A 56,569-nucleotide genomic window follows, 5' to 3' on the forward strand; every position below is an offset into this window, starting at 1 on the left:
AAAGCGCTTGGTTACTTGGCGCTCTTCCAAGTAACCCGCCGTCAGGGCGGAACCAATAGCAGCCATTACCGAAAAAACGGATATGCCCCCAAACCGCCGCCCACCACGCTTACAGCAACGAAAGCGTGTAGTTAATGATAAAGCGGTTCTGCTCAACATTCCGCCCAGCATCAGTATTCGACTTACCATTGCGCACACTGAAACCAACCCCCTTGAGCGCACCCGATTGCAACACATAATCGAGAGTCATATCCCGCTCCCATTCCGACTGATCACTGGCATTGCGTGCCTTGATGTCCGTGCCCTTCAGATAAGCAATCGTCGCCTTCAAACCCGGCACCCCCAGCGGTGCAAAGTCATAACTGTACTGACCGAAATTAGTCTGCTCGCCGGCACGGGCAAAGTTCTGAATCATGCGGTCCGTCGGCAGATAGACGCTGCCACCACCCGCCCCCTTATCCACCAAACTGCCCTGGTTAGGCTGGACAAAGTTGCTGCCGTCACCCACCCGCTGATGCCCCAGTGACACCGCGTGACCACTGTTGGCGTAAGTGATCATCGCCACCCAAGTGTTGTTGTCAATTTCACCGTTGTTGTCTTCGGTGTAACCCGAGACACGATAGCCTTGTGCGCGGCCTGCAGCGGTGCTGTTGGCACCGGTCGAGGTGGTATGGAAGTAGCGCAAGTCGGTGGTGAAGGAGCTTTTGCCATCGATGGGCAGGATGTGCGTCAAGCCGAAGAAATTCTGGTTATAGAAGTCTTCCAACTGCGCGAAGTAGTACTGCGCCTTCAGGTCCTTGGTGACGTTGTAGTCACCGCCAGCGAAGTAGAACTTGTTGCTGTCCTGGGTGCTGCCGGCCACCGACAGCCCTGTGCGATCAGTCGAGGCACGACCGACCGCGTGTTCGAGCACGCCGCTGGTCAGCATCAAGCCATCGATATCGGTCGACGTGACTTGGGCGCCGGTGAACGACTGCGGCAAGACACGCGCATCGTTGGCAATCAGGATCGGCAGTTTTGGCAGCAATGTGCCGTAGCGAAACTCGGTCTTGGAAATACGCATCTTCGCGGTGGGGCCGAAGCTGCTCCAGGCATCCACCGCGCCGTCGCCATCGGTGGGGATCATGCCGCTGCCATTGTGACGCCCGGTGCCGCTGTCCAGCGTAATACCGAGCAACGCCTGCGCATCGACCCCGAACCCGACCGCGCCTTGGGTAAACCCTGACTCGTAACGCAGCACAAACCCCTGCGCGGCCTCCTCCGTTTTCGAGGGGGCGGCGGCGCCGTCGCGGTTATCGCTGTTGAAATACAAGGTGCGCATCGACAGGTTGGCCTTGCTGTCCTCGAGAAAACCGTGGCCGGCAGCGTCGGCTGCCTGAGCGCACAGGGAACCGGTGGCCAACAAGAGTGCGGTGGGGATTGCTCGCTTAAACATACGGTGCTCCAGGGTGATTTTTTTATGATTTTTTTGTTGTTCAACGAGCGCCATCCGCCAGTGGCACCCAACATCGGCGCGCACAATGACGCGCTCGATGGGTGACCATGAGCCTTGAGAAAGCGATCGGAGTGTTCGGGTTAAATCAGGTAAGAAAGACCCACGGTCAGCGCGAACGCCACCACTGAAATGATGGTTTCGAGCACGGTCCAGGTCTTGAAGGTCTGGGCAACGGTCATGTTGAAGTATTCCTTGATCAACCAGAAACCGCCGTCGTTGACGTGGGAAAAGATAACCGACCCCGCGCCTGTCGCCAGCACCAACAGCTCCGGGTGCGGATAACCCAGACCAATGGCCACCGGCGCAACAATCCCCGAGGCCGTGGTCATGGCCACCGTGGCTGAACCGGTGGCGATGCGCATCAGCGCGGCGAACAGCCAGCCCATGATCAGCGGCGACAGGTGAAATTCATGGGCCAGGCTGACGATCTGGTCGGTGACCCCGGCGTCCACCAGAATCCGGTTCAAGCCGCCGCCAGCGCCGACCAGCAAGGTGATGCTGGCGGTGGGCGCCAGGCATTCGTTGGTGAACTTGAGGATCGATTCGCGGTTGAAGCCCTGGGCGATGCCCAGGGTCCAGAAGCTCAGCAAGGTCGCCAGCAGCAGCGCGATCACCGAGTTGCCGATAAACAGCAGGAACTGGTTGAAACCGCTGCCCGGCGTGGAGATCAGGTTGGCCCAGCCGCCGATCAGCATCAGCACCACCGGCAACAAAATGGTCGCCATGGTGATGCCGAAGCCCGGCAGGCTGTCGCGTGGCTCGCGGTCGAGAAACTGGCGCTCCAGCGGGTTTTCCGCTGGCAGTTGAATGCGCGGCACGATGAATTTGGCGTACAGCGGCCCGGCGATGATCGCCGTGGGAATGCCGATCAGAATCGCGTACATCAACGTCTGCCCCACCGACGCCCCATAGACCTGCACCGCCAGCATCGCCGCCGGGTGTGGCGGCACCAGCGCATGCACCACCGAGAGCCCGGCAACCATCGGCAAACCGACCATCAGGATCGACACGCCGACGCGCCGCGCCACGGTGAACGCAATCGGCACCAGCAGCACAAAACCGACCTCGAAGAACAACGGCAGGCCGACCAGGAAGGCGATGCAGACCATCGCCCAGTGCGCGTTCTTCTCGCCGAAACGGTCGATCAAGGTGCGCGCCACCTGCTCGGCGCCGCCGGACTCGGCCATCATCTTGCCGAGCATGGTGCCCAGCGCCACGACCAGCGCGATGTGCCCCAGGGTCTTGCCGACGCCCGCCTCGTAGGCGCCGACCACGCCGGACGCCGGCATGCCGGCCAGCAAGGCCAGGCCGATGGACACCAAGGTAATGACAATGAACGGATTGAGTCGGTAACGGGCGATCAGAACGATCAGCGCAATGATGGCGATGGCGGCATACACCAGCAGCCAATAGCCGAAGGACAGGGTCATGCGGTACTCCTCGAAAGGGTCACGTCGAATGGGTTGTGAAACTCATAAAACATTTCGAGGCGTGATTTTCAAACGAGGCGAAACTAATTTTCGTGCAGGGATAAGGGTTGTCGTACAGAGGCATGAGCCGTCGGTGTTTTTGAAATTGGGTCAGGCGGATTTTCATCGCGCCTGACCCCAAACGTCAGGCTTTGGCGGCCATCGCGGTGACTTCGACGCGCATGCCTTCAACGGCCAGCGCGGCCACGCCCACCGCTGCCCGAACCGGCCACGGCTTGGCGAAGAAGCGCTTATAGACTTCGTTGAACGCGGCGCGGTCAGCCATGTCGGTGAGGTAGATGGTCAGGTGCAACACCCGGTCCATCGAACTGCCGGCGCGTTCCAGCGCGACCTTCAACGCCTGCAGCGTGCATTCGCTCTGCAAGGTGATGTCGCCCAGCTCCAGGCTGCCATCGGCGTGGGTCGGGATCTGCGTGGAGACCAACAGGCCACCGAAACCGGCAACGTCGGAAGAGATGGAATCCGCGTCAGGATCGGGGGTGAACGTGATGTCTTGGTTTGCCATGGGGATCTCTTGCTTGAGGGGTGAAGGGGCGGTCAACGCCTTTTGCGCGGACAGTTTACAGTTCATACGCCGTGGCTGCCTCGACGCCATTCTCTGCTACTGTTTTTCAACCTCGTCCTGCTGAACAGGAAACGCTCCATGACAACGCTGACGCCTACGGAAAACCCGACGCCGGAGCCGCAACCGGTCGATAGCCCCATCACCCGCAGTGCGATTTTCATCGTGGCGACGATAGCGCCGGGCAGTGACGCTGCCAGCCGCGTGCGGGCCTGGTGTGGCGACGTCGCGGGCCTGGTGCGTTCGGTGGGCAAACGCGTTCCTTCGGGCAATTTGTCCTGCGTCTGCGGCTTTGGCGCCACCGCGTGGGACACCTTGTTCGGCAACCCGCGCCCGGCCGCGCTGCACCCGTTTCGCGAGTTCGGTCCGGCGGGACGTCGCGCGCTGGCAACGCCCGGCGACCTCTTGCTGCACATCCGCGCCGAACAGATGGACCTGTGTTTCGAATTGGCCACGCAAATAATCGCCGCCTTGGGCGATGCGATTTCGGTCGTCGATGAAGTGCAGGGTTTTCGCTATTTCGATATGCGCAGCATCATCGGCTTTGTCGACGGCACCGAAAACCCGGTCGGGCGCAAGGCGGTCGACTTCACGATAGTGGGCAGTGAAGATCCGTCGTTCAGCGGTGGCAGCTATGTGCTGGTGCAGAAATACCTGCACAACATGACGGCCTGGAACACCCTGACGGTCGAAGCGCAGGAACGGATTATCGGTCGTACGAAGTTGTCCGACATCGAACTCGATGACACGGTGAAACCGACCAACTCCCACAGCGCCCTGACCACGATCACCGAGGACGGGCAAGAAGTAAAAATCCTGCGCGACAACATGCCATTCGGCCGGCCGGGCGCGGGCGAATTCGGCACCTATTTCATTGGCTATGCGCGCTCGCCGAGCCCTCTGGAACTGATGCTCGAAAACATGTTCGTCGGCAGGCCGCCAGGCAATTATGACCGCTTGCTTGATTTCAGCACGGCGGTGACGGGAGGTCTGTTTTTCGTGCCTTCAGCCGACCTGCTGGAAGCACTGGCTGACCGTGAGCCTTAAGGACGACCGTCGGTCATTAGCAATATGCCTGATGGCCGCCCCCGCTGACGTCTATAGAGAGTCTGGTGCGTTCAGCGGGAGGACCGTTTCGGCTAGTTCGGGTCCAGCAACCCGCCGTTCCAGTGGCGCGACACCCGGCTGCCGGTGAACTTCGCCACCACCATGCCTTGGGACACCAGCCGATCCCGATAGCGCGTCACCATCCGTCCAGCCTGCTCGGCCACCAGCACCACTTCGGAAGACGGATCGCCGGGGCGGCGCAGAATCCGCGCAAACCGTTGGCCTTCTTCGACGAAATCCCCCAGCTCTTTTTCAAAGATCAATACGCCAGGCTGCGGCGCGAGGATGGTTTCCATGTGGCCCATTTCCATCGCCTCGACGGGCCAGTCGCCTGGTGCAAGCGCTTCGTCGATGACCCCGCAACTGCACAGCCAGACGTACAAACCCTGGGCATCCTGCTCGGCAAAGTGATCGCTGACATCACCCTGCCCGCGCAACTCCAGGGTCGCGGCCATGCGCCCGTCGGTGACGCCATCGCGCAGCCACGGGGCAATGATGGTTTCTTCGAAGGAGCCATCGCCGCCCTCGTCCCAGATGATCGCCACGTCCATCTTCAGCACCGCCGCCAGTTGCCGGCCACGGGGCCAGAAGCGGCGGTGTACGTAGAGGTAGGGCAGCGCCTCGTCATCGGTGTGCAGGTCGAGCATCAGGTCTGCCGTGGACGCCAGTTGCACCAGGCTTTTTTGCCATTCCTGGACGTTGGTCGACGGCCGTTGCAGCGCGGCCGACTGATCGAAAGCGCGGTTAAAGTTATGCCCGGTGGCGTCGTGAAAACGCCCCAGGATCCGCCCTTGGCGAAACTGCCCGATGCCTAGTGGATTGGCCTGCGGCACCACCGTCACCCGGCCCTTGAGCCGGCCCTCGGCCTCGGCCACTTCCAGGCGCTGCATCAACCGGTGCAGCACCAACATCCCGGCAATTTCATCGGCATGCACCCCTGCTTGCAAATGCACTGTCGGCCCGCTGCCATTGCCCTCGAAACGCCATGCACCCACCGGCACCGCATCTCCGTTGTTGTTGCGCACACTGAACGAAATATCCTGCGCCATTGGCCCGCCCTCCCCGTCATGAAACGTTAAAAACCGAAGCATCGCCACGGCCGGAACTGGTGATTGAACGCACGTTCAACTAAGCTCGCCAACCAGGCACCGCACCCAAGGAATTCCTTGTGACAAACCCCTCGCCGAAGAACCGCCGCGCCGAGCCCGACGAACGCCGCGAAATGCTGGTGGCCGCCACCTTGCGCTGCCTGGCCCGTGACGGGCACGCAGGGATTTCCGTGCGCCGCATCGCCACCGAGGCCGGGGTGTCCGTGGGCCTGCTCAACCATCATTTCGGCAGCATCGATGCCTTGATCGCCGACACCTACCAGAAGATCGCCAGCGAGCTGACCACCGCCCTGCTCCAGGAAATCCAGCAGGCCGGCACCCCGGCCGAAAAGATCGACGCGTTTCTCACCGGGTCTTTTTCGCCGCGGGTCATGGACCCGCAACTGCTGGGTGTCTGGGTGGTGTTCTGGAGCCTGATTCGTCACTCCGAACACGTCAGCCAGTCCCACGAAAAAAGCTACCGCGCCTACCTCGACCTGCTCCGCCAATTGCTGGATGACATGGCGGCCAGCGAAGGTTTTGTGATCCACGACACCCGCCTCGCGGCCATCGGCTTGTCAGCGATGCTCGACGGACTCTGGATCGAGTGGTGCCTGAACCCCGAAACCTTCAGCCCCGCCAACGGCCTGCACATCTGCCGGTGCTGGATAAAGGGGTTGCGACACGGAGCATTCAGCACCGACGACGTCTTGTGAAGCATGGCGTCCGAAGATCATCGCAAGGGTGCCGCTGACCGCGATCAGCCCGGCACCGATCATCAGCGACACATCCATCAGCGTGCCCCAGATCAGGCTCGATAGCAGGAACGCCCAGATCAGTCCGGTGTACTCGAACGGTGCGAGCAAGGTCGCGGTGGCTCGCCGGAAACTGGCGAACAACAGGAACTGACCGATGCCACCCACCAACCCGGCACCGAGCATCCCCAGCCAGGCCGGGGTCGGTGCCGGGGTGTGGGTCCAGGGCAAGGCAACGGCCATGCACAGCACAAACACCACGTTGGTGATCAGCATCTGCTCCAGCACGGATGTCTGCTCGTCCACCTGGCGTAACTGAATGTAGGTGAATGCCCAGCACATCGCCGCCAGCAGCGTCAGCACAATCGGCAACGGATCGGTGATGTTGCCCGGGCGACAGGCGATGACGACCCCGACAAAACCGATGATCAGGGAGAACCACTGCCAGCCGCTCGCGCGCTCCTTGAGTATCACTGCCGCCAACACCGTGACCATGATCGGTGCGGAAAAATACAGGGTGGTCATCTCCGCCAGCGTCAGGTCACGGGCAGCCGTGTAGTAGAGCAGCCAGGCGACTATCGACAGTAAGCCGCGCACCACCAGCAAGCGTCGGCTTGGCGAGCGCCAGGCCCGCTGAACCAGGCGCAGGCGCCCGGCCAACAGACAGGCGAGGACCACCACCAGGCCGCGCCAGAACAAAATGGTGACCACCGAATAGTCGGCCACCAGCCACTTGATCACGGCATCCTGCAACGCCAGGAACGCGTAACCCAAGGTGCACAGGCCAATGCCTTGCAACGAGCGGTCGACCACCCCTGATGCACTCATTACACCGACCTGCGCACGGGCGTCCCGCGCCGTTCGGCGAAGGCAAACAGTGCTTCGATCAGGAACGTCAGACAGACATACACACCGGCCACCAGCAGCAGCGGCTCATAGACCTGCAGGGTTTGCGCCCGCACCACGTTGGCCGCACCCAGCAGGTCGACAATCGCAATGGTCGAGGCCAGTGCCGTAGATTTGAGCAACATCACGGTCTCCCCGGCCAGGGTCGGCAACAGCAAACGCAGGGCCCGGGGCAAGCGCACCCGCAGCAGCGACTGGCGCGGGGTCATGCCAAACGCCGAGGCGGCTTCCATCTCGCCTTTGGGCACCGCCAACAGGCCACCGCGAATCACCTCGCCCACATACGCGCCCACCGACAACACCAGGGCGAATACGATGTACCAATATCCGTCACGCAAGCAAGGCCAGAGAAAACTGCCGCGTATCAGCGGGAACTGCGCAAACAGGCTGCCGAGCCCGTAGTAGAAGATGTAGATCTGGATCAGCAACGGCGTGCCCCGCGTGACGCTGGTGTAGAACAGACTGACCTTGGCGATCACTGTGTTCTTCGAGATCCGCGCCAGTGCCACCAGCACCGCCAGGGCAAACCCCAAGGCACTGGAAATCAACAGGATGGTAATGGTCGTTTGCAACCCTCGGCCCAACAGCGCCGCGTATTCAACTATCCACGCTGGAATCATTTCATTCACTCAGCCAAAGGCATCCAGCGACGGATGCGTCGCTCAAGCCGTCCCGACAGGTAGTTGGACACCAGCGTCACCGCGTAATACATCGCCGCGGCCGTGAGGTAGAACAACAGATAGTGACGCGTGGAACCCGCGCCTTGTTTGGCGGTGTACAGCAGCTCGTTGGTGCCGACCACGCTGATCAATGCGCTGTCCTTGATCAGGTTGATCCACAGGTTGGCCATCCCGGCCATTGCATACGGCGCCATGATCGGCAGCGTGACACGGCGGAACAGCCCAAAACCGCTCAGACCGAAGGCCTTGGCCGCTTCGATCTGGCCGAAGGGAATCGCCTGGATCGCCGCGCGAAAAATCTCCGACGCATAGGCGCCCTGCACCAGCCCCAGCACGACGATGGCGGCCAGCGGACCGCTGACGTTCACCGCGCCGAAACCCAGCTGCGCCATCAGCGAATTGAGGAGCATGGAGCCGACGTAGTACAGCAGCAGGATCAGCAGCAACTCGGGAACGGCACGGAACAACGTGGTGTAGCTGCGCATCAGTGCGGCGATCGGTTTGGGTGCGCCCAGTTTCAGACAGGCCACCACCAACCCGATGAACAGCCCGACCACGAAGGCCCCGGCCGATATCTGCAGGGTCATCCAGAGCCCCTTCAACAGCGCACCGCCCCATCCTTGTTCGCTGAAATTGATCAAATCGAACATTGCCGGCATTTCCGTCTCCAGTTAACGCAATCACTGCCTGACGCAATCCCCTGTGGGAGCGGGCTTGCTCGCGAAGGCGGCCTGACATTCAGCAATGATGTCGCCTGACCCACCGCCTTCGCGAGCAAGCCCGCTCCCACAGGTTCTGTGTTCAGGTCAGAACGCAGGTTTCACGCTGGTGCCGAAGTAGTGTTGGGACAGGTCGTCATAGTCCTTGCTGGCCAGCAACGAGGCGATTGCCGTGTCGAGTTTGGCCTTGAGTTCGGTGTCGTCCTTGCGCAGACCGGCGCCCACACCCTTGCCGAAGATCGGGTCGTACGGAACCGCACCGAGGTACGCCAGGTCCTTGGCATCCGGCGTCTGCACGAAGGCCACCATGGCCGTGCCGTCCGCCATCATCAGGTCGATCCGGCCAGCAATCAGGTCAGCGTTGGCCGAATCCTGGGTGTCGTAATACTTAACGTCGGCAATTTTTTCGTAGTAGGTCTTGAGGAAGCTGGCGCTCACCGTCGAGTTCTGCACGCCGATGGTTTTGCCCTTGAGGTCATCCGGGTATTTTTTCACTGACGTGCCCTTCGGCCCGACAATCGCGACCACCGAATCGTAATAGGCCTTGCTGAAGGCGATCTGTTTTTCCCGTTCTTCGGTCACCGACATGGAAGAGAAAATCACGTCGATTTTCTTCGACAGCAACGAGGGAATGATGCCGTCCCACGCCACTTCCTTGATCTCGCACTCGGCTTTCATTTCGCTGCACAGCTTGTGGATCAGGTCGACTTCAAAGCCTTTCCATTCCCCGTTTGCCTGCTTCTCGGTGTACGGCGGATACGGTTCGGCCGCGACCGCGAACCTGATTGGTTGGGCCTGGGCCGCGCTCATCCCGGCCAGCAATACGCAGGCCACGCCCGAGAACCAGTTTGCCAAACGTCGATTTCCCATGATTTTTCCCCGTCTTTTTATGATGTATTAGCGAGTCTGATGAGCGTTGACGAATTGTCGGCAACGCTCGCTGCGTGGGTGTACGAACACTTCATCCGGCGAACCGGTTTCCTCGATCAGGCCTTGGTGCAAGTAGGCGACTTTGGAAGAGACATCGCGGGCGAAGGCCATTTCATGGGTCACCAGGATCATGGTCCGGCCTTCTTCCGCGAGGGAGCGGATCACCCGCAGCACTTCGCCGACCAGTTCCGGGTCGAGTGCCGAGGTGGGTTCATCGAACAGCATGACCTTGGGCCGCATGGCCAGGGCCCGGGCGATGGCCACCCGTTGTTGCTGTCCCCCGGAGAGAAACGCCGGGTACTCGTTGCGCTTGGCCGCAAGCCCGACGCGCTCAAGCAAGGCTTCGGCCCGTTCAGTGGCCTCCGCACGGCTTTCACGCAGGACCTGGGTCGGCGCTTCGATGAGGTTTTCCAGCACCGTGCGATGGGGCCAGAGGTTGAAGTTCTGGAACACCATGCCCAGGCTCGAACGAATCCGTACCAGTTGCTTGGCGTCCGACACCAGCGGCGCGCCGGGACGGTCGAAGTTCAGGTGGATGCTCTCGCCGTCCACCAAAATGCGTCCCTGATCCGGCACTTCGAGCATGTTGATGCAGCGCAGCAAGGTGCTTTTGCCCGAGCCGCTGGCGCCAATCAACGAAATCACATCGCCTTCGCGGGCGGTCAGGGAAACGCCTTTGAGCACCTCGATATTGCCGAAGCGTTTATGCAGGCCGTCGACTTCGATCATGGTCTTGGCGGCGACCGGTTCAACTGTCGCCTGGCTGGTGACACGGCTGATCACCGGCCGTGGCGCTTCGCCTTGCAACACCAGGACAAAATCGCGGATGCGCTGGCAGGCCTGGGCCAGACGTTCTTCACCGAGGGTGAACGAGAGCCGCACAAAGCCTTGCGCCGGCTCGCCAAACGCGGCGGCGTCCAGCACCGAGACGTGCGCCTCGCGCAACAGGCGCCAGGCAAATTCCAGGGAGGTCAGCCCAGTAGCGCGCACGTCCACCAGCACGAACATGCCGGCGTCGGGGTTGAGCACCGAAATGCCCGGGCAGCCCGACAGGCTCGTCACCACCAGATCGCGGCGACGGCGATAGATTTCGCGCATGCCGTGGGTCACGTCTGCATGGGCCTGCACCGCTTTGAGCGCGGCTTCCATGACGAACCCCGGCAAGCCGTAAAGCATGCTCAGCACCAGGGTTTCGGCGTGCGCGATCAAGCTTGGATCGGCGACGATCCAGCCGGTACGCCAGCCGGTCATCGCGTGAGATTTGGACAGGCTGCCGATCACCACGCAGCGCTCGGCCATGCCCGGCAACGCCGCCAGGCTCAGGTGTTCACGCTCGAAGGCGAGGCTCTCATACACCTCGTCGACCACCACCCACAGGTCATGCTCGATGGCGAGTTCGGCGATGGCTTGCAGCTCTTCGCGGTTGAGCACCACGCCGGTGGGATTGTTCGGGTTGGAGAAGAAAATCGCCCGGGTACGCGGGGTGATGGCCTTGGCCAACACCGCGGCGTCGAGCCTGAAACCTTCGTCCGCCGAGCACGGCACCCGGACCAGCGTGGCGCCCGACGCCTTGAGCGTGGCCTCGTACGTCACGTACATCGGGTCCAGGGCAATCACTTCGTCGCCGGTATTGAGCAGGCACATCGAGGTGATGAACAGCGCGTTCTGCGCCCCTGCCGCGATAATCACGTTTGACGCTTGCAGGTCACGGTCGAACAGTTGGCTGTAGCGCGCCGCAATGGCTTCGCGCAAGGCCAGCCGACCGGCAATTTCGGTGTAGTGGGTGTCGCCCTCTCGCAGCGCATGAATCGCGGCATCGGTGATGAAATCAGGGGTGGGAAAATCCGGGTCGCCGACGCTGAGAATGATCACATCCTCGCCCCGGCGCCGGGCTTCAAAGGCTGCATTGTGAATATCCCAGGCGGCAACACCGTCGCCTGAAATCCGTTCAACAAAAGGTGAAAACCGCATGCCAGTGCCTCGTTCGAATAGAAGAAACGCAAGCCCGCGCTACCAGCCGGGGAGGTGGTCATCAACATAGTCGAAGCTGAACAGTCGTTCAACAGAAAAGTCACAGTGCTTCGCGTTCGGTGTAAACAGGTCGTTTTTACGACAGTCGCGGCGTTTTTCAGTCATTGAGCGCGGTTCAGCTCAACGCCGATGGACGTCACCCGTCTCGACAGCAACGTAGACAGCAGGACGCCTCAGGCGAATGATGAACATCAGCTATACCTGAAAGCAGACCTCTAATAAGAACAACTGAGGGTCGCAACCGATTATGAATATCCTCTACGACGAACGCGTTGACGGCGTGCTGCCCGACGTCGACAGAACCACTCTGTTGCACGCTCTGCGCGCTCGTTTGCCCGACCTGGAAATCCTGCACCAGCAGGAAGAACTCAAGCCGTACGAATGCGACGGGCTTTCCGCGTACCGCACCACGCCCATGCTGGTGGTGTTGCCGCGTCATATCGACGAAGTCCAGGGCGTGCTAAAGCTCTGCCATGAATTTCATGTGCCGGTGGTGGCGCGCGGTGCCGGGACCGGTTTGTCCGGCGGTGCATTGCCACTGGAAAAAGGCGTGCTGCTGGTGATGGCGCGCTTCAACAACATTCTGCACATTGACCCTGCTGCGCGTTCTGCACGGGTTCAACCCGGTGTGCGCAATCTGGCGATTTCCCAGGCGGCTGCGCCGTTCGGCTTGTATTACGCGCCGGACCCGTCCTCGCAGATCGCCTGCTCTATCGGCGGCAATGTGGCGGAAAACGCCGGGGGCGTGCATTGCCTGAAATACGGTCTGACCGTGCACAACCTGCTCAAGGTCGACATCCTCACCGTCGACGGCGAACACCTGAGCCTGGGCTCCGAAGCGCTCGACTCGCCCGGGTTTGATCTGCTCGCCTTGTTCACCGGTTCCGAAGGCCTGCTCGGGGTGATCACTGAAGTCACGGTCAAACTGCTGCCCAAACCGCAGACTGCCAAAGTGCTGCTGGCGGCCTTCGATTCCGTTGAAAAGGCCGGGCGCGCGGTGGGCGATATCATCGCCGCCGGCATCATTCCCGGCGGCCTGGAGATGATGGACAACCTGGCCATTCGCGCCGCCGAAGACTTTATCCACGCCGGCTATCCGGTGGACGCCGAAGCGATCCTGCTATGCGAACTCGATGGCGTTGAGGCCGACGTGCACGAAGACTGCGACCGCGTGCGCGAGGTATTGACGCAGGCCGGCGCCACTGAAGTACGCCAGGCTTGCGATGAAGCCGAACGCGTGCGTTTCTGGGCCGGGCGCAAGAATGCGTTCCCGGCGGTGGGTCGTCTCTCACCTGATTATTACTGCATGGACGGCACGATCCCGCGCCGCGAACTGCCCGGCGTGCTGCGCGCGATTGCCGAGTTGTCGGCTGAATACGGTCTGCGTGTGGCCAACGTTTTCCACGCTGGGGACGGCAACATGCACCCGCTGATTCTGTTCGATGCCAATCAACCCGGCGAACTTGATCGCGCCGAAGCCTTGGGCGGCAAGATCCTTGAATTGTGCGTGAAAGTCGGCGGCAGCATCACCGGTGAACACGGGGTCGGCCGGGAAAAAATCAATCAGATGTGCGCGCAGTTCAACAGCGACGAGCTGACGCTGTTCCATGCGGTCAAAGCCGCGTTCGATCCCAGCGGCCTGCTCAATCCAGGCAAGAACATTCCGACGCTACACCGCTGCGCAGAGTTTGGTGCCATGCACGTTCACTTGGGTCAGATGCCCTTCCCAGAACTGGAGCGCTTCTGATGAGCGGCGAATTCGATATCGATGACAGCGCCAACCTGATTGAACAGGTCAACCTGGCCGTGCAAAACGCAATTCCCCTGCGTATTCAAGGGTCCAACAGCAAAGCGTTCCTGGGCCGTATTGCCGCCGGTGAAGTGCTCGACACGCGCAGCCACCGGGGCATTGTCAGCTATGACCCGACCGAACTGGTGATCACCGCCCGTTGCGGCACGCCGCTGGCAGAGCTGCGCCAAGTATTGGACGCCGCGCAGCAGATGCTGCCGTGCGAACCGCCCTCCTTCGGTGACGGCGCCACCGTGGGCGGGATGATTGCCGCTGGACTGTCGGGCCCGCGACGGCCGTGGTCGGGATCGGTCCGTGACTTCGTCCTCGGGACACGGGTCATTACCGGCCTTGGCAAGCATTTGCGCTTCGGTGGCGAAGTCATGAAGAACGTCGCCGGCTACGACTTGTCACGCTTGATGGCGGGCAGTTATGGCTCGCTTGGGGTGATCACCGAAGTCTCGCTCAAAGTCCTGCCCAAACCCCGGCAAGCGTTAAGCATCAGTCTGGAAATGGACAGCGGCCGCGCCTTGTCGAACCTCGCACAATGGGGCCAGCAACCACTGCCGATCAGCGCCGCGTGCCACGACGGACAACGTCTGCACCTGCGACTTGAGGGCGGCGAAGGCTCGGTGGCGGCGGCGCATGATCGCTTGGGCGGCGAGTGGCTGGACTCGTCCTATTGGGAAGACCTCAACGAGCAGCGATTGAGTTTCTTTGACGAAGGCCAGCCGCTGTGGCGCCTGTCCGTGCCTCACAACACGCCACGGCTTTCGCTGCCCGGCCAGCAACTGATCGACTGGGGCGGCGCCCAACGCTGGCTCAAATCCGAGGCTGAAGCGGCGTTCATTCGCAAAGTGGTCGACGAGGTCGGCGGGCACGTGACCTGCTATAGCCACGGCCTGATCGACAGCCCCTTCCAACCGCTGCCTGGCGCATTGATGCGTTATCACCAGAACTTGAAGCAACAACTCGATCCACGGCGCGTCTTCAATCCCGGTCGCCTGTACGCGGAGCTTTGATCCATGCAGACCACCTTGAGCGAACAGGCCCGCCTACTACCCCGCGCCGAAGAAGCCGAAAGCATCCTGCGTACGTGCGTGCACTGCGGCTTCTGCAATGCCACCTGCCCGACGTATCAATTGCTCGGTGATGAACTGGATGGGCCGCGCGGGCGCATCTACCTGATCAAGCAGGTGCTGGAAGGCAACGAGGTCACGCAAAAAACCCAGCAGCATCTGGATCGCTGCCTGTCGTGCCGCAACTGTGAAACCACCTGCCCTTCCGGCGTCGACTACCACAACTTGCTCGACATCGGTCGCGCCGTGGTCGATGCCGCCGTGCCGCGCTCACTGGACCAGCGCCTGTTGCGCGAAGGGTTGCGCAGCGTCGTGCCCAATCCCGGGTTGTTCAAGGCACTGGTCAGCAGCGGGCAGATGTTCCGTGCGTTGCTGCCCAACACGTTGCAAATCAAGTTACCTCGCCGTATCTACCCGGCCAAACCGCGCCCGGTCATGCGCCACACCCGGCAGGTGCTGATACTCGAAGGTTGCGTCCAACCCAGCCTGTCACCCAACACCAACGCGGCCACCGCGCGTGTTCTGGATCGACTGGGGATCAGCGTCATCGCGACACGCGAAGCCGGTTGCTGCGGCGCCGTGGATTATCACCTCGATGCCCAGGCGGCCGGCCTTGATCGCGCCCGCCGCAATATCGATGCGTGGTGGCCGAGCATTGAAAAAGGTGCCGAAGCCATTGTGCAAACCGCCAGCGGTTGCGGTGCTTTCATCAAGGACTATGGTCACCTGCTCAGCACCGACCCGGTGTATGCCGAGAAGGCGAAACGGGTCAGTGCGCTGGCCCGGGACTTGGTTGAAGTGCTGCGCGACGAGCCGCTGGAAACGCTCGGCATCCACAGCGACCAGCGCCTGGCCTTCCATTGCCCGTGCACCTTGCAACATGCGCAAAAACTCGGCGGCGCGGTGGAAGCACTGCTGACGAAACTGGGCTTCAACCTGACCTTCGTTCCCGACGCGCATCTGTGCTGTGGCTCGGCGGGCACCTATTCGCTGACCCAACCCGAACTGTCCCGCCAATTGCGCGACAACAAGCTCAATGCGCTGGAAAGCGGACATCCCGAAGTCATTGTCACGGCCAATATCGGCTGTCAGTCGCACCTCGACGGTGCGGGCCGAACCCCTGTGCGGCACTGGATCGAACTGGTCGAAGCCGCGATGCCCCCACTGAATCCCGGAGTGTTGCCATGAACAGCAAAGCCGTACTGACCCAGACCGAAGTCAGCCAGATCCTCAACGCCGCACGCACCGAAGCGCAAAACAACCACTGGGCCGTGACCATCGTGATCGTCGATGACGGCGGCCATCCTCTGGCCCTTGAGCGCCTCGACGGTTGCGCGGCCATCAGCGCCTACATCGCCACCGAAAAGGCCCGCACCTCGGCCCTCGGCCGGCGAGAATCGAAAGGCTATGAGGAGATGGTCAACGGTGGACGCCACGCCTTTTTGTCAGCGCCCTTGCTGACGTCACTTGAAGGTGGCGTGCCGATCATCGTCGACGGCCAGGTGATCGGCGCGGTCGGCGTGTCCGGCGTCAAGGCCGAGCAGGATGCCCAGGTGGCAAAGGCCGGAGCGCAATGCCTGAACTGAGACAAAAGCAGACCCTGTAGGAGTGAGCCTGCTCGCGATAGCGGTCTGACATTCAACACCTGTGTTGTCTGACAGTCCGCTATCGCGAGCAGGCTCGCTCCCACAGGGGATAGGGTTTTAAATTCGCGAGCCTTTTTTCACTTGCGCGCCAATTTGAACCGCACGCAATCCTCATAAAAATTTTTACGCACGTCCGCCGGCTTGTACCGCGATTTGCTGTCGTAGGTTTGCTCGGTGATGCCCATCGCCATCATCCGCATCCACGCCTTGTCGAATTTGTAGGCCTGTATCTTCTGACGAGCGGCATACAGCGAAACCCCGGCCAGCTTGAGTTCCTGGGCCCTCGCCGCCGTTCCCGCGCCCCAACTGCACATAAACCGGTCATTGGACGCCAGCTCTTTAGCCTGGGCACAGAGTGCAACGCTCGCCAGGGCGAACGAGATCATCGTGACAAATACACTTCGCAATTCCATTCACCTAACCACCTGAAAGTGAAGTGATTTTGGCGATAGTTTGGCGACTTGGGGGCCAGCAGTTTGCCTTTTCTGCGCCTTGAGGGATCGACCGGATAAACCGGGCCGCCATCGGTTGATCGATAAATCCGCGCCTCGTTTTGATATGTTTATTTTCACGATATTGATTTATGAAACAATACGTGTCATTTATAGCCTCACAAAATCATCAGGACTGATCCACCGCCAGCCCGGACGGCAACAAACCAGCACCTCCCAATGCCCCCCAGGAGTCAACAAAATGAACAAGACAGCACTTCTAGGCGCTCTGGCACTGTGCGCAGCAAGCTTTCTGGCACACGCCGAGGAAGACAGCCTGCGTATCGGTATCGAAGCCGCCTACCCGCCCTTCTCCTTCAAGACGCCCGAGGGCAATGTCAGTGGCTTCGACTACGACATCGGCAACGCGCTGTGCGAAGAGATGAAAGTGAAATGCGAGTGGGTCATTCAGGAGTTCGACGGCATGATCCCGTCGTTGAAAGTGCGCAAGATCGATGCGGTACTGTCGTCGATGTCGATCACTGAAGACCGCATGAAGTCGGTCGACTTCAGCAAAAAGTACTACCACACGCCGGGCAAATTCGCGATGAAGGCCGGCAACGTGATCAACGATCCGCTGGTGGACCTCAAGGGCAAGAAAGTCGGTGTGCAACGCTCCTCGACTTACGACCGTTTCGCCACCGAGCAACTTGAAAAAGCCGGCGTCGAAGTGGTGCGCTACGGCTCACAAAACGAAGCCTTCCTTGACCTGGCGTCGGGTCGACTGGACGCCACGCTGGCCGACATCGTCGCCACCGACGAAAGTTTCATCAAAACCCCGGCGGGCAAAGGTTTCGCCCTGACAGGGCCGGACATCAACGACCCGAGATATTTCGGTCGGGGCGCCGGGATCGCGGTGCGTAAAGGCGACAGCGCGAACGCTGCACGCCTCAGTTCGGCGATTGACGCGATCCGCGCCAATGGCAAGTACCAGCAAGTGATGGCCAAGTATTTCGCCTTCGATATCTACGGCGAATAAACCTTTATGTATCACCCGGTCGCCCGCTCATTGCGGACGCTTGGGACATGTCTTGCGCGCTTTACGGCGCTCGCTTGAGGAACTTCATCATGCTTCACGGCTACGGATCGAGCATTCTCGATGGCGCCTGGCTGACCATTAACCTGGCCCTGACCTCCATGAGCATGGCGATTGCCTTGGGGCTGATCGGCGCCGCCTTTCGTTTATCGCCGCTCAAATGGCTGGCGATGCTGGGCGAAGGCTATACCACCCTGATTCGCGGCATCCCTGACCTGGTGTTGATCCTGCTGATTTTCTATGGCGGCCAGGACCTGGTGAATCGCATTGCCCTGGCACTCGGCTACACCCGTTACATCGACATCAATCCCTTTATCGCCGGCGTCTGCACCATGGGCTTCATTTTTGGTGCCTATCTCTCGGAAACCTTTCGCGGTGCCTTTATGGCGATCCCAAAAGGCCAGGGCGAAGCCGGCGTGGCGTATGGCATGAGTGGTACCCAGGTCTTCTGGCGGATTCTGGTGCCGCAGATGATTCGTTTCGCCATTCCAGGCTTCACCAACAACTGGCTGGTGCTGACCAAATCCACCGCGCTGATCTCGGTGATCGGCTTGCAGGACATGATGTTCAAGGCCAAGAACGCAGCGGACGCCACCCATGAACCGTTCACGTTTTTCCTTGCGGTGGCGGCGCTGTATCTGATGCTGACCAGCCTGTCATTGCTGGTACTGCGCTATCTGGAAAAACACTACTCGGTCGGCATCAAAGCCGCCGAACTGTGATTGGGAGCAACCCCATGATTCTCGACTACAACCTGATCTGGGAAAACCTGCCGCTGTATTTGAATGGCGCCTTGTTGACCCTCAAAGTGCTGCTGATCTCCCTGGCGTTTGGCCTGGTGCTGGCGATCCCCTTGGCGCTGATGCGGGTGTCCCGCTCGCCGCTGATCAACTTCCCGGCCTGGCTCTACACCTACGTGATTCGCGGCACGCCGATGCTGGTGCAATTGTTCCTGATCTATTACGGCCTGGCGCAGTTCGCAGCGGTCCGTGACAGTGCGCTCTGGCCGTACCTCTCCAGCGCAACGTTTTGCGCCTGCCTGGCCTTTGCGATCAATACCAGTGCCTACAGCGCGGAACTGCTGGCCGGCAGTTTGAAGGCCACCGCACATGGCGAGATCGAAGCCGCCAAGGCCATGGGCATGTCGCGCTTCACGTTGTACCGCCGGATTCTTTTGCCGTCGGCCTTGCGCCGGGCACTGCCGCAGTACAGCAACGAAGTATTGATGATGCTGCAAACCACCAGCCTGGCCTCGATCGTCACGCTGGTGGACATCACCGGCGCTGCCCGGACGGTCAGTTCGCGGTTCTACCTGCCGTTCGAAGCATTCATCACCGCCGGCCTCATCTACCTTGCCCTGACCTTCATTCTGGTCCGTCTGTTCAAGCTGGCCGAGCGCCGCTGGCTGGCGTATCTGGCACCGCGCAAGCATTAAGGAGCGTTTATGGAACACATTGAATACCTGTTGCCGTGGAGTGCTTCGGGCACGGAACGGCGCCTGTCGTTGTTTCGTTTTGGCAGCGGGCCGCGCAAGGCTTACATTCAGGCCTCGCTGCATGCCGACGAACTGCCGGGGATGCGCGTGGCCGTGGAACTCAAGCGGCGCCTGCGGGCGCTGGAAGAACAAGGTCGGCTGAACGGGGTGATCGAATTGGTGCCAATGGCCAATCCAATCGGAATCGCCCAGATGTTCCAAGCCACCCACCAGGGTCGTTTCGAATTCAACAGCGGCAAGAATTTCAACCGCGACTTCCCGGAACTGACCGAGTCCGTAGCGGCGCGGGTGAAAGGTCGACTGAGCGACAACGCCGACCTCAACACCGCGCTGATCCGCCACGCCATGAGCGATGTCCTCGCCGACATGCCGCCCGCAAACTCGGAACTCGATGGTCTGCGTCGCGTGCTGTTGCAGCATGCCTGCGACGCCGATGTGGTGCTGGACCTGCATTGCGACTTCGAGTCGATCATGCTGCTTTACGCCATGCCGCAACACTGGCCGCGCTTGCGTTCTTTGGCCGCGCGCCTGGGTGCCGGCGCGGCGCTCCTCGCCGAAGGTGCCGGTGGCAATGCCTTCGATGAAGCCTGCGCGATCCCGTGGTTGCGTTTGGCCGAGCTGTTTCCTGAAGCCGCTATCCCGTTGGCCTGCGCCGCCACCACCATCGAATTGCGCGGCATGGCCGACACCGAACGTGAGCAATGCAGCGACAGCGCCGAAGCCATTCTCGGTTACCTCGCCGAACAGGGTCTGATCAGCGGTGACTGGCCCGAAGCGCCCTTGACCTGCTGCGAAGCAACGCCCTTCGCCGGTACGCAGTACGCCTATGCGCCGCACCCCGGCGTGGTGAGTTTTCTGCAACCGCTGGGTGCCCGGGTCCGGGTCGGCGATCCACTGTTCGAAGTACTGGATCCGCTGACAGACCAGCACAGCATCGTGCGCGCCAGCACCGACGGCATCCTCTATGCCCGCGAGCGCCTGCGCTTTGCCCAACCCGGTTTGTGGCTGGCCAAAGTCGCCGGCACCCGCCTTATTCGCCAGGGTCGCTTGCTCAGCGACTGACTCCAGAGAGTGAACAGCATGTACAAACTTGAAATCCAGAACCTGCACAAAAGCTACGGCACCCATCAAGTGCTCAAAGGCGTGTCACTGGAGGCGAAAGCCGGTGACGTGATCAGCCTGATCGGCTCCAGCGGCTCCGGCAAAAGCACCTTCCTGCGCTGCATCAACCTGCTGGAACAACCCAACGCGGGCACTATCGTGCTCAATGGCGAACAGCTCAAATTGATGCCCAACAAGCTCGGTGGCCTCAAGGCTGCCGAACCCAGGCAGCTGCAACGCATGCGTTCGCGCCTGTCGATGGTGTTTCAACATTTCAATCTGTGGTCGCACATGAGCGCCCTCGAGAACGTCATGGAAGCCCCGGTGCACGTGCTGGGAATGGCCAAGAAAGAAGCCCGAGAAAAGGCTGAGCACTACCTGAACAAAGTCGGCGTGGCGCACCGCATGGACGCCTGGCCGGCGCATATGTCGGGCGGCGAACAGCAGCGAGTGGCGATTGCCCGTGCGTTGGCCATGGAACCGGAAGTGATGCTGTTCGACGAACCGACATCGGCACTCGATCCAGAACTGGTCGGCGAAGTCCTCAAAGTCATGCAGGACCTCGCCCTCGAAGGCCGCACCATGGTGGTCGTGACCCATGAGATGGGCTTTGCCCGGGAGGTCTCCAATCAACTGGTGTTCCTGCACCAGGGACAGGTCGAAGAGCGTGGCAACCCGCGTGAAGTGCTGGCCAACCCGCAGTCTGAACGTCTGCAGCAGTTTCTGGCCGGCAGCTTGAAATAATCCACCCGCCCCGCTCACCGACGGTTGGCTTCGGATACACTCCAGCCAACCTTATGCCCTCAGGAAATGTTGAGCCGGATATGCCGACCCCCTCGAAAAACACCACGGTCTATGCCGCGCCGGTGATGCGCAAACTGGCGGAAATCGTTGCCGACCTTCAGCCGTCCCTGCGCAAGGTGGCGGACTTTATCCTGCGTCACCCGCTGAAGGCCGCGACGCTGACGATCGAGGAGATGGCGCACGAAACATCCACTTCGCCCGCTGCGGTCAACCGGCTGGCCAAGGCGCTGAACCTGGGCGGCTACACCGGCATGAAGGCCGAACTGGTCGCGACCTTGCAGCAGATGGTGTCGCCGGTCGACAAGCTGCGTAACGAACTGGCCCATCGCCCCGACGGTGCGTTTGGCCTGCATGAGCAAATCCAGAGCGCCAGCAGCAACCTTGCCACCGCGGCGACCAATAACCACGAAGACACCTTTGAAGCGTTCGTCACACGGCTGACCACCGCCCGCAAAATCTACATCCTGGGCTTTGGCAACAGCGTGTACTTCGCCGGCCTCGCCGCCTCGACCCTGATGCCCTTCTGTGCGGACGCCACCGCCATCAGCATGGAGGGCGGTAACGAAAACGCTGCTTATCGTCTGGCCGCGATCACCGATCAGGATGTGTTGCTGGCGATCTCGCTGCCGCGTTATTCCCTCGACACCCTGCAACTCGCCCGTTTCGCCAACGAGCGTGGCGCCTCGGTATTGGCCATCACCGATTCACCCGCCTCGCCGCTCACCAGCATTGCCGAACACACGCTGTTTGCCCCCGCCGACCATCCGGTGTTGACCAGTTCCAACATCGCGGTGCTCGCCTTGATCGAAGGCTTGGTGGCCGGTGTGATGGCGCGCAACAAAGAAGCCGTCAAGCTGGCGACCGAGCTGACCGAAAGCGTAATGGCTTACCTGCACATTCCCGCCAGCGGCAAATCCTCGAAAAAGTGATGGTGTACGATTCGCCATCAATTACCCGAGACCGGCCTGTGGCCGATAACCCGCCCTATTCCTCAAAGCGCCCCGTGCTGTCGCGACGTTGACAACGAGCCTCCTAGGGCGTCCCTCAAAATATCGCCAGGGCACACAGGCCAGACATGAATCGGCCAGAACCGGGCGGCATGGTTTAAGATCGATTGAAGCCTTCCGCAGACTCGACGATCACTTCATGCGCTTAAACCTGAACGTTTCCATGCCCGCTTTACTGGCGATTGCAGCCCAACTGCGCCGCCTGCTCGCACGCCCTCTCCTGTTGCTGAGCATCGTCATGCCTGCCATGGCCGGCGCCGAGCCAAGACCGGACAACATGGTGTATTTGCGTGCGATTGATCCAAGTATCGAGCAGGACATTCGCTACGCGGGCGCACACAACTTCACCGGGCACCCGCTCGACGGCTATGCCGCGCCGGAGTGCATGCTCTCGCTGGACACTGCCAAGGCCCTGGCCCGGGTACAAAGCGCACTGCAAAAACAAGGCTATGGCTTGAAGGTGTTCGACTGCTATCGGCCCAGCCGTGCCGTGGCCGATATGGCTCGCTTCGCCACCGAGCCCGGTGACCCGCGCAAGGCCGAGTTCTACCCGCGCGTGGACAAGCAGGACTTCTGGCACCTGGGCTATGTAGCGCGGGTGTCGAATCACTCCAGGGGTTCGACCGTGGACCTCACACTGACCGGTCCGAACGCGTTGCCCGCCGACACCTGGACGTCCTCGGCCGCGCAAGTCGATTGCACCGCGCCTTACGGCCAGCGCTGGCACGACGGCGCACTCGATATGGGCACCGGGTTCGATTGTTTCGATGAGCGCGCGCATACCGCCAACCCGACGATCAACGCGCTGGCCAAAGAAAACCGCCAACGTCTCGGCAGCGCCATGGAAAAAGAGGGTTTTGCCGGGTATTCCAAAGAATGGTGGCACTTCACTTACAGCGCAGAGGGCGCGCCGAAAACCGTGATGGATTTCCCCATCACGCCGCTGACGGCGCGTGATGTGCTCGACAGCAGCCATCAATTGATTGTGGTCACCACCAAGAACTGGGACGACATCCAGGGCACAGCCCAGCGTTATGAACGGGACGGGAACACCTTTCGAAAAGTCGGCGACGGGTTTGCAGTGGTGGTCGGCAAAAACGGCCTGGCATGGGGCAAGGGCCCGGGTAACGTCGAGCCCGTTGCAGGGCCGGTCAAACGCGAAGGCGACGGCAAAGCACCGGCCGGGATCTTCAGGCTCGGCACAGCCTTCGGCTACGACACCACGGCCGCGACAAAACTGCCTTACCTCGCCCTCACACCCACCACCGAATGCGTGGATGACAGCACCTCCAAACATTACAACCAACTGATCGACGGCGCGGCGATGGCTAAGGACTGGAACAGCGCCGAACACATGCGCAGTGAATCCGGCTATCGCCAAGGCATTTTCATCGAGCACAACACGCCAGCGTCCCCGACTTCGGGTTCGTGCATCTTTTTCCATATCTGGCGTGGTCCCAGCTCCCCGACGCTGGGCTGCACAGCGATGGACCCGGCGGATATTTCGCGGCTGTTCGACTGGCTGGACCCTGGTCAGTCGCCGCTACTGGTGCAAATGCCCGAGGCGCAGTATGAACAATTGCGTGAAGCCTGGAAGTTGCCGCCGCGTTGATGGGCCACCCGCCAGGATTGGCTCAGCCCTGCTTCAAATCCAGGCAGTAGGTGTAATAACCGCTATCACGCACATAGCCCAACGACTCATACAACCGTTGCGCCCCCAGATTGTCCGTGGCCGTTTCCAGCACCATGCCCTTGGCACCGGTCGACACTGCGAAGGCCCGCGCAGCATTCATCAGTGATCGCCCCACTCCCCGCCCCCGATCCTCGGGGGCGGTGAACAGGTCGCTGAGCAGCCAGGTGCGATAGGCGTCGATGGAGGAAAACGTCGGATACAACTGGACAAAGCCCAGTGCCTTGCCGGTGGCGTCCTCGGCGAAAAAAATTGCTGATTCGTCCCGGGCAAGGCGTTCGGCGATGAAATCCCGGGACTGCGCCAGGTTGGAGGGCTGGCCATAAAAACCTCGATACGCATCGAAGAGGCCGGCGATCTTGTCGACATGAATCGCTTCGGCGCGAAAGATTTGAACAGCCATCTGAGTCTCCGTACGAATGGATTATTTCGGTTGTGCCACGGTGCGCAAATACGGTTTCACGGTTTTGAAGCCGTCCGGGTATTTCTTCTTCGCGTCTTCGTCGGACACCGACGTCGGAATGATCACGTCCTCGCCCGGACGCCAGTTCACCGGGGTGGCGACGGTGTGTTTGGCATTCAATTGCAGCGCATCGAGCAAGCGCAGCACTTCATCGAAGTTGCGCCCGGCACTCATCGGGTAGATCAGCATCGCCTTGACCTTTTTATCCGGCCCGATGATGAACACCGAACGCACCGTGGCGTTATCCACGGCCGTGCGTGCGCCGCCACTGGCATTGGGATGGATCATGTCGTAAAGCTTGGCCACCACCAGGTTGTCGTCGCCGATCATCGGGTAGTTGACCGCATGCCCCTGGGTCTCTTCGATGTCCTTGGCCCAGTTCGCATGATTGCTGACCGGGTCGACGCTGAGCCCGACGATCTTGGTGTTGCGTTTATCGAACTCCGGTTTGAGCCCTGCCATGTAACCGAGCTCAGTGGTGCACACCGGGGTGAAGTCCTTGGGATGCGAGAACAGGATCGCCCACTTGTCGCCGATCCACTCGTGAAAATGCAGCGTGCCTTCGGTGCTTTCGGCGGTAAAGTCCGGGGCTTCGTCGCCAATACGGATGGTCATGTTCGTTCTCCTGACTGTTGGGTCTTAGGGAAGCCGTCGCTATTCTAACGGCCTTCATGATCTGCGTTGAACCTGTCAACGCGGATCAGTATAGGAGACGCTCGAAGACATGCCGGTTACCGCCAACCCTGAATTGCGGACCAGCCCGTAAACCGCTACACGAGCAGGCTTGCTCCCACAGGGATTGCATTTAACTGACGGGCATTCGGGCAGTCAGTTGCGCTTATTGTGGTTCCGTCACTGCGACTTGAGCCGGTTGCCGATCAAGCCCCATGAACGGCGCCTTGGCCCACACGACCTTGCCCCCGACTACCGTCATCAGCACTTCATTGCGGGCCAGTTCTGCCTCGGGCACCTGCATGAAGTTCTTGTCGAGAACGATCAGGTCGGCGAACTTGCCCACTTCAATCGAGCCGACCACAGCGTCCAGGTTCAGTTGCTCGGCGGCGTTGATCGTGATGGTGCGCAGCACGTCCGCGCGCGACAGTGCCGGATCGGCATTCAGTCTGCCGGCGTACTGGGGACCGTAGCTGTGCGGGTTCAGCGGATCGCCCGAGCGAGTGACACCAATCTTCAACGCGAGAAACTCGTCGAGCGGGTCGACGGGCCAGTCGCTGCCATACGCCACGCGGCCGCCGGCAAGGGCGATGCTGCCTGACGGCTCCATTCGGGCAAACCGCTGAGCCCCCAGGTGATCGCTGGTGCCGTCGACCGTAGACGGCGCCTGCTGCGCCCACTGGAAGGACATGTTGGCGGTCACGTCGAGGGCCTTGAAACGGGGATAGTCGGCCGGATCCACGGATTCGTTGTGCGTGATGGTCGGGCGAAAAGCATTGCCCGGCAGTTGCTGGCGCACGTATTCGATGCCATCCAGTGACTCACGCACTGCGCGGTCGCCCGTGGCGTGCAGATGCGGATCGAGACCGGCCTGCACCGCTTGCAACAGAAGCGGCTTGAGCACTTGCGGGGGGAAATACAGCTCACCGACGTTCTTGCCGGGCGTCCACTTTGGCGCTTTCTCGGTGCCGGCATTGCGCAGGTACGGCGTCAACATCGCCCCCGTGTCCGCCGGCGCATTGATGATGCCGTCCATGAACAATTTGACGTGACGCATGCTGACGCCCGGCGCCGGTTGCGCTTGGCCCTGATCGTAAGTGGTGGCCAACGCCTTGGCCTCGGCAATGGTTTTCGCCGGGTCTGCCGCAGCCGCGGCCGGGTCCAGTTTGATCGCCAGCAAGGCCCGGGCAGTCAGCTCGCCCGACTGTTGCAGACGGGTGAACGCTTTGCCGTTTTCCGGCCCGGACAAGGCATCGAAGAAACTGGTGATGCCTTGCTGGCGCATCGCGTCGAGCGCCGCGCGGGTCTGCGTGAGTTTTTCTGCATCGGTGGCGGGCGGCACTACAGCGGCCATGGCATCGGCCGCACCGTCCTCGCAGATGCCGTTGGGGTTGCCGGCGTTGTCGCGCACGTATTTGCCATCGCTCGGATTGGCCGTGTGCTTGTTGATACCGGCCACTTCCAGGCCTCGGGAGTTGGTCAGCACGGTATGGAAGTCGGTGGAGCGCACCTGAATCGGACGTTTGGTCTTCAGCGCATCCAGTGTCGACTTGTCCGGATCGCCGTCGAGTCCGTCCATGCCCATGCGATCCCAGCTGCCGACTTCAAGCCAGACATCGGGGCCCTTGTTCTTGTCGGCATCCAGGCACGCCTGGATGGTTTCCTGAAACGCCTTGCGCGTCATTGTCTGGTATTTCAGGTCGCACAAGGTCATGGCGCGGCCGCCGTCCCCCGGGTGCATATGCGCGTCGATGAAGCCGGGCATCAGCATGCGCCCAGCCAGATCGATCAGCTGAGTGTGCTGGCCGATGTACGAGGTAACCCCTTCGTCGCTGCCGACATAGACGATCTTCCCACCCTTCACGGCAATCGCCTGCTGCACTGAATTCTGGCCATCGACGGTATAGACATAGCCGTTGTGCATCACCCTGTCAGCGGGCGCCAAGCCCGGTGTCTGACACCCCACCAGTGCCACGCAGGACACTGCCGTAGTCGTCGCAATCGCGATAAACTGCCTGGAAATTTTCAACTGCCTCACCCCTGTTCTTATCGTTTTCGAAGTGGCCCGGACAGACTGCCGCGCAAGCCCCTGATATTCAGGGCATACCCTATAGATCGCGGCCTCTGAATGGACCTCTGCAAATGAGGAGGGGTAAGGCAAATAGCCCAGCGACATCAACAACTCCGTGGGAGCGGGCTTGCCCGCGATGGCGGTGTATCAGGCAAGATTGACGTCGACTGACGCGCCGTTATCGCGAGCAGGCTCGCTCTCACAGGGGATTTGCATTTCAACTGGCGAGATATACGCAATTAATCGCGGCGCGTGGCATCGCGCAGGACGGAACCCAGTTCCACCTTGCTCTTCACGCCAAGCTGCAAGTAGCAATTGCGCAGGTAGGTGCGCACCGTCGCAGGGCTCAAGGCAAGCATCCTGGCAATCTCTTTGTAGGAATGTCCCGCCGCGAACAGCATCGCTGCTGTGCGCTCCCGCGGCGCCAGCACCGCCCCGCGCGACTGTGCTTCGAGCGACAGGATGACGTGCTCGGCGTTGGGACTCAGCGTCAGCGTGCAACGGCCCAGGCGCATTACGCAGGGCGCTTTGTGCAGCTGTGCGATCACCTCAGCCGGCAACATTGAACCGCTCCACCCAGGCAACTCACGCTGAATGGCGACACATAGGCTGGCGCCCACGTACAACAGGCTGCCGTCCATGCGTGCCACGCCAAAGTCGGTCGCGCCGTTGCCGGTGTCGATGCGAATCATGTCCTGCACCTGAAACCGCCACAGCTGCAACAGGTGGTCGCAGAAAGCCGCAAACAAACCGGCCTCGCTGTCGTTGAACGCTGGAGCACCCACGCCACGGTAGAGACAGACGAAGAACATCAAGCCGCTTTCCGGCAGCTCGAAGGTAATGCACATCGGGTGGTAGAGGTCGTGGCGCCGCGCGAACGCGTCCACCTCTGCATCCGGGTCGGTGAAGCCGCTGTCGCGCACGACCGCTCCAGGCTGACTCAAGGTGTCATGGGAGAATTTGTCGCTGCCCGCACTTTTGTGCCATTCGGCGGCAAACGATGCAGGCAGGTTGATACGCCCGTGCATCCAGCTCTTGGGGGGAGCATTGGCACCTGAGGCGGACATCTCGCCCCACCACGCCGAAGCGAACGGCACCAGCTCGCGAAACGCTTGCAGGCCGTCTGCGATGAACTGTGACGAGCCGCGATCCCGCGCCAGCCGCCCCAGGTGCAGCACACACAGATTGAACGCGTTGAGCGTGGCCATCGACGCCTGTGTGCCGACCTCTTCTCCCTCCTCCATCGTGCCGATCCTGTTCGCTGTACGACGTATTTTTCCGACGATGCCATAGGGGCCACCGCAGCGCCATTGGCATTTTTCAAGCCTCCTATTCATACGCAATCCGGCAACAGTGTTTGTCCAGCTGGACGCTGTTTGAGGAAGGGCTGAACACCTAGCATTGTCACTAACCCGGTACACCGATGACGCAAGGCGCCACTGGCCCGTCGGGTCAACCCAAGACGAAACGGAGAATCAAATGAAAATCCTTAAAGTAGCGCTGTTCCTGGCGCTGGGCGGTTTAGGCACACAGGCCTTTGCAGACAGCGGCCACTCAACGACCGGAGCCGACAAAACACCGGTTGAAAGCTACGTGTATGGCACGTCGCTGGACATCAAGAAAATCATCGCGATCTCAGACATTCCCAACGAATGCGCACCGGTTGCGGCGCAGATGACTTATGAAGACTCTCACGGTCAACGTCACATCCTTCAGTACCAAGTGATGGGCACCGGATGTTCAAATGGTTGAATACAGTCAGGATGATGGAGGGTCGACACTCCATGCCTGCGCTGTCAGTGAAGTTGGTTTTTTTTCGCCGATCCGACGATTTTTTCGTCGCTGGCCAACACGTCCGGGATGGAATGTTTAAGAAACTCCACCCAGGTCTTTATTTTTGCATCCACGAACTTTCGTGACGGGTAGATCGCATACAGATTCAGCTCTTCCAGATGGTGTTCGGGCAACACACGCATCAACGTGCCCGCTCTCAGGCCATCGACCGCAGAAGCAATAGGCTGAATGCCGATGCCCATGCCATTGGCAATCGCCACGCTCATGCCGTCGGCAGTGTTGATGTGAAACGGTGACGACGAAACGTTAACGGTCTCCACGCCTTCGGGCCCTTCCAGTACCCAGCTTTCAACCGGCATCACCGTGTTGACGATTTTCAAACAGTCATGGGCGGCCAGCGCCTTTGGTGTGTCAGGGTATCCGCGCTTCCTCAAGTACGCCGGCGACGCGCAGAGAATGCTGTACGTAATGCCGAGCCGCTGCGCGACAAAACCTGAATCGGGCAGGTCCCGGGCCAACACAATCGACATGTCATAGCCCTCCTCCAGCAAATCCGGCAGGCGATTTGTCAGCGTCAGATCAAACGTCACAGACGGATGTGTCTCTCTGTATTTGGCAATCGCATCGATCACGTAGTGATTGCCCACCGCTGACATCGCGTGGATTTTCAGCCGCCCCAAAGGCAGGGTATGCGCCGTGCCCGCTTCCTGCTCCGCGTCACGAATCTCTTCCAGAATCTTCTCGCAGCGTTGCAAATAACGCAGGCCTGCTTCGGTCAACGCAAGGCGTCGGGTTGTGCGGTTGATCAGCCGTGTCTGCAGCCTGGCTTCCAGGCTGGAGACCGCTTTGGAAACGTTGGTCGTGGTGGTGTCCAACACCTCAGCCGCTGCCGTAAAACTGCCACTTTGGGCCACCGCAACGAAAAAGCGCATGGTCTGGAAAACGTCCATCGTTTTCACCTCGGGAAAAAGAAAGAAACGGGGCGGCCTGTGGCAGGCCGCCCCCGGGTCATGGGCTATTTCTTGCGGGGAATAAAGCCAGGCACACCGGTTTCCACCACCGAGTTGAATCGGATACGGGTCGTAATGTCCTGCTGGATTTCAGCCATGGCCCGTTGTGGCAGCGTCGAAATATCAATGTTTTCCCGAATATGACTCGGTGTAGCAGACGTGGTCAGAAAAGCGACTCCTCGTTGCACAGACCAGGCCAGCGCCACTTGCGCCGGGGTCTTCTGCACACGCGTGGCAATCTGGGTAATCACCGGATCTTCCAGCACATTGGGCTGCATGCCGTGACCCAGTGGCGCGAACGCCAGGACGATGATCCCGTGTTGTTTGCAGTATTCCAGCAGCTCCCATTCAGGCAGATAAGGGTGAGATTCGACCTGCACCACCGCTGGCTTTATCCGCGCCACGGCGACAATTTCCCGCAGCTTTTCAAGCGTGATGTCCGACAAGCCGATCGCCCCGCAGCGGCCTTCGTCCACCAGACGTTCCAGCGCCCTCCAGGTCTCGATCAGCGTGACGCCGTTGTCATAGATCACGTGCCCCTCTTCATCCCTCGGGTCCTGGTTGTCGCCAGGTTGAAAGGCAAAGGGCGTATGAATCAGGTAGCAGTCGATGTAATCGACCTGAAGACGCCAGCAACTGGCCTCGAACGCCGGCAGGACACGCTCGGGACGGTGGTTGGTGTTCCACAGTTTGGTGGTGATGAACAGGTCTTCGCGGCGGATCTTTCCTTCATCGAGGACTTCCTTGAACGCAACGCCGATCTGTTCTTCATTGCGATAGCGCTCGGCGCAATCGAAATGACGAAAGCCGGCCTCCAGCGCGGCCTTGACCGCTTGCGTGGTGACGCTGAGGTCGCGAAACAGGGTGCCGAAGCCTACGGCCGGCATTGCACTGGAGCCGTTGTTCAACGGGAATTTGGTGTCACGCAGATCATCGTAAAATGATTCGTACATCTCTCTTACTCCAAAAAGTCCGGGGTTATTGATACGAAGGCTTCGGTTCATCGCGACTGGCAACGCGTTGCTCGAACGCACCGACGGAATTGCCGCCGAGCGCTACGTAGAGCTGCACCGTGTCGAGGTATTGCGCGGTTTTCACTTTGATTTGACCCAGCAGTGCCTGTTCATAAGCGCGCTCCGCTTCCAACACCTGGAGAATGCTGTTCTCGCCCTGTGCGTAGGCTTGCTGGTTCAACTGAAAACTGCTTTCGGCCGCGCGCAACGCGTCTGCCTGCGCCAGGTTTTCCTCGGCGTCATGGTTGATGGCCTGCAACGAGTCAGCGACCTGGCCGAACGACTGAATGACCGTCTGCTGGTAGCCGGCGAGCGTCGCCTTGTAGCCGTCGACGGCTGCCTGACGTTCTGCCTTGAGCGTTCCACCATCGAAGAGCGGCCCCGCGATCCCGGCCGCAAAGCCCCAGAGCGCCGCGCCGCCATTGCCCGAAGCGGCCTGTACCAGCGACGCCGACAGCGTGACATGGGGATAGAGATTGGCGGTCGCAACGCCCACTGCCGCGCTGGCCATGTGCAATTCGGCTTCAGCTTGCAATACGTCCGGCCGACCGTGGGCCATTTCCGAAGGCACGTTGACGGGCACGTTGGCCGGCAACACGAACTCGGCAAAATCGAAGTCCGGCGCGATCCAGTCGCCAGGGCCTTTGCCGGTGAGAATCGACAGCGCGTGGCGGGCGGCATCGCGCTGCTGAGCGAGCGGTGGCAACAGCGTGCGGTCCTGGGCGAGGCGGGTTTCGGCCAGCGAAACGTCGATCTGCGTGGTGGCGCCGCTGACCTGTGCCCTGCGCACCAGGTCGAGGTTTTTCGTGTCATTGGCCAGCAACTTCTCGACCGCCGCCATCTGCGCGTTGGCCGACGCGACCAGCAACGCCTGGCTCGCGACGTTGCCCGTCAAGGTCAAATAGGCCGCCTCATAACGATGCTTCTGCAGATCGGTAAACGCTTCTTGCTGTTCGACCAGACGTTTGTTGCCGCCGAACACATCGAGGTCGAAGCCAACCCGTGGACCGATCGCATAGAAATTGGTGGTGGCGGGCTCCTTAGCGTTATGCACCCGTTGGCGGCCCGCCTGGCCGCCAAAATCGACTTGCGGGTACAACGCACCTTGCGCCGCGGCCACCGAAGACGACGCTTGGCGGATGGTTGCGTCCGCGGCCACCAGCTCAAGATTGCCTTCGATGGCGCGGCGTACAACCTTGTCGAGCTTCGGCGACTGGAACGCCGTCCACCAGTTGCCGTTGACCTTCTGGCCGAGGGCGATGTGTTGTTCACCCGGCGTGTTGCCACGCGGACCAAGGCGCTGCTCGGCCTGTTGATCGTAGTGCTGCGACTCGCTCGGCGGTTGCATTTGATAGTCAGGGCCGACGGTGCAGGCGGTCAGGAATGCAAGGGCCGCCATCGCGCCGAACGTGGTTCTAAAAGTCTGTCTGTTGATGAAGCGTGCAGAGGATTTCATTGGGCATACTCCACGAAAACTATTGGGCCGAAACCGGCTTGCGAAGAAAGACAACCAGTGGACTCACCACCAGCATCGCCACCATCAAAATCTTGAATTGATCGATCACCGCGATAAAAGCCGCTTGCCCTGTGATCATTTCGTTGAGCCCCGCCAGTGCTTGCAGGGACGTCGGCGCCGGGCGATACGGTGTCAGGTTGCTGGCCAGCGCCAGGTGCATCGCTTGCGTGTTGTTGAAGAAATACAGCTGCACAATCGCCACGCCCAGCGTGCTGCCGTAGACCCGGAACAAATTGAAAATACCGGTGCCTTCCGGACGTAACGCTGGATCGAGCGTGCTGAACGCGACTTTCGTCAGCGACGGCATCAACATGCCGATGCCGATGCCCTGGATCGCCCCCGCCACTGCCACCGGCGACCAGTCCATCAGCGGCGAGTAACCGAGCATCAGCCAGTTGGCGTAAACCACCAGCGCCACGCCCACCGCCACGAAAAACCGCCGGTCAAAGCGCTCGGGGACACGCCCCATCAGCAGAAACGCACCGACCAGTCCGATGCCGCGCGGGATCGTCAGGGACCCGGTGGTGTCCGGCGGATAACCGAGAATCTCGTCGAGCATCGGCGACGTCAGGGCCATGGTCGACAACAGTACAAACCCCACGGCGAAGAAGATCGTCGTCGACAGCACGAAGTTGCGGTCCTGGAACAAGCGCTTGTTGAGGAAATGCACCTTCGTGGTCAACACATGCACAGCGAACAGGTAGAGCCCCAGGGCACAGCCGATGGCCTCCAGCCAGATCTCGGTCGAGGCGAACCAGTCCAGGCGTTCGCCACGGTCGAGCAGCATTTGCAGGCTGATCAAACCCAGCGTGAAGCTGCCAAAGCCAAAGAAGTCGAACGACGGACGCTTCTCAGCCTTTTTCTCGGCCAGCAACAGCGCGATCACCAAGCCGATAAACGCCGACAACGGGACGCTGATGTAGAAGATCAGGCGCCATCCGAAATGCTCGCCAATCAGGCCGCCGATGCTCGGGCCGCTGACGATGCCGAACAGCACGATGGCGGTCCAGGTCGCGCCAAATTTCGCCCGTTTTTCCAGTGCCAACGTCTCCATGGCAATCGCCATCGACAGCGGCGCCAGCACGCCACTCGCCAGGCCCTGGATAATCCGCGCGCCGATGAACTCCAGCGGCGTTGTGGCCTGCGTGGCGAGCAGCAGGCCCAGGACGAAAAAGGCCAGCGCGGTTTGATAAACACGCTTGAGGCCAAAGCGTCCGGCGAGCCATTGCGCAATCGGCAGCGTGATGGCGCTCGCCGCCAGGTACGAGGTGAAGACCCATCCAGCCTGGTCGTCGGTCATCGACATACTGCCCTGAATCAACCTGAGTACGGCGTTGGGAAGTGGCAGGCTCGCCGACTGCATATACGTGGCAAGCAGCGCAGCGAACCTTAACGTTCCCGCACCTTGAGGTCCGGCATGGTTGGCGTTCATCAGAAGTTACCCGCGGTCAACAATGTCTTGAGCGGATGCCACCAAGGCGTGCGAAAGCCGGTATCGACCTTGACCGTGGCGCTGGTGCCCGAGAACAGCGGCAAGGCGGGATCGGTCTCATCGAATTCGAGCCGTACCGGAACACGCTGGACCACCTTGACCCAGTTGCCGGTCGCATTTTCCGGTGGCAGCAAGGCGAAGTCGGAGCCGGCACCCGGGCTCATGCTGGTCACGTGAGCCTTGAAAACGTGATCAGGGTAGGTGTCGATACTGACGGTCGCTTCCTGGCCGGGACGCATATGGGTGACGTCCGTTTCGCGGAAGTTGGCCTCGACCCAAATCTCGTGATCGGACAACAACGCAAAGGCTGGCGCGCCGCTGTTGACGTAGTTGCCTACCTGCAAGTCGTCGACCTTGGCTACCGTGCCGTCGTCCGGCGCATACACCGTCGCGTACGAAAGGTAGAGCTGCGCCTCGTCGAGTTGCGCCTTGGCTTCGCGAACCGTCGGATGGGTGTCGACTTCAATCGTCGGATTGCCGTTCAGCGCAACTACGGTGCTGGCGATCTGTTGCTCAATAGAGGCGATCCGTTGCCGGGCCACTTTAAGGTCGGTGTCGGCACGTTCGTAAATAGCGCGCGAGACGAACTCGGTCGCGACCAGCGCCTTCTTGCGGGCAAATTCGCGCTGATCGAAATCAGCCGACTCTTTGGCCGATTGCAACTCAGCCTGCTGCTGGCGGTAGCTGGCCTTGAGCCCGTCGATGCGCAGACGTGCCACGTTCAACTGTGCTTCGGCGCGATCAACGGCGATCTGCAGCGGTTTCGGATCGATCCGGAACAGCACCTGGCCTTTGTGTACCCGCTGATTGTCCTCGACCGCGATTTCCACCACCTGCCCGGAAATGCGCGCATTGATCGACGCTTTCGCCACTCGGGCGTAAGCGTTATCCGTAGAAATGAAAGCGGCGCCAGCCTGATAGCGGGCGTAGCCCAGCGCGGCGAAGATCACCGGCAAACCGATCATCAGCCACGGTCGCAGTTTCTGTTTGAACGGTTTCTTGATGGGCGCCTGGCCAGGGTTCACGCCTGGGTGCTCGAAGCTCTGTGACGCCGGGATGTCGAACTGTTTAGTCATGATCGAATACACCTTTAACCGGGAAATCAGGCCGGCCAACACTGTGCCGGGCCGGACATCAATAGTTGCTGTGAGGAGTCAAGCCCGAGCACGGACGGGAGGATCGCTCCGCCGCACCTGTTTCGTCGCCGCAACACTCAGTTCGAGCTCCGCTTCAACAAACCGTAAACCAAGGAATTTCTGGTTCCTTAATTTTGTGCGATGGTGTAAGAATATCCCCACACCCACCTTCCATCAAGGATTTTGTACGACATGGCACAAAAAAAGATTAGCGAGGGAAAAGGCCGTGGCCGCCCTCGCGCCTATGACCCGCAAACCGCCCTGCAGCAAGCGCTTGGTGTGTTCTGGAGCACCGGCTATTCAGGCGCCTCGCTGGACAGCATCGCCACCGCAGCCGGGATGAATCGCCCCAGCCTCTACGCGGCATTCGGTGACAAACACGCGCTTTACATAAAGGCGCTTGAGCAATATTGGGAATTTGCCGCCGCGGCGATGCACGAGGCACTGACCGACACCCAGCTGCCGCTACGCGATGCATTGATGCGGTTCTACGAAGGGCAGCTGTCGATCTATTTCTCGGGCGACGGCCAACCGCGCGGCTGCTTTGCGATCGGCACGGCGACCACCGAAGCTGTCGAGGACCCGGAAATTCGTGAGGTGCTTTCAGACCGGCTCAGCAGGCTCGACACCGACCTGGAAGCGCGCCTGCGAACGGCCATCGAGTCCGGCGAACTGAAAAGTGATGTCGACGCCGCCGCCCTCGCCGTCCTCGCCTCCTCCCTGCTGCACAGCATTTCGATCCGCGCACGGGCGGGCAAATCCCGCGAAGAACTGACGGAACTGGCGCGCAATGCGGTCAGCGTGATCTGCGGTGTGCGAGGTTGATCGTGAGTGAAGGACTTGAAGACATTCTGGCCGAACAACTGGCGGTGATTTTTTGTGGGATCAATCCGGGCCTGACCGCTGCCGCTCAAGGGCATCACTTTGCCGGCAGAGGCAATCGTTTCTGGCGCACGCTGCACCTCGCCGGTTTTACACCTGAGGAAGTGCGCCCGGAAAACGATCGGACGATCTTGCAATATCAGTGTGGATTGACGGCCGTGGTTGAGCGGCCGACCGCGCGGGCGGATCAGCTGTCGTTGCACGAATTCACCGCAGCGGCGGCCGATTTCGAACGCAAGATCGAACGCTACGCGCCGCGCTGTGTGGCGTTTCTCGGCAAAGCGGCTTATTGCGCGCTGTCCGGCCAGCGGCAAATCAACTGGGGGCGGCAATCCCAAACTTTTGGCAACGCTTTGGTCTGGGTCCTGCCCAATCCGAGTGGGCGAAATCTCGCGTTCACCCAGGATCAACTGGTGGACGCCTACCGCCAACTCCGCTGTGCGATGAATTAGCCCGGTCTACGAATGGCCACCGCACAAAACTTGCGTTCAGCGGACGTAGGCTAAGCTAAGAGCAGCTTATTGCTCACGATGCTCGCGTCTGCAGGTTTTGGTTTGTTCTGGAGAGCGTCTGCAACAGCTATCTCAGACAGGCCCAACCTATTCACGCAGGATTACGTGATGACCGAGCCCTTCCTCACTTTCGAGCAACTCAAGCGCGCTGCTGCCTCTGGCGAAATCGATACCGTTCTGGTGTGCATGGTCGACATGCAGGGCCGACTGGTCGGCAAGCGATTCCAGGTCGAGTTTTTCATCGACAGCGGACATGAAGAAACCCACTGCTGCAATTACCTGCTGGCCGACGACATCGACATGGAGCCCGTGCCGGGCTACGCCGCCGCCAGTTGGAGCAAAGGCTACGGCGACTTCGTGCTCAAGCCCGACATGGCCACGTTGCGCCGAGTGCCCTGGCTCGAATGCACGGCATTGGTGCTGTGCGATGTGCTCGATCATCACCATCGAAAGGACTTGCCCCACAGCCCGAGGGCCATCCTGAAAAAGCAGATCGAGCGTCTGCGCGAACGCGGCTACACCGGCATGTTCGCCTCGGAACTTGAGTTCTACCTGTTCGACGAGAGCTACGAGGCCATCCACAAACGCAACTACCACAAGCCAAAAACCGCCGGCCACTACATCGAGGATTACAACATCCTCCAGACCACCCGCGAAGAGCCGGTGCTGCGGGCGATTCGCAAGCATCTGCAAGCCTGCGGCATCCCCGTGGAGAACTCCAAGGGTGAATGGGGGCCGGGGCAGGAAGAGATCAACATTCGCTACGCCGATGCGCTGACGATGGCCGACCACCACGTCATCATCAAACACGCCTGCAAGGAGATTGCGCAACTGCAAGGCAAGGCGATCACGTTCATGGCCAAGTGGCGTTATGACGCCGCCGGTTCCAGCAGCCATATCCACAATTCACTGTGGGACAAGAACGGCAAGAAGCCGCTGTTCTTCGACGCCAAGGCTGAGTTCGGCATGTCGAAACTGATGCGCGCCTGGGTGGCCGGGCAGCTCAAATATGCCAACGACATAACCTGTTTTCTCGCGCCGTACATCAATTCCTATAAGCGCTTCCAGGCCGGCACCTTTGCGCCGACTCGGGCGGTCTGGAGCCGCGACAACCGCACCGCAGGCTTTCGCCTGTGCGCAGAAAGCAGCAAGTCCATCCGCATTGAATGCCGCATCGGTGGCGCCGACCTCAACCCTTACCTGGCTTTCGCCGCGTTAATCGCTGCGGGCCTGGCCGGCATCGACGAGAAGCTCAACCTCGCGCCGCCCTTTGAAGGCGATGCCTACGTCGACGAACACTTGCCTGAAGTGTCGAAGACCTTGCGCGAAGCCTGCACCGCGCTCAAGGGCTCGACGATGTTGCGCGAAGCGTTCGGCGATGAAGTGATCGACCACTACGTGCACACCGCCGAATGGGAGCAGAAGGAATACGACCGGCGCATCACCGACTGGGAATTGCAGCGCGGCTTCGAGCGCTATTGAGGCGATCATGACTTCGATGATTCAACTCATCTCACCGGTCGATGGCCGGGTCTATGCCGAGCGCCATTGCGCCGATGCCGTACAGATCGAGCAGGCGCTGACGGCTGCCGCAGCCGCCCAGGTGCAATGGAAACGCAGACCACTGAGCGAACGCGCCGCTTTTTGCAGTCCTGCGGTGGACGCGATGCTGGCCATGAAGGACGAAATCGTCCCGGAACTGGCCTGGCAGATGGGCCGCCCGGTGCGCTATGGCGCGGGAGAACTGCGCGGTTTCGAAGAACGCGCCCGGCACATGATCGCCATCGCGCCCAAAGCCCTGGCAACAATAGAGCCCACGCCGATTGCGGGGTTTCGCCGCTATATCAAACGTGAACCGCTGGGTACGGTGCTTGTCGTCGCACCCTGGAATTACCCCTATCTGACGGCGGTGAACACGATCATTCCGGCTCTGATGGCCGGCAACAGCGTCATCCTCAAACACGCCTCGCAAACGCTGCTGGTGGGCGAACGGTTCGCCGAAGCGTTTCGCCGCGCCAATCTGCCGGAAGGCCTGTTCCACAATTTGCTGCTCGATCATCAGCAGACCGCGTCGATGATTGCCTCTGGCCGCGTGCAGCATGTGAACTTCACCGGTTCGGTCGCCGCCGGCAAGGCCATGGAAACCGCCGCCACGGGACGCTTCCTCGGCATCGGCCTGGAACTCGGCGGCAAAGACCCGGCCTACGTTCGCGCAGACGCCAACCTTGAACACGCGGTAGAAAACCTGGTGGACGGCAGCTTCTTCAACTCCGGGCAAAGCTGCTGCGCCGTTGAACGCATCTATGTTGATAAGAAAATCTACCCGGCCTTTGTCGAGCGATTCGTCGCGCTGACCAATCAATACGTGCTGGGCAATCCACTCGATGAAGCCACCACCCTCGGCCCGCTGGTGAACCCGGGCGCTGCAGAATTCGTCCGTGGCCAGATAGCCGAGGCGCTGTCAAAAGGCGCCAAGGCCCTGATCGATCCGAAAGCCTTCCCCCTTGATGCGCCGGGCAGCGCCTACCTCGCGCCGCAGGTATTGGTCGACGTCAGCCATGACATGTCGGTCATGCGCGAGGAAAGCTTCGGCCCAGTGGTCGGCATCATGCCGGTGGCCAGCGACGACGAAGCCATTGCCTTGATGAACGACAGTGAATTCGGCCTCAGCGCGTCCATCTGGACCCAGGACCTCGCCGCGGCGGAACACTTGGGCAACCAAATCGACACCGGCACTGTGTTCATGAACCGCTGCGATTACCTGGACCCGGCCCTGGCCTGGACCGGGGTGAAGCACAGCGGGCGCGGGGTCACGCTGTCATCCCTGGGCTACGAACACCTGACCCGAGCGAAATCCTTCCATCTTCGCCACGAGACCTGAGCCATGAGCCTGACCGGAAACTGGAACTACCCCACGAGCATTCGTTTCGGCGTCGGCCGCATCGCCGAACTGGCCGAGGTCTGTCGCAGCCAGGGTATCCAGCGACCGTTGCTGGTCACCGACAGCGGCCTGGCGCGCGCCCCGATCACCATCGCGGCAGTGGACGCCTTGCGCGCGGCCGGGCTGGGTGTCGCGCTGTTTTGCGACCTCAAGCCCAATCCCGTCGAAGCCAACCTCGCCGGCGGACTCGATGCCTGGCGCGCAGGCAAACACGATGGCGTGGTCGCGTTCGGCGGAGGCAGCGGCCTGGACATGGGCAAACTCATCGCCTTCATGAGCGGCCAGACCCGGCCGGTCTGGGATTTCGAAGACATCGGCGACTACTGGACCCGCGCCGACGACAGTCGGATCGCCCCGGTCATCGCCGTACCAACGACGGCGGGCACCGGTTCGGAAGTGGGCCGTGCGGCGGTGATCATCGACGAGCAAACCCACACCAAACGCATCATCTTCCACCCGAAAATGATGCCACGCGTGGTCATCAGCGACCCGGCCCTGACCGTCGGCATGCCGGCAAAAGTCACCGCCGGCACAGGCATGGATGCGTTGGCGCATTGCCTGGAATCCTACTGTGCCCCCGGTTTTCATCCGATGGCCGACGGCATCGCGGTGGAAGGCATGCGCATGGTCGCCAATGCCCTGGTGCGGGCGGTGCATACGCCGTCCGACCTTGATGCACGTGCGCAAATGCTCGCCGCGGCGGCAATGGGCGCCACCGCTTTCCAGAAAGGCCTGGGCGGGATGCACGCCCTCTCGCATCCGGTGGGCGCGCTGTATGACACCCATCACGGCATGACCAACGCCACGTTCATGCCCTATGTCTTGCAGTTCAATCGTCCCGCCATCGAAGAACGCATCACGCGCCTGGCGGCTTACTTGCGATTGCCCTCGCCCGGCTTCGACAGCTTCCTGGCCTTCCTCCTCAAACTGCGCAAGGACATCGGCGTGCCGCACACGTTGATAGAACTGGGCGTGGATGATCGGCAGGCCGATTTGATCGCCGACATGGCGATTGTCGATCCGTCTGCCAGTGGCAACCCGCTGCCATTGACACGGGCCGGTGCCGCACAGATTTTCGACGCGGCGTATCACGGTCGTCTCTAGAGCCGTTGCCGCGCGGACAGCGTTGCAAAAAGGAGCAGTACGACAAGGGGTTGAAGACCAAGCCATCCGGGACCCCGGATGGATGCGTATCAAAACCTGAAGGGGCACACGACATGAAGCCAGCAAGCCCGCACGACGATGACGTCAAGGTGCTGCACAGCATGGGCTATGCCCAGCAGCTCTCGCGACGCATGGGCGTTTTCTCCAACTTTGCCATTTCCTTTTCGATCATCTGCATCCTCTCGGGTGGCATCAACTCACTCGCCCAGGGCACCTCGGGCGCGGGCGGCGCGTCCATCGGTATCGGCTGGCCGATCGGTTGCCTGATCTCCGGGGTCTTCGCCATGGCCATGGCGCAGATTTCCTCCGCCTACCCCACCGCTGGCGGCCTCTATCACTGGGGCTCGATTCTCGGTAACCGCTTCACCGGCTGGCTGACGGCCTGGTTCAACCTGCTGGGCCTGATCACCGTGCTTGGCGCGATCAACGTCGGGACGTATTACTTCTTTTTCGGCGCCTTCGGACCGGCATTGGGCATGGAAGACACCATCACGACACGGGTGATTTTCCTGGCGATCCTCACGGGCCTCCAGGCCTTGTGCAATCACCTGGGGATTGGCCTGACCGCCAAGCTCACCGACTTCTCGGGGTATCTGATCTTCGCCACCGCGCTCGCGCTGACCATCGTCTGCCTGATATCGGCGCCCAGTTATGAGTTCGCCCGGTTATGGACCTTCAGCAACTATTCCGGCGAAGCGGGCGGCAACGTCTGGCCGCAGGTCTCGAACAGCTGGGTGTTCATGCTCGGCCTGCTGTTGCCGATCTACACCATCACCGGCTATGACGCCTCCGCGCACACCTCGGAAGAGACACACAACGCGACCTTGTCGGTGCCACGCGGCATGGTCACTTCAGTGGTCTGGTCGCTGCTGTTCGGCTGGCTCATGCTCTGCTCGTTTGTCCTGATGCTGCCGAGCATGGACGAGGCCGCCAAGCACGGCTGGACCGTGTTTTTCTGGGCGATGGACACCCAAGTCAACCCGACCGTAAAAACGGCGCTGTACGTGGCCATTTTCATTTCACAAGTGCTCTGCGGACTGGCGACCGTCACCTCGGTCTCACGCATGATCTTCGCGTTCTCCCGTGACGGCGGCCTGCCCTTCTCCAAGGCACTTTCCTCCGTTTCGCCAACCCTTCGCAGCCCGGTGGCGGCGATCTGGACCGGCGCCACGCTCGCGGTATTGTTCGACTGGGGATCGTCGGTGATATCGATCGGTGAAACGCCGGTCTACACCATCGTCGTGTCCTGCACGGTGATCTTCCTGTTCTTCTCCTTCATCATCCCCATCGTGCTCGGCCTGTTCACCTACGGCACCTCGAAGTGGCCCACCATGGGGCCATGGAACATGGGGCGATTCTGGTACACGGTGTTCGCCCTGCTCTCGGTCCTCTCGATGGTGATCATCTTCGTCATCGGCATCCAGCCACCCAACGAATGGGCGCTGTACATTACCATCGGCTTCCTGGTGCTGACCGCCATCGTCTGGTTCGGCTTCGAAGCCCGTCGCTTCCAGGGACCGCCAAAGGGCGATTTGATCGTCAGGCGCCAGGCGGAAATTGTCGCGGAGGAAGAGGCGCTGAACAGACGCGCTGGAAACTGATACTGGCGCCATAAAAAACGGGGCGCTGAGCGCCCCGTTTTTATGAAAGCAGATAGATCGAAGGATAAGAAACCTGTGGCGAGGGACAGCGGTTACGCAGGTGGGTCAATCCTGTCCAGCACCCGGTTTGCCGTGATAGCCCATGAAGCACTAGAAGATCGACAGCGGGTAGGAAATGATCAACCGGTTCTCGTTGAAGCTGTTGGTGTTTCCGTAATCCCGGCGCACCGTCGCATTGCGCCAGCGTACGTACAACGATTTGAAGCTGCCACTCTGCACCACGTAGCCGACTTCCGATTCCCGACCGGCCTCCTTGCCATCGGTCACACTGCCGGTATGAGCATGAGTGCCCTTGATATAGCGATTCATGAGCGTAAGCCCGGGCACGCCCAGCGCGGCGAAATCATAGTCATGCCGTACTTGCCAGGACCGCTCACCGGCGTTGTCGTAGCTTGACCCATAGCTGTCATTGGCGACCGTGGCACCACTGGCGCCCGCCACCCTCTGCCAGGCACTGTCTCCCGTCAGTCGTTGCAGTCCCACATAAAACACATTGGCGCCTGCCTTGAGCGAGAACAGGCCCGACATCGTGCGATTGTCCTGATTCCCGGCCCGTGCCGAGCCGTCTTCTTGCCCATTGAAATACACGAGATTGGCACCCAGAACGACACCGCCAACGGGTTGAGAGTGAATGAGCTGGAAGAATTGTTGATGGTAGATATCTTCGAGTTGGGCATACCAGGCACCGACCATCGTGCGTTTTTCATTGAATCCGTATTCCGCCCCGACAAAATTGAAATGGTCCGACTCGATGCTGTTCTTGCCATGGAGCGATACGCCCACGCCGTTTTGCGACAGCTTTTCCATGCTGGCATCGTTGCGCTGACTGTTGCCCTGAAACTGTCCCGCATACAAGGTCATGTTCGGGATGTCCTTTGAGGTGAGCTGAGCGCCTTCCAGCGTCTGCGGCAGGGACCGGCCATCGTCGGCACGCAAGATGGGCAGCACAGGCATCCACTCCCCCACCTTCAACTCAGTGCTTGAAAAGCGCGCCTTGCCAGCAATCGCCAGGCGGCCGAAATCATCAGCAGGTCGATTACCATCATGAGTGGGTAGCAGTTGGGTGCCATAGGTGCCACGCCCCCCATCCAGCTTGAGCGCATACATGCCAAGCGCATCCACCCCGAATCCCACAGTTCCGGCAGTAAAGCCGGAGCGGGCATCGAGGATGAAGCTCTGAGTCCATTCGACCGCGGCTCCCCTTTTGGTTGGACCTGGAAGTGCCTTGGACGCGCCGTTGTCGACAAAATCTCGACTCATGTAAAAGTTGCGCAAGGTAAGCCCAACCTTTGCATCGTCGACAAACCCTTCGGCATAAGCCGTGGGCAGCAGGCAGATAGTGCTCAATGCTGCAACCAGACTGGAGCGGGAGACCTCGATTAACGTGCGTTTCATTGTTGTTCTCGTTTTTCAGGCATGAGTTTGCCCATCCCGGCGACTGGCGCCGGGAGGCGTCAACTACAGGGCGTCAGGAGTGTGTGTGCAGGGGCGAGTGTTGAGCGTTGCCGCGTCGCGTTGCAGAAACTCTTGCGAGCAGGCAGGTGAACAAGACCGATGCAAGCGATGCACCTACCCAGAACTGAGAGAGGGTATGAAAGTCGTAGAGTTTGGTGCCTGAGGCTGTGAGGGTGGTGCTGTGTTGAATGATGATTCCGGTCAGCATTTCACCGGCGGCGGCACCGGTGTAACTGACGATACCAATCATGCCCAACGCTGCGCCTGCGGCTGCCTTGCCCGCAATGTCCACCGCCATCAACCCTCCGAGAAAGCACAGCAAGGCGCCGAGTGAACTACCGAAAATCATCATGCCCAGAACGTCCAGCCAGTAATGATCAGCCGGCACGTACAGGATCAGCGCCAGACCTGCAGCGTTCATGAGACCAAGGGCAATGGCCATGCCATGGCGGCGACCCGAGAAAAAGCGGTCGGAGACAAAGCCGCTCAAGCCGGTGCCGACAATCCCGCAGACACTGGTGATCGATATCAGCGTCGAGGCACTCAGGGTGTCGTAGTGCTTGGCGTTCTCGAGAAAGAACACACCCCAGGAGTTGATGGCATAGCGACCGATGTACATCAGGCAGGATGCCAGGGCGAGCAGCCACAGAGCCGGACTCTTGAGCAGCAGCCACTGCGTGGAGGTGACGCTGGACACGCCTTCAGCGGCCTTGAGTTGAGGCTTGGAATTGACCGGCGCAAAACCCTCGCTCTCAGGAGAATCCCGCATGAAGCCGAATACCAGGATGATCCCCAGGATACCCATGGCCGTCGCGAGCCAGTAGCCGTACTGCCAGCCCCAGGAAACCACTACCGCCGCCACGGCGATGTAAGTCAGCGCCTCACCCAGGTTATGAGCGATAGACCAGAAGCCATAGTAAGTGCCGCGCTCGCGATCGCTGTACCACCTGGCCAGCGAGACCACACAAGGCCCCACACCCATCGATTGCGCCCAGCCATTGATACCCCAGGCCAGCGTCAGCACTACGGCGTTGGTGGTCAGCCCCATGCAAACGTTGACCAGCGCACTGAGTGCCAGCCCCAGCATCATGCAGCGACGAACGTTCGCATAGTCGGCCAGAAAGCCGTTGACCAGCTTACCCACCGCATAGGTGAAAAAAAGCGCCGAGCCGATCACGCCGAGTTCGCTGGGACTGAGGATGTCCTGCGACACCAGCGCCGGTTTGACAACGTTGAAGGACAACCGACAGACATAAAACAGGGCATAGCTCAGCGACATCGAGAGCAGGGTTTGCAGACGCAAGCGCTTGAACGCTTTGGAATCCAGTGTGGGGTCCTGCGCACGCGCAGGCGCTGCCTTGAGCAGACTGAGTAGTGATTTCATAGCCGACAGTTCCTATTGTTATTGTGCTTGCTGTACGTGCTTGGTGAGACGGTTGGTTAATTAATCTTCCAGCGATACACCTATCATTGAGGCCACCTGCTCATAGATTCGAGGGGCAGCCACCAAAAGCGAGTTGCCATTGACCAGGCCATCATTGCGCAGGAAATCATTGGCGACGCCACCCGCCTCGCTCACCAGGACCAACCCGGCCAGACAATCCCAGCTATTGATGTGAGTTTCGTAGTAACCGATCAGCCGTCCGGCTGCGACGTAGGCAATCATCAATGCCCCTGATCCATTTCGAATGAAGGTGCCTCCCTGGTCCAGCAACTGTGAAACGAACGGGATGAAATGCTCCTTGCCACGACGATGCGAAGTACCGACGCCCATGACACCGTGCCGGACATCCACCGCACTGTGCACGCAAAGACGCTGATCGTTGACCCAGGCACCCTGCCCGACGAGGGCATGAAACAACTCGTCATGCACCGCGTCGGCGACCGCGCCAAGCCAGGGTTGGCCATCCACCAACAGACCGATGGAGACGCACCAGCTATGTAGCCCGTTGACGAAACAACTTGTGCCGTCGACAGGATCCACGACCCAGATGCAACGGGCATTCAACGCGGCACCGCCGGTTTCTTCGCCCAGAAAACCATCTTCGGGAAAAAGCTCTGCCAGGCGCGTTTTGATGAATGCTTCTACATCCTTATCAACAGCGCTGACCAAATCCTGAAGCTCATCACCCTTGTGACCGACAACAAGTTGATCGCGCTGATGGTATGGCCCCAGAGCCCGTTGCGCCGCCTCTATGGCCAACGCTTTCGCACATGCATAGCGCGCTTGCAGCGCTTGGTCATCCAGGAAACAGGACGCCTGCCGATGTGGCTGCATACCTCTCTACCTCGCTTTTGGAGAGTTTTGCACACGTGTGCAAAACAGGATTAAAAAAAAGTGACAAGGTCACTTCGACGGGTTTCAGGAAAAACGTCACCCTCATAAAACATGAAATAAAATTTCTTTTCAACAATTTTTTAAACTATTTATTCCATTGTGGTGGAACGTTTTGTCAGGGCGACCTGAGCCACCAAAGGTGCGTCGCATCCTTCCAAAGTGGCTCGAACTGCTAAACGCGCCAGCGCATCCGGGTCTTGGCGAATAGTCGTCAAGCCATACGCATCCTGCGCCGCCTGGGGGATATCGTCGAACCCGACGACGGCTACGTCTTGAGGAACGCGAACTTGCTTATGCACTCGCAGAACGTCCAACACGCCCAGCGCCAGCATGTCTGTCGCGCAAAAAATGCCGTCTGGCCTGGCAGCGCTGCTCCACAACGCGAGTGCAGCCCGACGTCCGCCCTCGTAGCCACCCGCACCTTCGTAATGTTCTACGAACGCCTCCATGCCGTTCGCGAGCAGCTCCTGCCGGAACCCCAGAAGGCGTTGCCGAGAGCTGTAATGACTTTCACTTTGACCAATGAATGCCAGACGTTTCGCACCGCTTCGCAACAGTTCTTTCGCCGCAAGACGGCCGCCCTCTACGTGATCACTGGTGACCGCATTGGCGCCACTGACCGAGATGGCGCTGTTGATCATGGTCAGAGGCACTTGCCGGTGCAGATAGCGCTCGACTTGTTCAACCGATGCCGCCGAAGAAGTGAGAATGACGCCCACGACCTGATAGCTAAGCAAGTCATGCATCGAGCGCTCAAGTTGTTCGGGGTCGTTGGCGTTCATCAACAGTGGCATTAGCCCGTGGACATTCAAATGGTGAGTCAATGGCCCCAGCAGGCTCGCCAGAAACGGGTTCTCGAATCCTGCCGTGATCACGCCAACGAAATTGCTGCTGCCCTTGTTCATCGTTCGCGCAATGAAGTTGACCTGATACCCCAATGCCTCAGCGGACCGAAGTACCTTCTCCCGTGTGCGCGCCGATACGCTGGCGCCAGGGGTAAAGGTTCTCGACACCGCAGAACGGGATACGCCTGCATGCAGCGCAACGGCTTCGGCGGTCACAATATCGGGTAACGGCATTTAGAACACTCATCTCGGCTGAGCAACCATTCTGGCAGCGTCAGGTGTCTTCATTCAAATTCAATGACGACCAAACACGCCAGGTTGAACGAAGCCGCTGGCGGGTCAGTGGGAATACCAGAGTTCCTGTCGAGAGTCACTCCCACGCCAGAGCGTGGGAACGATCAACAGCAACGCTTTTTTAAGTGAACAGCATTACACCGGGCGACCAACGTTTTTCAGGGACGAGCACCCACCTCAGCTTCTTGCGCCGTCCACGGTTTGACTTGCTCGCTGAGTGTCAGCCCCAAACCGGGACGTGTGGGGACCAGCATGCGGCCGTCGCGGGTTTCCAGGCGTTCGTTGAAGAGCGGCTCAAGCCATTCGAAGTGTTCGACCCACGGTTCGGTCGGGTACGCCGCCGCCAAGTGAACGTGCAACTCCATCGCAAAGTGCGGAGCCAGCATCAGTCCCGCTTGCTCGGCCATTGCTGCGACCTTCAGGTAAGGGGTGATACCGCCTACTCGTGGTGCATCGGGCATCAGGAAGTCAGCGCCGCGCAGCTTGATGAACTCGGCGTGCTCGGCAACGCTGGTTAGCATTTCACCCGTTGCGATCGGCGTATCGAATTGTTGTGCCAACGCGGCGTGGCCCTCGGCGTCATAGCAGTCCAGCGGTTCTTCAATCCAGATCAGGTTGTACTCTTCGAACTGGCGGCACATGCGCTGGGCCGTCGGGCGATCCCATTGCTGATTGGCATCGACCATCAGAGGGAAGTTGTCGCCCAGGTGCTTGCGCACGGTGCTGACACGCTTGATATCGATGGCACAATCCGGCTGCCCGACTTTGAGTTTGATACCACCAATGCCCTTCTCCCGGGACAGGTCGGTGTTCTTCATCAACTGGTCAAGCGGCGTGTGAAGGAAACCACCCGAGGTGTTGTAGCAGCGTACCGAATCGCGTTGAGCACCGAGCAATCGGGCCAGTGACAAGTTGGCGCGCTTGGCTTTCAAATCCCACAGCGCCACGTCGAAGGCACCGATGGCCTGAGTCGACATGCCGCTGCGGCCTACGGACGCGCCAGCCCAGCACAGCTTGGTCCAAAGCTTGGAAATGTCACTCGGGTTTTCCCCGATCAGCGCCGGAGCGATTTCCTTTGCGTGGGCGAATTGACCCGGCCCGCCTGCACGCTTGGAGTAGCTGAAACCAAGGCCACGGTGACCGTCGATGGTTTCGATTTCCGCGAACAGAATGGCGATCTCGGTCATCGGCTTTTGCCGTCCGGTCAGCACCTTGGCATCGCTGATCGGATTGGCCAGAGGCAGAATTACCGAAGAGACCCGAACCCAGGCAATGCGATCATCGTCGGAGGATTTGATAGGTTCTTGTTGTGCGAGCATGTTGCTCTCCTTAACAGTGATGAGGTCTTGAAAGAGATCAGGTACGGGGATTCGAAAACTGGGGATTCACCGCAACGCCTTCGGCAGGGTTGACCGGTAGATCTTCGAAATCATCAAGTTGCAGGCGCTTGAGTGGCCCGACGATAAACAGGTAGGAAAACGCGCCGAGCAATCCCATGCCCGCGACATACATCAGCGCGACATCGAAGGATCCCAACTGGTTGATCATCACGCCGATGGCGATAGGCGTCACAATGCTGGCGAGGTTGCCGCAGAAGTTGAACATGGCGCCGCTGACGCCCATGGCCCGCGCCGGGGAAACGTCACCGACGATGCACCAGCCCAGGTTGCCGACGCCTTTGGCGAAGAAGGCGACGGACATCACCAGAATGACCAAGGTGATCGACTGGGTGTAGTTGGCGACCATGATGCTGCTGGAGAGCAACAAGCCACAGATGATCGGGGTCTTGCGCGCCGCGGTGAGGCTGAAGCCTTTGCGTAGCATCCAATCCGACCAGACGCCGCCGATCATGCCACCCAGGCACCCGGCGATAGGTGGAATGGCGGCGACCAGACCGACCTTCAGCATGGTCATGCCTTTGGCTTCGATCAGGTAAGTCGGGAACCAGGTCAGGAAAAACCAGGTAATCGACGTCAGGCAAAACTGCCCAAGATAAATACCCGCCATCATCCGGTTGCCGCCGATGGCCTTCATGCGCTTCCAACTGAACGGCGTTTTCACGTCACCGATGGTTGGCAGGCCACCTCCCGCTTCGATGTAGTCGATCTCGGCCTGATTGGCACGCTTGTCTTTGCGTGGCTCCTGAACCATTCGGAACCACATAAAACCAATCAGGATACCGGCGCCACCTGTGACCCAAAACACGTGCTGCCAACCCCAGGTGCTGACCAGCCACACCATCAAGGGCGTGAAAGCTGCGAGGGCAAAATACTGAGCGGACTGGAACACCGCCGTGGCCAAACCACGTTCGTGGCGCGGGAACCACATAACGGTCAAACGGTTATTGGCGGGGAACGCAGGAGCTTCGGCAACACCCATCATGAAACGCAAAACAAACAGCGCGAGAAAGGCCGAGCTGAACAGGTCGACGTAGCCTTGCAGGAAGGTAAAAACCGACCAGATGATAAGGCTCATCCCAAGAACAAGGCGTGACCCGAATCGATCGAGGATGATGCCGCCAGGAAGCTGCATCGATGTGTAAGCCCAGCCGAATGCCGAAAAGGCGATGCCCATGGTCATGGCATCGAAGCCAAGATCTGTGCGCATGCTGGGGGCCGCAATGGACAGCGTTGCCCGGTCAACGTAGTTGAAAACGGTGACGATGAAAATCATCACGAGGATCAGATAGCGGACGTTTGTCTTCGCTACCGCTTGCGTAGGGTTGATCACTATTATTTTCCTTATTGTGAGTACAGCAATGAATCCTTGTGGCCCTTACAGCTCCTGATAGCGGATTGATCGGGCAATGATTGCGCAATCATACAGGTTGCTAAAAAAGGCCCCGTCGATAGAGCCTTTGAGCCGATACTACACTGATTGCGCAATCATTCAACCATGCGTTTGTCGGTAAAACAGATTTTTCAGGTCAGGTACTGGCGCGGTCGATGAGGGTGAAACCTGTGTCGATTCGCACAGGAGGATGACTGGCATTGGGTTGTTCAAAGCGCTCGAGCAGCGCCTCAGCCACTTGCAGGCCAATGTTTTTGCCATCGACGCTGACGGTCGACAACGATGGATAAACTTGTGCCGCGCTGCTCAAATCCCCGAACCCCATGACAGCGAGGTCAGAGGGCACATTCATCCCTCGGCTGGCGGCTTCTGCCAAAACGCCTTGTGCCACGGTGTCAGAGCTGCACACCACGATGTCGGGGCGAACGGGTTGCTCCAACAGCCGTCGTAGCCCTTCCCTGCCGACTTCGAGCGTGGCTGGCGGCGCCAACACTTCCATGGGGACTTCTTCGATGCCGTGGCGCTTCAACTCCGCGATAAGGCTGTTGCAACGGCGCAGCCCGCGAGGGTCACTGATCGTCACCACCGAGAAACGCTTGTAGCCCTTTTTCAACAAATGCCGTGCGGTCTCCTCCCCCACTTTTTCATGAGAGAAACCGACCAGCATATCCAGGGGCGCTTCGCTCAAGTCCCACGCCTCAACGACCGGAATACCCGCCTGAGCAAGGCGTAGCCGACTTGATTCGGTGTGAAGTGTGCCAGTCAAAACAATCCCGTCCGGACGCCGACCAAGAACCGCTTCAAGCAGATTTTCTTCCTGCTCGGCGGAGTAGCCGGTAAGACCCAGCAGGGTTTGGTAGCCCGCTTGGGTCAGGCGGTCCATCAATGATTGCACCGTGTCTGCGAAAATCGAGTTTGCGATAGTCGGCAGGAAAATCGCGACCAAACGGCTTTTATTACTCGCCAATCCCCCGGCCAGCATGTTCGGCACATACCCAGTCTTACGCACGGCTTCACGAACTTTTTCGCGAGTATCCTCGGTAACCAATTCCGGTCGATGCAATGCCCGGGAAACGGTCATCGGCGAAACACCCGCCACCTTGGCAACATCAATCAAGGTCAGGCTGGAACCCTTCTTGGCTGCTGTCACCGATGTGTCGGTGGAGGATGCTATTGATTTCTTTGCCATGAAGATTTCCGAATTTAAAGCTCAGTATCTGAAGCTGAGCGCCAAGCAGTCTGTATGTCAGCCGAATTTACCAAAGACCCACACAACATTCACGATACATGATCCCGCTCACTCGGATGGATCGGTAGCCGATCAGTTAGAAATCCGCGAGGGCATTGACGTCAGTGACGGTCGCAGTGGACCAAGCTGCGAGATCAACCTGATTCCAGGCACAGCAGCGATGACATCTTGAATACGGTTCACCATGCAGAAAAGGAGACGCCCATTAGCCGGCCTACACCCTTGTCGCAGAGAAAGAGGCGCTAAACAGGCGCGCAGGAGCCGAGACTTGCACCAAAAAAATCGGGGCGTCGAGCGCCCCGATTTTATGAAAACAGATAGATCGAAGGATGAGAAACCTGTCGCGAGGGACAGCGATTACGCAGGTGGCTCAATCCTGTCCAGCACCCGGTTCGCCGTGATCTCCGCCACCATGATGCTGTTCGAAATGCCCAGCAGCGCATAGCGCGACTCACCCTCCAAATGATCCACCAACTGATGAACCATCACATCGACCGACGCCAGCGTCTCGACCAGAAAAACCGCCAGGGTTTCGGCAGTGGCTTCTGGGTCAACGGAGAACAGCGTGCTGCGGATTCGCGGGGTGGCTTTGATGTCGGCGTTTGACGGGAAGTGGAAGTCGAGGGCGCGTTCGGCGGCTTCGTGGAATTTCTTTGAATCGGGTACGTATGGGGAGGTTGGGTCGGTGTCTGGTGGGTTTGGCGTTACTTTGAACATGCGCTTGCTTCTCTAATTGAGTGCCAACCCTCTTGCTGCTAAACGTGAGGGAGGCAGCTGTACGCAGGTTAGCAGACCGGGGAAGCTAGCAAAGCCGGCGCGCCCGAAGACGCCCTGCGCACAACCACCATCAAGTGCAAGCATGGGAATACCTGACTGACAACAGCTTGTGCAGCTTGCTTATAACCCCGGGCTGCTAAACCCGATCACTGATGGGCAGTGATACGAATCAAGTTACCGAGAGGCCAAAAAGCGCACAAGCCAGCGGATTCTGGTGCAGCCGTAGGCAACGGCGCAAGGTTTTGTAGCTTTCAGGACGTAACCTTGAGGGCATTTAAACATGCGCCTTCAGAATCTGTTGAAAACAGCCGATGTGCGCTTCCTACAGAAGGTGAATGCTTTAAAAGCTTCCACCGAACCATTGACGTATTTATAAGGGTGACCGACGCGGATGTATGGCGACTTGGTCTCTTGAATTAGCTGGCTATCGGCCAAAAGCAGTCAGTGACGATTGGCATGAACAAATCTTTATGAGTATGTCAGGACAAAAATTTCTCAATGCACTCAAAGAAACTTAGTTGAAGCATGATAAATAATTTTGAGCACAAACGAGATAATAACCAACCAAATCCCCCACATAACTAAAGTGGTGTCTTTTGGATTATATTCATCCACAGAAGCTTTTATAGCTTCTAGCTGAGCCTTCAAATCAGCATCCATCGGCGCGCCAAAATTTGAAAATTTTGCAAGCATCACTTTTTGCAAGTTATATAGCACCCGACGATGAATTAAAATTCGATAAGTCGGTGCTAGCAGAATGAAACCACTCGCAGCACCACAAATATCAGACATTACTTCAATGCTGCTTGCCCATCCAATCATGCTTCAATCACCCCTAACCAAGCTGGATTCAAGCAAAGCACGGTCAATTTCAACATCACACCTTACTGTGACCTTTAAGTTTTGACCTAGCAAACCAAAAACAATCTCACCAAGACTGTCTCCTTTCTGGAATTGCAATCCGTTCTCAACGGCAAGCTGCATCAGTATTTGCACTTGCTCGTGCCCTCCAACTAAATGATTTTTACGCTCTAAAAAGTCACGACTTGTTCGACTGCCACTCGATACATATTCAAGTGTTGCCCGCAGCGTATCCAGAACTGGGCGATTTTCAATGACAAAAATAGTCATGGCATCCCGCTCCGCTGGGGGAAGTACTTCGTCTAACGCTCTTTTTTTTATTTTGTTCATGCTCTGAACTCTTTATAGCGCTAAGGTAGCACACGATTGCAAGCCCTAATTTCAGGAGGGTCTTGCCCAATTAACCATCCTTTACAATCCACATCACAAAGAAGTACATCCCAGCAGCTATTGGGGCCTTCCGAGTAAGTCAAAGCTACGGTCTGCGCTGTTGTTGAACCAAATAGACCAGGTAGCCCATACTCTGCAACAAATAAGCGGCCATTAAGATGTTTTTCATTACTCTGGCGCAGTCCTGTCATATCTTTGGTTCTACAACCTGCTAGTGCTTCAAGCCAAGTCACCGTGGAAACCAATCGTTGCGTATAATTACACTGCGCCATTATTCGATTCCGCTCAATGTTCGCGTCAGGATGAATTGAGTTCGGGGCGCACATATACATCTCCTAATACACTCGATGAAACTTAACGTCGTCACGATAGAAAATTTAATTTTTTATCCAGAATAACGAAATCGCTCATAGCACAGAGCTTAGCCACTGCCAAAGCCGCCAAAATACCTTTTTGGAATAACACTTATAACGCCTTGCAACTTCCTTAGCTGATTATTTAAAAAAGGGGGCGGGTTTATTTTTCTAAACATAAACCCGCCCCCTTTTTACCTTTTTTAATTCAAAGCGCTGGCATCTTCACCTAGGGCCGCAACCTCACTTCCCTACTCCTTCTTGCAAAGCAATACGATAATCGCAGTGAATACCGAAAAAGACAAAATACGGGGGCATCAACTTGTCCGCTTTGCTTGCGAGTCTTTCCAGGGCTTCTACAGTTAATGGTTCCAATGCCACGATCCAGGAGTTGAAGAATGAAAAATTCTAACCCGCAGCTCCCATCCCGCCGCATGCTGCTCAAGCGCGGAGCTGCCCTTTCTGCATTAACGATTACTGGCATTGGAATGGCCGGGTTAACCGTGCCTTCAGTGTCTTTTGCCGCAGCGCTCAGCAAAGAAGAGCGGGATAAAATGACGCCGGATCAGGTCATTGAAAGCCTGAAATCTGGCAACCTGCGTTTCCGTAAAGGCAAAATGCAGCAGCACGACTATTTGGCGCAAAAGCGCGCCAGTCAAGAAGGGCAGTATCCGTCAGCGGTAATTTTAAGCTGTATTGATTCGCGTGCCCCGGCGGAAATCCTTCTAGATGCCGGGATTGGCGAAACGTTTAACTGCCGCGTGGCTGGCAATGTGCAAAACGAAGACATTCTCGGCAGTATGGAATTTGCCTGTGCTCTGGCTGGAGCCAAGGTCGTAGTGGTGATGGGGCATACCTCCTGTGGTGCGGTGAAGGGTGCCATTGCCAATGCCGAGCTTGGAAACCTGACTGGGTTGCTGAGCAAAATCAAACCAGCAGTTGATGAAACGGTATATGCAGGTAAGCGTACGGCTGACAACTATGAATTTGTCGATTCTGTTGCACGCACCAACATCAAGATGACGCTGGCCGATATCCGTAAACACAGCCCTACCCTGAATAAGCTTGAGCAGGATGGGAAAATAAAAATTGTAGGCGCTATCTATAAGCTTGTGGGTGGAGAGGTTGAGTTCTTTAGCTGAAAAAAAGGGGCCAGATTATTTTCCTAAAAAATCTGCCCCCTTTTTTCTCTAAGCTAACGAGTACTCAAAGCTGAGCATAGGCTGCGTCAAAATCACTGAGTGCTTGGTTTACCTTGTATCGAAGCATCAGAGATGCGGAAAGCTTCACCATCGCTTCGAACAGAACATGCCCTGATTGAATTTCACACTGTCCGACGCAACGCCCGGCATACTCGCCCGGTTCGTACGCGTAAACAGTGTAAAAAACTCTGCCAAACTCTCGATTTAACCCCGCTGTTATGCGTGTTACAGAACTATCCGTAGCGTCTAGGTCAGGGAGTGAAAACTCCAAGACGTCATCGAATGGAATGAACATAGCTGAAGCGGACATCACAAATAGACTCGCGATATCCAAAGCTTCCTCAACTTTTTCAAGCTCAGGTGTTGTGTACTCGTGCTCAAGAATATTTCGCATATCAACGATTTTGCGCAACAGTCTTGGCGCCAATAACCCAAGGGCCCTTAGTCGTTCGATCTTCTTCGGCACGTTCCATCTAAGTGAAGGATAGCCAAAAGAGATCAGCAACTGATCAAGCTGGCCGACAATGGCACGTTTCACATTAGTCGTTGCGTTGATAAGAGCCGACAAACCGCCCCGTTCAAAATCGTCCTCCGCCAAGGTCAAAAATTCGATTGGTGAGATTTTCAGCTCCGTCATTCCAAAACTACCACCGCCGGACGCTACTGCACATTTGCTCATATCGAATCCATGAGCGAGGCAAAACTCTTTGATATCCATCTCAAGACCCATCGGATTGACCGCTTATAAGCATATGGTAGAAATTAGTGTATCAGCGTCGACCGCGTGGATGATTCAGCCGATGCTAGTGGACAGCACGGAAGGTATTCGCCGTCCGGAGCTATGCAACCAATCAGCCTCCCGTGGATGCCGGGAGCCCTACCGGCAGCTATCAGCCAGAGGTTGCCGCTCAATAGTGTCTAGTCCTTACACCTGTTTCACCCCATCACCTCCCCCCAACGCCTTAATCAGCGCAACACTCGCCGCCAACTGTTGCGTTCTGCAACTCAAGCACACTGCGCTGGGCTCGCAGCGAAGCGGTCTGCGCCACCACCACATCAAGGTAACCGACCGCGCCTTGTTTGTAGCGGGCCATCGACAGGTTTTCCGTGTACTGCACAGCCTCTGCCGCCGCGTGCTGATCGTCCAGCCGCAGCGATGTCCGGACGGCTTTGCAACAACGCCGATTGCATCCCGGTGGGCACCGATGGCACTAGCATCGTGGTGGTTCGTTATTCAAGGCTGAAGGTCGACGCTAACGTGCCCACCAGCGCGGCGGTCGCATGCTCCAGCAAAGCGCGCTGCACCTGGTTCTGTTTCAGCAGGGATTTAGCCGAGGACAGTAGGAAAAAAGGGACGGACGCAGGAGCAGAGAGATCTACTCCTACAGATATCTGATTAGCCTTACCGCACCCCGACATCCGCGCTTGCCTGGCGGCGCGGCGCGCCGAGCCAGTGGATGGCCAACGCGATCAGCCCAAGCGCAATACCGAAGACCACGATGCCCGACCAGCCGTAGCGGCTCATCAGCCAGCCGCTGATGGTCACGCCCAGCGCACCGCCGAGGAAGGTGGCCGTCATGTACAGGCTGTTAATGCGGCCCTGTGCTTTGGGATCGACTGCAAAGGCGCGGGTCTGGTTGGACACCAGGCCCGACTGCACGCCGATATCGAGAACGATGACGCCGATCACCAGGAAAATAATCGAGGTCTGCGCCCCGGCGAGGAGCAGGAACGCCAGGGTAACGATGCCGATACTGGCCCCGATCACCGTTCGCGAACCCATCCGG

53 protein-coding genes and 1 pseudogene (1 of these 54 cut by a window edge) are annotated in these 56,569 nt (G+C 59.2%); 22 read left to right on the forward strand and 32 right to left on the reverse strand.

Features of this window, described 5'->3' with window-relative positions; genetic code table 11:
* Positions 1-109 precede the first annotated feature (109 nt).
* The 3 genes from ACM6I0_RS07440 to ACM6I0_RS07450 form a co-directional block, all read right to left on the reverse strand.
* Positions 110-1,435 (reverse strand): OprD family porin, encoded by a 1,326-nt coding sequence (locus ACM6I0_RS07440; RefSeq protein WP_285429393.1) that lies wholly within the window; start codon positions 1,433-1,435, stop codon positions 110-112.
* A gap of 140 nt (positions 1,436-1,575) precedes the next feature.
* A complete protein-coding gene (locus ACM6I0_RS07445) occupies positions 1,576-2,925 on the reverse strand; it encodes a gluconate:H+ symporter (RefSeq protein WP_285429394.1) in 1,350 nt (449 codons plus the stop codon).
* A 184-nt stretch (positions 2,926-3,109) separates the two neighbouring features.
* Entirely contained in the window at positions 3,110-3,490 is a 381-nt protein-coding gene (locus ACM6I0_RS07450) for a RidA family protein (RefSeq protein WP_222587533.1), read from the reverse strand.
* 138 nt (positions 3,491-3,628) lie between these two features.
* Between ACM6I0_RS07450 and ACM6I0_RS07455 the strand changes: the two genes are divergently transcribed.
* A complete protein-coding gene (locus ACM6I0_RS07455) occupies positions 3,629-4,594 on the forward strand; it encodes a Dyp-type peroxidase (RefSeq protein ID WP_414921889.1) in 966 nt (321 codons plus the stop codon).
* 92 nt (positions 4,595-4,686) lie between these two features.
* Here the strand turns inward: ACM6I0_RS07455 and ACM6I0_RS07460 are convergent, their stop codons facing one another.
* A complete protein-coding gene (locus ACM6I0_RS07460) occupies positions 4,687-5,703 on the reverse strand; it encodes a succinylglutamate desuccinylase/aspartoacylase family protein (RefSeq protein WP_414921890.1) in 1,017 nt (338 codons plus the stop codon).
* Positions 5,704-5,876: 173 nt separating this feature from the next.
* On the opposite strand from ACM6I0_RS07460, the pseudogene ACM6I0_RS07465 reads away from it, so the two are divergent.
* A pseudogene (locus ACM6I0_RS07465) lies at positions 5,877-6,362 on the forward strand (TetR family transcriptional regulator C-terminal domain-containing protein); the annotation flags it as partial.
* Here the strand turns inward: ACM6I0_RS07465 and ACM6I0_RS07470 are convergent.
* The 5 genes from ACM6I0_RS07470 to ACM6I0_RS07490 all read right to left on the reverse strand — a co-directional run bounded on the left by ACM6I0_RS07470 (position 6,321) and on the right by ACM6I0_RS07490 (position 11,703).
* Positions 6,321-7,325, reverse strand: coding sequence for a DMT family transporter (locus ACM6I0_RS07470; protein WP_414921891.1), 1,005 nt, complete (start codon positions 7,323-7,325; stop codon positions 6,321-6,323). The pseudogene ACM6I0_RS07465 and the gene ACM6I0_RS07470 overlap by 42 nt on opposite strands.
* A complete protein-coding gene (locus ACM6I0_RS07475) occupies positions 7,325-8,023 on the reverse strand; it encodes an ABC transporter permease subunit (protein ID WP_414922521.1) in 699 nt (232 codons plus the stop codon). The genes ACM6I0_RS07470 and ACM6I0_RS07475 overlap by 1 nt, the downstream gene beginning before the upstream one ends.
* Positions 8,024-8,028: 5 nt before the next feature.
* Positions 8,029-8,742, reverse strand: a complete 714-nt coding sequence (locus ACM6I0_RS07480) for an ABC transporter permease (protein WP_414921892.1) — start codon at positions 8,740-8,742, stop codon at positions 8,029-8,031.
* 147 nt (positions 8,743-8,889) lie between these two features.
* Positions 8,890-9,672: a transporter substrate-binding domain-containing protein gene (locus ACM6I0_RS07485; protein WP_414921893.1), complete on the reverse strand. Its 783-nt coding sequence runs from the start codon at positions 9,670-9,672 to the stop codon at positions 8,890-8,892.
* A 27-nt stretch (positions 9,673-9,699) separates the two neighbouring features.
* Entirely contained in the window at positions 9,700-11,703 is a 2,004-nt protein-coding gene (locus tag ACM6I0_RS07490) for an aminotransferase class I/II-fold pyridoxal phosphate-dependent enzyme (RefSeq protein WP_414921894.1), read from the reverse strand.
* 307 nt (positions 11,704-12,010) lie between these two features.
* Between ACM6I0_RS07490 and glcD the strand changes: the two genes are divergently transcribed.
* From glcD to ACM6I0_RS07510, 4 genes are read left to right on the forward strand one after another with little or no spacing between them, the layout of a single operon-like run.
* Positions 12,011-13,510 (forward strand): glycolate oxidase subunit GlcD, encoded by a 1,500-nt coding sequence (glcD, locus tag ACM6I0_RS07495; RefSeq protein WP_414921895.1) that lies wholly within the window; start codon positions 12,011-12,013, stop codon positions 13,508-13,510.
* A complete protein-coding gene (glcE, locus tag ACM6I0_RS07500; RefSeq protein ID WP_285429401.1) occupies positions 13,510-14,574 on the forward strand; it encodes a glycolate oxidase subunit GlcE in 1,065 nt (354 codons plus the stop codon). The genes glcD and glcE overlap by 1 nt, the downstream gene beginning before the upstream one ends.
* A 3-nt stretch (positions 14,575-14,577) precedes the next feature.
* Entirely contained in the window at positions 14,578-15,819 is a 1,242-nt protein-coding gene (gene glcF, locus ACM6I0_RS07505) for a glycolate oxidase subunit GlcF (RefSeq protein ID WP_414921896.1), read from the forward strand.
* Positions 15,816-16,217 carry a heme-binding protein gene (locus ACM6I0_RS07510; RefSeq protein WP_414921897.1) on the forward strand — a complete coding sequence of 134 codons (402 nt, stop codon included), beginning with the start codon at positions 15,816-15,818 and terminating at the stop codon, positions 16,215-16,217. The genes glcF and ACM6I0_RS07510 overlap by 4 nt, the downstream gene beginning before the upstream one ends.
* Positions 16,218-16,354: 137 nt before the next feature.
* Here ACM6I0_RS07510 and ACM6I0_RS07515 read toward each other — a convergent pair whose 3' ends face one another.
* Positions 16,355-16,663: a hypothetical protein gene (locus tag ACM6I0_RS07515; protein WP_414922522.1), complete on the reverse strand. Its 309-nt coding sequence runs from the start codon at positions 16,661-16,663 to the stop codon at positions 16,355-16,357.
* A gap of 307 nt (positions 16,664-16,970) precedes the next feature.
* Between ACM6I0_RS07515 and ACM6I0_RS07520 the strand changes: the two genes are divergently transcribed.
* The 7 genes from ACM6I0_RS07520 (at position 16,971) to ACM6I0_RS07550 (ending at position 23,823) form a co-directional block, all read left to right on the forward strand.
* Positions 16,971-17,747: an ABC transporter substrate-binding protein gene (locus ACM6I0_RS07520; protein ID WP_285429404.1), complete on the forward strand. Its 777-nt coding sequence runs from the start codon at positions 16,971-16,973 to the stop codon at positions 17,745-17,747.
* A gap of 89 nt (positions 17,748-17,836) precedes the next feature.
* Positions 17,837-18,526, forward strand: a complete 690-nt coding sequence (locus ACM6I0_RS07525) for an ABC transporter permease (protein ID WP_285429405.1) — start codon at positions 17,837-17,839, stop codon at positions 18,524-18,526.
* A 14-nt stretch (positions 18,527-18,540) separates the two neighbouring features.
* Positions 18,541-19,239, forward strand: coding sequence for an ABC transporter permease (locus ACM6I0_RS07530; RefSeq protein ID WP_285429406.1), 699 nt, complete (start codon positions 18,541-18,543; stop codon positions 19,237-19,239).
* Positions 19,240-19,248: 9 nt separating this feature from the next.
* Positions 19,249-20,361, forward strand: a complete 1,113-nt coding sequence (locus tag ACM6I0_RS07535; protein ID WP_414921898.1) for a succinylglutamate desuccinylase/aspartoacylase family protein — start codon at positions 19,249-19,251, stop codon at positions 20,359-20,361.
* Between the two features lie 18 nt (positions 20,362-20,379).
* Positions 20,380-21,144, forward strand: a complete 765-nt coding sequence (locus ACM6I0_RS07540) for an ABC transporter ATP-binding protein (protein WP_285429408.1) — start codon at positions 20,380-20,382, stop codon at positions 21,142-21,144.
* Positions 21,145-21,224: 80 nt separating this feature from the next.
* Entirely contained in the window at positions 21,225-22,133 is a 909-nt protein-coding gene (locus tag ACM6I0_RS07545) for a MurR/RpiR family transcriptional regulator (protein WP_285429409.1), read from the forward strand.
* Positions 22,134-22,374: 241 nt separating this feature from the next.
* Positions 22,375-23,823: a M15 family metallopeptidase gene (locus tag ACM6I0_RS07550; protein WP_414922523.1), complete on the forward strand. Its 1,449-nt coding sequence runs from the start codon at positions 22,375-22,377 to the stop codon at positions 23,821-23,823.
* A gap of 22 nt (positions 23,824-23,845) precedes the next feature.
* On the opposite strand, the gene ACM6I0_RS07555 is transcribed toward ACM6I0_RS07550, so the two are convergent.
* From ACM6I0_RS07555 to ACM6I0_RS07570, 4 genes are all read right to left on the reverse strand, one after another.
* Positions 23,846-24,304 (reverse strand): GNAT family N-acetyltransferase, encoded by a 459-nt coding sequence (locus tag ACM6I0_RS07555; protein ID WP_414921899.1) that lies wholly within the window; start codon positions 24,302-24,304, stop codon positions 23,846-23,848.
* A gap of 21 nt (positions 24,305-24,325) precedes the next feature.
* A complete protein-coding gene (locus ACM6I0_RS07560; protein WP_285429412.1) occupies positions 24,326-24,979 on the reverse strand; it encodes a peroxiredoxin in 654 nt (217 codons plus the stop codon).
* Between the two features lie 223 nt (positions 24,980-25,202).
* Positions 25,203-27,065 (reverse strand): amidohydrolase, encoded by a 1,863-nt coding sequence (locus tag ACM6I0_RS07565; protein ID WP_414921900.1) that lies wholly within the window; start codon positions 27,063-27,065, stop codon positions 25,203-25,205.
* A gap of 281 nt (positions 27,066-27,346) precedes the next feature.
* Positions 27,347-28,351 carry a response regulator transcription factor gene (locus tag ACM6I0_RS07570; protein WP_414921901.1) on the reverse strand — a complete coding sequence of 335 codons (1,005 nt, stop codon included), beginning with the start codon at positions 28,349-28,351 and terminating at the stop codon, positions 27,347-27,349.
* Positions 28,352-28,586: 235 nt separating this feature from the next.
* On the opposite strand from ACM6I0_RS07570, the gene ACM6I0_RS07575 reads away from it, so the two are divergent.
* On the forward strand, positions 28,587-28,859 hold the full coding sequence (locus ACM6I0_RS07575; protein ID WP_414921902.1) for a DUF2790 domain-containing protein: 273 nt from the start codon (positions 28,587-28,589) through the stop codon (positions 28,857-28,859).
* Positions 28,860-28,903: 44 nt separating this feature from the next.
* Here the strand turns inward: ACM6I0_RS07575 and ACM6I0_RS07580 are convergent, their stop codons facing one another.
* The 5 genes from ACM6I0_RS07580 to ACM6I0_RS07600 form a co-directional block, all read right to left on the reverse strand.
* Complete coding sequence (locus tag ACM6I0_RS07580; protein WP_414921903.1) at positions 28,904-29,851, reverse strand: LysR family transcriptional regulator; 948 nt, start codon at positions 29,849-29,851, stop codon at positions 28,904-28,906.
* A 65-nt stretch (positions 29,852-29,916) separates the two neighbouring features.
* On the reverse strand, positions 29,917-30,864 hold the full coding sequence (locus tag ACM6I0_RS07585) for an aldo/keto reductase (protein WP_414921904.1): 948 nt from the start codon (positions 30,862-30,864) through the stop codon (positions 29,917-29,919).
* A 25-nt stretch (positions 30,865-30,889) separates the two neighbouring features.
* Positions 30,890-32,380 carry an efflux transporter outer membrane subunit gene (locus ACM6I0_RS07590; protein WP_414921905.1) on the reverse strand — a complete coding sequence of 497 codons (1,491 nt, stop codon included), beginning with the start codon at positions 32,378-32,380 and terminating at the stop codon, positions 30,890-30,892.
* Between the two features lie 19 nt (positions 32,381-32,399).
* Positions 32,400-33,872: a DHA2 family efflux MFS transporter permease subunit gene (locus tag ACM6I0_RS07595; RefSeq protein WP_414921906.1), complete on the reverse strand. Its 1,473-nt coding sequence runs from the start codon at positions 33,870-33,872 to the stop codon at positions 32,400-32,402.
* Positions 33,872-35,008: an HlyD family secretion protein gene (locus ACM6I0_RS07600; RefSeq protein WP_414921907.1), complete on the reverse strand. Its 1,137-nt coding sequence runs from the start codon at positions 35,006-35,008 to the stop codon at positions 33,872-33,874. Before ACM6I0_RS07600 ends, ACM6I0_RS07595 begins: the two co-directional genes overlap by 1 nt.
* Positions 35,009-35,260: 252 nt before the next feature.
* Between ACM6I0_RS07600 and ACM6I0_RS07605 the strand changes: the two genes are divergently transcribed.
* The 6 genes from ACM6I0_RS07605 to ACM6I0_RS07630 all read left to right on the forward strand — a co-directional run bounded on the left by ACM6I0_RS07605 (position 35,261) and on the right by ACM6I0_RS07630 (position 42,168).
* Complete coding sequence (locus ACM6I0_RS07605; protein ID WP_414921908.1) at positions 35,261-35,893, forward strand: TetR/AcrR family transcriptional regulator; 633 nt, start codon at positions 35,261-35,263, stop codon at positions 35,891-35,893.
* A 2-nt stretch (positions 35,894-35,895) separates the two neighbouring features.
* Entirely contained in the window at positions 35,896-36,402 is a 507-nt protein-coding gene (mug, locus tag ACM6I0_RS07610; protein WP_414921909.1) for a G/U mismatch-specific DNA glycosylase, read from the forward strand.
* 168 nt (positions 36,403-36,570) lie between these two features.
* A complete protein-coding gene (locus tag ACM6I0_RS07615; protein WP_414921910.1) occupies positions 36,571-37,944 on the forward strand; it encodes a glutamine synthetase family protein in 1,374 nt (457 codons plus the stop codon).
* 7 nt (positions 37,945-37,951) lie between these two features.
* Positions 37,952-39,343, forward strand: coding sequence for an aldehyde dehydrogenase family protein (locus ACM6I0_RS07620; RefSeq protein ID WP_414921911.1), 1,392 nt, complete (start codon positions 37,952-37,954; stop codon positions 39,341-39,343).
* A 3-nt stretch (positions 39,344-39,346) separates the two neighbouring features.
* Complete coding sequence (locus ACM6I0_RS07625; protein ID WP_414921912.1) at positions 39,347-40,507, forward strand: iron-containing alcohol dehydrogenase; 1,161 nt, start codon at positions 39,347-39,349, stop codon at positions 40,505-40,507.
* Between the two features lie 113 nt (positions 40,508-40,620).
* Positions 40,621-42,168 carry an amino acid permease gene (locus ACM6I0_RS07630; RefSeq protein WP_285429426.1) on the forward strand — a complete coding sequence of 516 codons (1,548 nt, stop codon included), beginning with the start codon at positions 40,621-40,623 and terminating at the stop codon, positions 42,166-42,168.
* Positions 42,169-42,318: 150 nt separating this feature from the next.
* Here ACM6I0_RS07630 and ACM6I0_RS07635 read toward each other — a convergent pair whose 3' ends face one another.
* From ACM6I0_RS07635 to ACM6I0_RS07665, 7 genes are all read right to left on the reverse strand, one after another.
* Complete coding sequence (locus ACM6I0_RS07635; protein ID WP_414921913.1) at positions 42,319-43,623, reverse strand: OprD family porin; 1,305 nt, start codon at positions 43,621-43,623, stop codon at positions 42,319-42,321.
* Positions 43,624-43,696: 73 nt separating this feature from the next.
* Positions 43,697-45,067 carry an MFS transporter gene (locus tag ACM6I0_RS07640; RefSeq protein ID WP_222586647.1) on the reverse strand — a complete coding sequence of 457 codons (1,371 nt, stop codon included), beginning with the start codon at positions 45,065-45,067 and terminating at the stop codon, positions 43,697-43,699.
* 60 nt (positions 45,068-45,127) lie between these two features.
* Entirely contained in the window at positions 45,128-45,961 is an 834-nt protein-coding gene (locus tag ACM6I0_RS07645) for an inositol monophosphatase family protein (protein ID WP_414921914.1), read from the reverse strand.
* 149 nt (positions 45,962-46,110) lie between these two features.
* A complete protein-coding gene (locus tag ACM6I0_RS07650; protein WP_414921915.1) occupies positions 46,111-47,100 on the reverse strand; it encodes a LacI family DNA-binding transcriptional regulator in 990 nt (329 codons plus the stop codon).
* 218 nt (positions 47,101-47,318) lie between these two features.
* The gene (locus ACM6I0_RS07655; protein WP_414921916.1) at positions 47,319-48,479 is read right to left on the reverse strand and encodes an L-talarate/galactarate dehydratase; all 1,161 of its coding nucleotides are present in this window, start codon (positions 48,477-48,479) and stop codon (positions 47,319-47,321) included.
* A 37-nt stretch (positions 48,480-48,516) separates the two neighbouring features.
* Positions 48,517-49,833 carry an MFS transporter gene (locus ACM6I0_RS07660; RefSeq protein ID WP_414922524.1) on the reverse strand — a complete coding sequence of 439 codons (1,317 nt, stop codon included), beginning with the start codon at positions 49,831-49,833 and terminating at the stop codon, positions 48,517-48,519.
* Between the two features lie 253 nt (positions 49,834-50,086).
* The gene (locus ACM6I0_RS07665; protein ID WP_414921917.1) at positions 50,087-51,139 is read right to left on the reverse strand and encodes a LacI family DNA-binding transcriptional regulator; all 1,053 of its coding nucleotides are present in this window, start codon (positions 51,137-51,139) and stop codon (positions 50,087-50,089) included.
* Between ACM6I0_RS07665 and ACM6I0_RS07670 the strand changes: the two genes are divergently transcribed.
* Positions 51,087-51,371, forward strand: a complete 285-nt coding sequence (locus ACM6I0_RS07670; RefSeq protein ID WP_414922554.1) for a hypothetical protein — start codon at positions 51,087-51,089, stop codon at positions 51,369-51,371. The genes ACM6I0_RS07665 and ACM6I0_RS07670 overlap by 53 nt on opposite strands.
* Positions 51,372-51,556: 185 nt before the next feature.
* Here the strand turns inward: ACM6I0_RS07670 and ACM6I0_RS07675 are convergent, their stop codons facing one another.
* The 3 genes from ACM6I0_RS07675 to ACM6I0_RS07685 all read right to left on the reverse strand — a co-directional run bounded on the left by ACM6I0_RS07675 (position 51,557) and on the right by ACM6I0_RS07685 (position 53,167).
* A complete protein-coding gene (locus tag ACM6I0_RS07675; protein WP_414921918.1) occupies positions 51,557-51,916 on the reverse strand; it encodes a DUF6124 family protein in 360 nt (119 codons plus the stop codon).
* A 564-nt stretch (positions 51,917-52,480) separates the two neighbouring features.
* Entirely contained in the window at positions 52,481-52,798 is a 318-nt protein-coding gene (locus ACM6I0_RS07680) for a hypothetical protein (RefSeq protein WP_414921919.1), read from the reverse strand.
* Between the two features lie 3 nt (positions 52,799-52,801).
* Complete coding sequence (locus tag ACM6I0_RS07685; RefSeq protein ID WP_414921920.1) at positions 52,802-53,167, reverse strand: hypothetical protein; 366 nt, start codon at positions 53,165-53,167, stop codon at positions 52,802-52,804.
* An 811-nt stretch (positions 53,168-53,978) separates the two neighbouring features.
* Here ACM6I0_RS07685 and ACM6I0_RS07690 point away from each other — a divergent pair.
* Complete coding sequence (locus ACM6I0_RS07690) at positions 53,979-54,722, forward strand: carbonic anhydrase (protein WP_414921921.1); 744 nt, start codon at positions 53,979-53,981, stop codon at positions 54,720-54,722.
* 64 nt (positions 54,723-54,786) lie between these two features.
* Here the strand turns inward: ACM6I0_RS07690 and ACM6I0_RS07695 are convergent, their stop codons facing one another.
* The 3 genes from ACM6I0_RS07695 to ACM6I0_RS07705 all read right to left on the reverse strand — a co-directional run.
* A complete protein-coding gene (locus tag ACM6I0_RS07695; protein WP_414921922.1) occupies positions 54,787-55,500 on the reverse strand; it encodes a hypothetical protein in 714 nt (237 codons plus the stop codon).
* Positions 55,501-55,744: 244 nt separating this feature from the next.
* The gene (locus ACM6I0_RS07700; protein WP_414921923.1) at positions 55,745-55,876 is read right to left on the reverse strand and encodes a hypothetical protein; all 132 of its coding nucleotides are present in this window, start codon (positions 55,874-55,876) and stop codon (positions 55,745-55,747) included.
* Positions 55,877-56,184: 308 nt separating this feature from the next.
* Positions 56,185-56,569, reverse strand: the end of a protein-coding gene (locus ACM6I0_RS07705; protein ID WP_259156364.1) for an MFS transporter. The gene runs 842 nt beyond the window's last position; only the last 385 of its 1,227 coding nucleotides appear in the window; its start codon lies beyond the right edge, outside the window; it ends in the stop codon at positions 56,185-56,187.

Origin of the sequence: Pseudomonas sp. IT-P294 (assembly GCF_949767865.1) — a bacterium.
GTDB lineage: Bacteria > Pseudomonadota > Gammaproteobacteria > Pseudomonadales > Pseudomonadaceae > Aquipseudomonas.

Excerpts from the sequence above, each read along its gene's own strand:
- ACM6I0_RS07440 (WP_285429393.1), bottom strand. The coding sequence starts at position 1,435 with ATGTTTAAGCGAGCAATCCCCACCGCACTCTTGTTGGCCACCGGTTCC.
- ACM6I0_RS07445 (WP_285429394.1), bottom strand. The coding sequence starts at position 2,925 with ATGACCCTGTCCTTCGGCTATTGGCTGCTGGTGTATGCCGCCATCGCC.
- ACM6I0_RS07450 (WP_222587533.1), bottom strand. The coding sequence starts at position 3,490 with ATGGCAAACCAAGACATCACGTTCACCCCCGATCCTGACGCGGATTCC.
- ACM6I0_RS07455 (WP_414921889.1), top strand. The coding sequence starts at position 3,629 with ATGACAACGCTGACGCCTACGGAAAACCCGACGCCGGAGCCGCAACCG.
- ACM6I0_RS07460 (WP_414921890.1), bottom strand. The coding sequence starts at position 5,703 with ATGGCGCAGGATATTTCGTTCAGTGTGCGCAACAACAACGGAGATGCG.
- ACM6I0_RS07470 (WP_414921891.1), bottom strand. The coding sequence starts at position 7,325 with ATGAGTGCATCAGGGGTGGTCGACCGCTCGTTGCAAGGCATTGGCCTG.
- ACM6I0_RS07475 (WP_414922521.1), bottom strand. The coding sequence starts at position 8,023 with ATGATTCCAGCGTGGATAGTTGAATACGCGGCGCTGTTGGGCCGAGGG.
- ACM6I0_RS07480 (WP_414921892.1), bottom strand. The coding sequence starts at position 8,742 with ATGCCGGCAATGTTCGATTTGATCAATTTCAGCGAACAAGGATGGGGC.
- ACM6I0_RS07485 (WP_414921893.1), bottom strand. The coding sequence starts at position 9,672 with ATGGGAAATCGACGTTTGGCAAACTGGTTCTCGGGCGTGGCCTGCGTA.
- ACM6I0_RS07490 (WP_414921894.1), bottom strand. The coding sequence starts at position 11,703 with ATGCGGTTTTCACCTTTTGTTGAACGGATTTCAGGCGACGGTGTTGCC.
- glcD (WP_414921895.1), top strand. The coding sequence starts at position 12,011 with ATGAATATCCTCTACGACGAACGCGTTGACGGCGTGCTGCCCGACGTC.
- glcE (WP_285429401.1), top strand. The coding sequence starts at position 13,510 with ATGAGCGGCGAATTCGATATCGATGACAGCGCCAACCTGATTGAACAG.
- glcF (WP_414921896.1), top strand. The coding sequence starts at position 14,578 with ATGCAGACCACCTTGAGCGAACAGGCCCGCCTACTACCCCGCGCCGAA.
- ACM6I0_RS07510 (WP_414921897.1), top strand. The coding sequence starts at position 15,816 with ATGAACAGCAAAGCCGTACTGACCCAGACCGAAGTCAGCCAGATCCTC.
- ACM6I0_RS07515 (WP_414922522.1), bottom strand. The coding sequence starts at position 16,663 with ATGATCTCGTTCGCCCTGGCGAGCGTTGCACTCTGTGCCCAGGCTAAA.
- ACM6I0_RS07520 (WP_285429404.1), top strand. The coding sequence starts at position 16,971 with ATGAACAAGACAGCACTTCTAGGCGCTCTGGCACTGTGCGCAGCAAGC.
- ACM6I0_RS07525 (WP_285429405.1), top strand. The coding sequence starts at position 17,837 with ATGCTTCACGGCTACGGATCGAGCATTCTCGATGGCGCCTGGCTGACC.
- ACM6I0_RS07530 (WP_285429406.1), top strand. The coding sequence starts at position 18,541 with ATGATTCTCGACTACAACCTGATCTGGGAAAACCTGCCGCTGTATTTG.
- ACM6I0_RS07535 (WP_414921898.1), top strand. The coding sequence starts at position 19,249 with ATGGAACACATTGAATACCTGTTGCCGTGGAGTGCTTCGGGCACGGAA.
- ACM6I0_RS07540 (WP_285429408.1), top strand. The coding sequence starts at position 20,380 with ATGTACAAACTTGAAATCCAGAACCTGCACAAAAGCTACGGCACCCAT.
- ACM6I0_RS07545 (WP_285429409.1), top strand. The coding sequence starts at position 21,225 with ATGCCGACCCCCTCGAAAAACACCACGGTCTATGCCGCGCCGGTGATG.
- ACM6I0_RS07550 (WP_414922523.1), top strand. The coding sequence starts at position 22,375 with ATGCCCGCTTTACTGGCGATTGCAGCCCAACTGCGCCGCCTGCTCGCA.
- ACM6I0_RS07555 (WP_414921899.1), bottom strand. The coding sequence starts at position 24,304 with ATGGCTGTTCAAATCTTTCGCGCCGAAGCGATTCATGTCGACAAGATC.
- ACM6I0_RS07560 (WP_285429412.1), bottom strand. The coding sequence starts at position 24,979 with ATGACCATCCGTATTGGCGACGAAGCCCCGGACTTTACCGCCGAAAGC.
- ACM6I0_RS07570 (WP_414921901.1), bottom strand. The coding sequence starts at position 28,351 with ATGGAGGAGGGAGAAGAGGTCGGCACACAGGCGTCGATGGCCACGCTC.
- ACM6I0_RS07575 (WP_414921902.1), top strand. The coding sequence starts at position 28,587 with ATGAAAATCCTTAAAGTAGCGCTGTTCCTGGCGCTGGGCGGTTTAGGC.
- ACM6I0_RS07580 (WP_414921903.1), bottom strand. The coding sequence starts at position 29,851 with ATGGACGTTTTCCAGACCATGCGCTTTTTCGTTGCGGTGGCCCAAAGT.
- ACM6I0_RS07585 (WP_414921904.1), bottom strand. The coding sequence starts at position 30,864 with ATGTACGAATCATTTTACGATGATCTGCGTGACACCAAATTCCCGTTG.
- ACM6I0_RS07590 (WP_414921905.1), bottom strand. The coding sequence starts at position 32,380 with ATGAAATCCTCTGCACGCTTCATCAACAGACAGACTTTTAGAACCACG.
- ACM6I0_RS07595 (WP_414921906.1), bottom strand. The coding sequence starts at position 33,872 with ATGAACGCCAACCATGCCGGACCTCAAGGTGCGGGAACGTTAAGGTTC.
- ACM6I0_RS07600 (WP_414921907.1), bottom strand. The coding sequence starts at position 35,008 with ATGACTAAACAGTTCGACATCCCGGCGTCACAGAGCTTCGAGCACCCA.
- ACM6I0_RS07605 (WP_414921908.1), top strand. The coding sequence starts at position 35,261 with ATGGCACAAAAAAAGATTAGCGAGGGAAAAGGCCGTGGCCGCCCTCGC.
- ACM6I0_RS07615 (WP_414921910.1), top strand. The coding sequence starts at position 36,571 with ATGACCGAGCCCTTCCTCACTTTCGAGCAACTCAAGCGCGCTGCTGCC.
- ACM6I0_RS07620 (WP_414921911.1), top strand. The coding sequence starts at position 37,952 with ATGACTTCGATGATTCAACTCATCTCACCGGTCGATGGCCGGGTCTAT.
- ACM6I0_RS07625 (WP_414921912.1), top strand. The coding sequence starts at position 39,347 with ATGAGCCTGACCGGAAACTGGAACTACCCCACGAGCATTCGTTTCGGC.
- ACM6I0_RS07630 (WP_285429426.1), top strand. The coding sequence starts at position 40,621 with ATGAAGCCAGCAAGCCCGCACGACGATGACGTCAAGGTGCTGCACAGC.
- ACM6I0_RS07635 (WP_414921913.1), bottom strand. The coding sequence starts at position 43,623 with ATGAAACGCACGTTAATCGAGGTCTCCCGCTCCAGTCTGGTTGCAGCA.
- ACM6I0_RS07640 (WP_222586647.1), bottom strand. The coding sequence starts at position 45,067 with ATGAAATCACTACTCAGTCTGCTCAAGGCAGCGCCTGCGCGTGCGCAG.
- ACM6I0_RS07645 (WP_414921914.1), bottom strand. The coding sequence starts at position 45,961 with ATGCAGCCACATCGGCAGGCGTCCTGTTTCCTGGATGACCAAGCGCTG.
- ACM6I0_RS07650 (WP_414921915.1), bottom strand. The coding sequence starts at position 47,100 with ATGCCGTTACCCGATATTGTGACCGCCGAAGCCGTTGCGCTGCATGCA.
- ACM6I0_RS07655 (WP_414921916.1), bottom strand. The coding sequence starts at position 48,479 with ATGCTCGCACAACAAGAACCTATCAAATCCTCCGACGATGATCGCATT.
- ACM6I0_RS07660 (WP_414922524.1), bottom strand. The coding sequence starts at position 49,833 with ATGATTTTCATCGTCACCGTTTTCAACTACGTTGACCGGGCAACGCTG.
- ACM6I0_RS07665 (WP_414921917.1), bottom strand. The coding sequence starts at position 51,139 with ATGGCAAAGAAATCAATAGCATCCTCCACCGACACATCGGTGACAGCA.
- ACM6I0_RS07675 (WP_414921918.1), bottom strand. The coding sequence starts at position 51,916 with ATGTTCAAAGTAACGCCAAACCCACCAGACACCGACCCAACCTCCCCA.
- ACM6I0_RS07680 (WP_414921919.1), bottom strand. The coding sequence starts at position 52,798 with ATGATTGGATGGGCAAGCAGCATTGAAGTAATGTCTGATATTTGTGGT.
- ACM6I0_RS07685 (WP_414921920.1), bottom strand. The coding sequence starts at position 53,167 with ATGAACAAAATAAAAAAAAGAGCGTTAGACGAAGTACTTCCCCCAGCG.
- ACM6I0_RS07690 (WP_414921921.1), top strand. The coding sequence starts at position 53,979 with ATGAAAAATTCTAACCCGCAGCTCCCATCCCGCCGCATGCTGCTCAAG.
- ACM6I0_RS07695 (WP_414921922.1), bottom strand. The coding sequence starts at position 55,500 with ATGGATATCAAAGAGTTTTGCCTCGCTCATGGATTCGATATGAGCAAA.
- ACM6I0_RS07700 (WP_414921923.1), bottom strand. The coding sequence starts at position 55,876 with ATGGCCCGCTACAAACAAGGCGCGGTCGGTTACCTTGATGTGGTGGTG.